The sequence below is a fragment of the Silvimonas sp. JCM 19000 genome (assembly GCF_054652575.1).
The window spans coordinates 56319-113523 of sequence record NZ_BAAIHC010000011.1; the positions used below are offsets into that span (position 1 = coordinate 56319).

Sequence of the window (57205 nt, forward strand, 5' to 3'; positions counted from 1 at the left end):
TTCTCGTACAAAGCCAGCGGCGCGCCTTGCTGTTCCACCTGGCCCGCGCGCAGCACCACCACATGGTCGGCCATGGTCATGGCTTCGATCTGGTCATGCGTCACGTAGACCGAGGTGGCATGCAGACGATGGTGCAATTTGCGGATCTCGGCGCGCATATGCACGCGCAATGCTGCGTCCAGGTTGGACAGCGGCTCATCAAACAAAAACACTTTGGGGTTGCGCACAATGGCGCGCCCCATGGCCACACGCTGGCGCTGGCCGCCGGATAGCTGGCGCGGCATGCGTTCCAGCAAATGGCCCAGGCCCAGGGTTTCGGCCACACCGGCAATGCTTTGCTTGATCGCCTCGGGCGCGCTGCGCTTTAGCCGCAATGAATACGACATGTTCTTTTCGATATTCATATGCGGATACAGCGCGTAGCTCTGGAACACCATGGCCACATCGCGTTTGCGCGGCGGCATGTCGTTAACGATTTGGCCATCAATGCGCAGCGTGCCGCCGGTGATTTTTTCCAGCCCGGCTATCGTGCGCAGCAAGGTGGACTTGCCGCAACCCGACGGCCCGATCAAGGCCACAAAGCGGCCTTCCGGCACCGAGATATTGATGTCCTTCAGCACCTGTACCGGCCCGTAGGCCTTGCTCAGGTTCTCGATCTGGATGCGATGCGTTGCCTGGTCCACAAACTTCTCCTCACCGATTTACTTGAGTGCGCCTGCGGTCAAACCGGCGACGATCTTGCGTTGTAACAACATGAAGGCAATCAGGATCGGCGTCACAAAGATGGCCGAGTAGGTCATGATCCCGATCCAGTCGGTTTTGGTGGCGCCGACAAAGGCCGATAAGCCGACCGTGGCGGTCTGGTACTGGTCGTCCAGAATCAGCGAGCGGGCGTATACGTATTCGCCGAACGACTGCAGAAACACCAGGATGGCCGACACCAGAATGCCATTCACCGCCAGCGGCAGAATCACGCCAAAAAACGCGCGCATGGGCGAGGCGCCATCCACCAGCGCGGCATCGCGTAATTCGCGCGGCACCTGCACAAAGCTGGCGCGGCACAGCACGATATAAAACGGCAGCGTTTTGGTGATCTGCGCAATCACCACGGCAAAGCGCGGCGTTTCTAGCAAACCCAAGCCTTTAAACGCGGTAAAGATCGGCGTCACCATCAGGCTGGACGGCAGCGCCTGCAGCACCAGCACGGCAAAGATGGCGGCGCTGGTCCAGCGGTTCTGCACTTGCGCCAGCGCATAGGCCGCGCCGGTGCCCACTAACAGGGTGACGCCGGTGGTGCCGCAGGCAATCAGCAGCGAATTCCACAAAAAGCGCGCCATATTGCGTTCTTCAAACACCTGGCGCAGATGCGATTCGGCCTGCTGTGGCCAGAACGTGGGCGGAAACTGGAACATCTCGGCCGCGCTTTTAAACACGGTGATATACATCCAGTACAAGGGAAACAGGTATATGGCGGTGACGATCAGCGCAATCACCATCAGTACATAGCGCTTCATGCTCACACCATCCGTTCATTGCGCGTACTGCGCACGTAGATCACCGCCACAATCAGCACCAGCACCATCATCAGCGTGGCCACGGCGGAGCCGGCCGACACTTCAAAGGTTTGCAGCGACAATTGCCACGACCAGTACTGCGCCACTTGCGACGAATTGGCTGGGCCGCCTTGCGTCAACGCCGCCAGCAAATCGAACTGCTGCATGGTCATGATGGCGCCCAGCGACACCACCGCGCCCAGCGTGGATTTCATCATCGGCAGCGTAATGCCCCAGAAGCGTTGCCAGGCGTTGGCGCCATCGAGTTCGGCGGCTTCATACAAATCAGCCGGGATGGCGGCCAGGCCCACCGACAGCAGCAACATATTAAAAGGCACGCCCAACCACACATTGGCGATGATCACCGCGTACAAGGACCACTGCGGATCGGACAGCCAGAAAATCTTGCTATGCAGAATGCCCATCTGCGTCAGCACATGGTTCAGCACGCCGTAATCGCCGGCAAACAGCAGTTTCCAGATCACGCCCACCACCAGCCCCGGCATGATCCAGCCCGCCAGAAACAGTCCACGCATAAAGGTGGCCAGCGGAAAGTCCTGCAAAAACAGCATCGCCAGCAAAAACCCGATCACCACCTGAAACAGCAGCGACAAGCCGACAAACTGCAGCGTGTTGCTTAGTACCTGGCCCGCTTCGGGGCGGCTGAACACATCGCGATAATTGGCCAGCCCGGCAAACGGCCGCAGCAGGGTGGCGGGCTCCATCAAGTCGACTTGCTGAAAGCTGAGCACGATGTTGTACAGCAGCGGCAGGCCGGCAAACAGCAGCAGATACAGCAGGGCAAAGCCCGCCAGCGTGATTTCAAATCCGTTTTCGCGCGGAAAACGGCTGAGCAGCTTGTTCATTGCGTCGTTCCAGAGGCAGAGGCGGGCGTCGGAAGGTGACGCCCGCGGCCAGGTTAATGCTTGGTGGCTTCGACGGTTTTATACGCCTGATCCATGGCTTTTTTAGGATCAGCCTGGTGCGTCAGCACCGATTGCACAGCGGTCGAAATGGCTTTGGACACTTTTGGCCATTGCGGATTGGGGCCGCGCGGGCGGGCATATTGCATTTGCTCGTTAAACGTCTTGTACGCCTGCGGCCATTTCGGATCTTTGGTTACCGTATCTTTGCTGGGCGGCAACATGCCGAACTCGTTCCAGTTACGGTTGCGCTGCGAATACATGTATTCGAGGAAGGCAAATGCCGCTTGCGGGTTTTTGGCGCTGCGCAGCACGGCATGGCTTTGTTCGCCCAAGGCCGAGGCGCGCGTGCCACCGGCTTTTTCTGGCGGCAGCAAAGCCACGCGCCATTTAAATTTGGCGCCTTTTTCCACCGCCATCAGTTCCCACGGGCCGTTGATATCCATGGCGGCGTTGCCGTTGATAAAAGTGGCGGCGGCTTCGGACTGTCGATGGCTCAGCGTATCGGGCGAGGCCAGCTTTTCATCCAGCAGCTTTTGCCAGAACGCGGCGGCGCGCGCGGCGCCCGGATCGTTCAGCTTGTCCCAATCTGCGCCGGTAGCCTGAATAAACGGCAGAAACTGGAACACGCCTTCTTCATCGCCCACGGCCGAGAACGCCAGGCCGTACACATTCTTCTGCGCATTGGTCAGCTTTTTGGCGTCGGCATACAGCTCGTCCCAGCTTTGCGGCGGCTTGTCGGGGTCGAGGCCAGCGGCTTTGAACATGTCTTCGTTGTAATACAGCGCCAGCGTGTTGGCGCCGCGCGGGATGGCGTAGACCTTGCCGTTCCAGCTGGCGTTTTTCAGCGGGCCCGGATAAATCTGTTTGACGTCGATGACTTTGGATTTGGCCAGATACGGGGTCAGGTCCAGCAGCGCGTTCTTGGCGGCAAACATCGCGGTGTTGGGATTATCGATCGGGATCACGTCCGGGCCATTGCCCGACATCACCGCGCGCATCGCTTCATCATTCAGCGAGGAGAACCCCACCTTGCGCACTTGCAACTGGATATCCGGGTGCAGCTTGGCGAACTCGCGCGCCATTTTTTCGGTGTAATTGTCCGGCTCGTCCACCGCCCAGACCGACAGCGTGGCGGCCAGGCTGCTGGCCGAAGCCAGCGCCAGGGTTAAAGTGGCGCAGATTGTCGAAATCCTGATGTTCATAAACCCTCTCCCTTACTGTGACGTCGCAGCGTGCTCGCAGATTAGCCGCTGGCGTATGGGCCACGCCCGGCGCTAATCCGCGCCCGGCTTCGTGTCTGAGTTACGGTGTTTTGTAGCCACTTCGGTTGCGTTACGGAAACGTTTCCGGTTTGGTGCGCAAATTCTTGTCGCCGCACTCAAAAGTGTCAAGCGTTCGCTGCAAAATCGAAATGCTGCGTGTGAGAAAGCTTAAAAGAATGGCTGCGGCAGAGCGGCAAAGCAGGGCTGGTGCTATCGGACATGCGCGCATTTCAGCGCGGCGTGCCCAGATCACTTTCGCGCTCGCGCAAGGTTAACGGCCACAAAGTCTGACGCGGCGTTTTGCCGTACAGCACGGCAAAGTCGGGAATCTGCATCAGCAAGGCCTTGGCCAGATGCTGGCCCAGCGCGTAGGCGTCGACGGTAAAACCGCTTAGCCGTGGCGATAGATATTCCGGCACATCGCTACTGAGCACGCCGCCCGAAATCGCCAGATCACGCCCCGGCACCCGCCCCAGCTCGTGCAATTTGCGATACGCGCCCACGGCCATGGCATCGCTCTGAAACATGATGGCGGTGGGCGGATTGGGCTGCGCCAGCAAGGCTTCGGTGATCAGATAACCGCCGCGCTCGCTCAACTCGTTGATCTGCACATCCTCTTCGCGCGGGACCAGGCCATGGCTTTGCATGGCGGCGCGCCAGGCGTTGGTATACACGTGCGCCTGCATCGCATCATTGCCCGGCACGCCGATGGCAATATGACGATGGCCTTGCGCCACCAGACGCGCCACGGCGGCCACGGCGGCGGCTTCAAAATCCAGATCCACCCAGGACTGGTCAGCGCACGATTCGCAGCGGCCCAAGGACACCAGCGGAAACCCGCGCGCGGCCACGTAATCCAGGCGTTCATCCTGGCGACGCGTACCCGCCAGAATCACGCCATCCACATGCCGCCGCTCCACAATGCGGCGCAAACGCGCAAATTCTTCTTCGTACGATTTGCTGCCGTACATGACCAGATCCATGCCATGCAAAGCCAGCACCGATTGCAGGCCATCGGCCAGCGTCATAAACACGCCCAGCGTGTAGTTTTCTTCTTCACGCCGCGCCGGCAGCATCAGGCCGATGACATCCAGCCGCCCTTTACGCAAGCTGGCGGCGGCCTTGTTGGGGGCATAGCCTTGCGCCAGCGCGGCCTCGCGCACGCGTTCCCGCGTTTTGGCGCTGACTTCGTCGCTGTCGCTGAGCGCGCGCGATACGGTGGAAACCGACAACTGCAAATCTTTGGCGAGCTTGCGTATGCCCATGGGTGGCTATTTGTATCTGGCAAAAAGATGACGCGAGCGTAGCGGGTTGCCCACAGCTGGACAAGCTACGACTCGCGTCTATGCGTTGCCGCCCACGCGGCCTGTGGCGTTTAGAAGCCTTCCAGCACGATTTTGCCGCGCGCCTTATGCGATTCCAGCAAGGCATGCGCCTTTTTCAGATTGGCCGCGTTGATGGTGCCAAAGTGCTCGGCCAGCGTAGTGCGCACGGTGCCGGCATCGACCAGCCGTGCCACCTGGTTCAGCAATTGATGCTGCTTGATCTGATCCGGCGTGTTGAACATCGAGCGCGTGTACATGAATTCCCAATGCAAAGACACGCTCTTGCGCTTGAGCTTGCGCCAGTCAAACAGCTGCGGGTCGTCAATCAAGGCCAGCTTGCCTTGCGGCGCGATGGCTTCGACGATCTGTTCAAAATGGTCGTCGGTATGGGTCAGGCTGGCGATGTAATCGACCTGCGGGATGCCGATGCGCTTGAGTTCGGCGGCCAGCGGCTGGGTATGGTCGATGACGTGATGCGCGCCGAGTTCTCCTACCCAGTCCCGGGTTTCGGCGCGCGAGGCAGTGCCGATGACAGTCAGGCCGGTCAGCTGCCGCGCCAGTTGGGTCATGATCGAACCCACGCCGCCCGCCGCACCGATAATCAGCAGCGTCTTGCCAGCAGGCTGGCTGGAATCAAGCACTTGCAGCCGATCAAACAGCAATTCCCACGCGGTGATGCTGGTCAGCGGCAGCGCAGCGGCTTGGGCGAAATCGAGCGATTTAGGCTTGTGACCGACGATGCGCTCGTCGACGATCTGTAATTCACTATTGCTGCCCGCGCGGGTGAGTGCACCCGCATAGAACACTGCATCGCCCGGCTTGAACAAGGTAACGGCAGAACCCACCGCCTTCACCACGCCCGCCGCATCCCAGCCGATCACTTTGGCCTGGCCCTCGTCCGGCGCGGCATTGGCGCGGATTTTGGTATCGACCGGGTTGACCGACACGGCTTTGACTTCCACCAACAGGTCATGCTCGCCCGGAGTAGGGTCGGGCAGGGTAATGTCTTGCAGCGATTCGGCCTGATCGACAGGCAGATTCTTGTAGTAGGCGACGGCTTTCATGGGTGGGATCTCCGCGTTGCTGGATGGACTTGATCGGTTTGCTACAGCTTAGGCCAGATCATCCGCCCAACCATTGCGCAGAAAAACCCGCTAAACGCGAAGGCACTTTCAAACAGCATTTGAAAATGGGGCTAAGGCAAGTTGGCGTGGTCGGACGGCTTCAGCTCATCAAAGAACAGCCATTTGATGGCCCGCATAGCCCAATAGACCACCGTGCCGTAGCCGATGAAAAAGCCCAGTAACAAGCAGGTATTCAGGGCTTCCGGCAGTTGACCGCGCTCTTCGACAATGACGCGAAGGCGCCACCAGAATACAGGCAGGCTGAAGAACGTGATCATCCACGTCAGCGAATACCAGTGCCGCAGAAAAAGTTTTCGCATCACGTGTGCCCCTGTTCTGCGCTGCCATTCGAGACCGACTTGGGTCCGACCAGTCGCATTATCTTTTCCACCCAAAAGAGAATTCCAGTGAAGCCGATGACAACAATGCATGCAGCCACGATAAAGGGGACTTGATCGTCCAGCAGCAAATTGCCGTAGCCAATGAGATGCAAATAGGGAAAGAAAAGAGCCCAAGTGAATGCTTGAGCCACCAGATTCCAATGTCGATCCACAAAACCGCGCATAGGTCACCTTTCTAGTCACTCTCGATTGGTTAGGGGCCAGCATCCGCGGGCCCCGGATTACTTCGGCATGTCTTTTACAAATGTCCGAATCAACGGCGCCGCCAACTATTGCTTGAGAAGCAATTCCCGCCTACCGCGCCCAGGGCGCCAGCCCAGAAAATGCCCGCAGGGGTCGCTTTTGGCAATGCGCCCAAAGCGGTCAAAACAGTAGCCTTTACGCATGCGTTGCTCGGCCCCGGTAGCGAATTCCCGATCGCAGCGAAATTGCCAATCCGGCCATTCGCCTGAGCTCCATAGCCGATCAAAACCTGCGACGGCTGATCGGGCCGAACCGAGGCCCCGCCCCCGTCCACATTCATCACTTCATCCAATGTCAATTCACGCATTTTCAAAACTCCCGAAGATGCAGCTGGGACGCGCTGCCCGTTAGCAAGTACAGGACTTTTGCATGACATAAACTCCGGTCCGATGGATTGCAAAAAAATAGCCTGGCCGCCTGCCGCCTGAATACCGTTTTTTTTACGCTACCTTTTGCGTTATTTTCTATTGCCGATTAATAATTGCGGCGAGCCGCAGCGGCAATAACTTCAATTTCAATAACCCAAAGATTCGTCGCATATTCGCAAATCAAGCCGACACAAGCGCGGCGTGCGCTGCCTGGGCTGAGGTATCATCCGCAGCTTCGCCCTTCCACCCTCAAGAACTCTTTGCGATGACTTTGCCTCTTCCGCCCGCGCCAGCCGGTTCCATCCGTTATGCCGAACTGGAAAGCCTGCGCGGCATCGCGGCTTTGCTGGTGGTGTTGTTTCATATTCCGGCATGGAACAGCACATTGCATGAGCTGGCCATCATCCGGAATGGCGCGCTGATGGTGCAGTTGTTTTTTGTGTTGTCCGGCTTTGTGATCTACACGGCGTATGGGCAAAAACTCCACGATTTGAATGCGGTATTGAAATTCCAGTTTTTGCGGCTGGGCCGGCTATATCCGGTGCATTTGTTTATGCTTGGCGCATTTACCCTGATGGAATTCGCCAAATATCCGCTTGCGCGGATGGGATATAACCTGGGCCAGCCTTTTGCCTTTAATACCTGGCCTGCATTTTTTAAACAATTGTTGTTATGGCAATGCATAGGGCCCAATAACGTTGGCTTTACCTTTAATGGTCCGGCCTGGTCGATCAGCGTCGAGTTTTATACCTATCTGATCTTTGCCGTGGTGGTGTGGCTGGCTCCGCGCGGCAAGCTGTGGCTGAGTGCCGGGCTGGCTGTCGGCGCCATGGCGGCGATGCTGGTGGGCGCACTGCACGATTACATCAATCTGGTCTGGTGTGTGGCTGGGTTCTTTTTGGGGTGTCTGGTCTCGGCGCTGGTGCAGGCGCGCCGGATCAGCTTGCCGTCCGCTGCACCGTGGCTGGCCTTTGCCGCTTTGCTGGCGTTTCTGCAGTTCAACCATCAAGTGCGCAACGATGTGGCGATCTTTCCGCTATCGGCCTTGCTCATCCTCGGCATCGTCTGCGGCCGCCCCGGCAGTTTTCAGCGCATCTTGCGCTGGCGGCCGCTGCAATGGCTCGGAGAACTGTCATATGCCATCTATATGATCCACGCCTTTGTGCTCGATTTTTTTATCCGCGGCTTGTTTTTCGGCCTGTATGACCGCGTGAGCGATACCGACAATCTGCCACATCTGAATATGGCCGAGGCATTGCTGGTCTACGCTGCATTTATCGGCGTGACTTTATTGGCGGCGCAAGGCTTGCATCGCTTTATTGAAAACCCGTGGCGTGAGCGCAGTCGGCGCTTTGCCAAGCGTGGGCCCTTGGGCCTGGTCTGGCTGGTGCTGCTGGCGTTGTTCTGCATCGTGCAGCTTCTGAACCGATAAGAAACACTTGTTGCACCCGGTTTGGAGGCCCTGCGCGCCGCGTAGTACATTGGCATACCGGGCGTAAGCTCCGTTTTTTCTGGCAGGGCATGGCATGGCGCGTCTATCCAGCGCATTGATTTATCTGTTTGGTGCCGATCGGGCGGCCTTGACGCTTACCGGGCAGCAACTGGCGGTGTTCGGCTTTGAAGTCCAGAGCTTTGACCGCATTGCCGAACTGCTGGCTGCCATGCACTCCGCAGCCCCGTTTGCCGTGCTTATCGATACCGCCGGGCCCGGCGTGACGCAAGGGCTGGAAACGCAGATTCCGCTGATCAAACGGCTGGCGCAAGGCCCCATCTTTATGGCGATTTCGGGCGAGCCGGTGTCGCGCCAGATTGCCTGGATGCGTCTGGGTATTACCGATTTCGTCAATCGCCCGCTCGATATTCAAAAGCTGGTGGCGCGGCTGGATCAGCAACTGGACCAGAGCGCGCCCGAGCCGTATCGCGTGCTGGTGGTGGATGATTCCGACGCCATGCTCAAATGGCTGGAACACACGCTGGGCCATGCCGGCATGCATGTGCACAAAACGCATGATCCGCTCGATGTGCTGTTGCTGATGGAACGGCACAAGCCCGAAATCGTCATCCTCGACGTGTATATGCCGGAATACGAGGGCGACGAGATGGCGCGCATCATCCGGCAGCAGCCGCGCTTTGATGGCGTGCCCATCGTGTTTTTGTCGACTGAGACCAATCGCCCGCGCCAGTTGATGGCGCGCTCGATGGGCGGTGATGATTTTCTGGTCAAGAATATGCCGCCAGAAGAACTGGTGGCCGTGGTCAGCATGACCTGCGAGCGCTATCGCCGCTTGCGCCAATGGATGACGCGCGACAGCCTGACGCTGTTGCTCAACCACACCACACTGATTGAATCGCTCGAAACCGCCGTGCCGCGCGCGGTGCGCGAGCAGGATGTGCTGTCCTTTGTGATGATCGACATCGATCATTTCAAGAACATCAACGACCAGTATGGTCACGTCGCGGGCGATCATGTCATTCAAAGCCTGGCGCGCTTGCTGCGGCTGGGCATGCCGCCGGGCGCGCTAGTTGGGCGTTATGGCGGTGAGGAATTCGCCATCGTGTTGCCTGGCGTTGCGCCCTTGCAGGCCGCCCATTTGATCGACGGCTTGCGCCAGCGCTTTGCCGCGTTCCCGCAAGGCGCGGAAAAAGTCGCTACCTTTTTTGCTAGCTTCAGCGCCGGGGTTGCGCCCTTGCATCCGGGCCAGAGCGCGCAGCAACTGGTGGAGGCCGCCGACCTGGCGCTGTATGACGCCAAGGCCCGCGGTCGCAATCAGGTGCTGCTGTACTCCGCCAGCGGCACGCCCTCCGGCGCGCCCGGCAAGTAGCGGGGTGGGCATCAGGGCGCAGGCGGATCAAACACCACCGCCAGCCCGCGCTTGACCGACGGATGCGCCATCCACAAACGCCAGAGCAAGCCGCTGCGGTAATTCTCGATCATCAACAGACTGATGCCCTTGATCAGGCCGCTGACCGCGCTGCTATACCACGGCTTGGGCAGCGACAGGTTATAGGCGTCGACCAGGCCGTAATTGCTCCACAGATAAGGGTGGTCCTCATAAAAGTGGCGTAACGCCGCCAGCGATTCGGTGGGGGTAAACGGCATGGAGCCGATCGCGCCAGACGGCGTGACCGTGCCATCCAGATCATGCTGGTCATTGCCGTTGTTGCGGCCCGACGGCGGCGCGCCAGCCACCACATAGCCATTCGGCGTGCCGACTGCGGTATTGCCCCAGTCGTTGGGCCCGAGCGAGGGGTACAGATCGCTGATATCCACGCAGAAATGCCGGTTGGCCAGGGTGGCGCGCACCGAGTTGGTCCACCAGTCCACGCCTTTGCGATCAGTCACCTGGCGGAAATCCAGCCAGGCGTGCGAGAACTGATAGCAGAACAGCACCCCGCCAAAGGTATGCACCACGTCGCCGCTGCCTTTATAGCTGCCCACCGGTCGATTCAAGGCGTAGAACATGGCGGCCGTATCGGCGGGCGCATGCGTGGTCGAGCCTGCGGCCAGCGGGTACATGCAGAACTGCTCGGCGTAATCACCCCAGCTGGAGGCATCGTCAAAGTTGGTATCCGGGCTCCATGACATATAAAACGCGTTGCGCGCCGGATTGATGTAGTTGTCCCATTCCACCCGGTCATAGATTTGCTGGGCGACGTCAAAGATCTCGCCGCCAAAGTATTGCGCGGCGGTCAGGATGCCGTTGAGCGCCAGCATGGTGTCGACGGTGGACACCTCGCTGGTGGAGACCAGCGTATCCATATTGATGAAGTGATAGAAAAAGCCGCCGTGATGCGGCACGTGGTCACGCACCGAATACAGCGTGGCCAGCACCCGGGCGCTGGCCACGTCCCGCGCCACCCAGCCGCGTTCCACCCCGATCACGATGGCGCTCAAGCCAAAGCCGATATCGGCAATGCTGGCGGTACGGCTGCCTTTGTCGCCGGCAAACAAACCGTAGCCGGGCGCTCCCGGCGTCAGATTGGCTTCGCGCCAGAAAAAATCAAAGGTGGCGTGCGCTTCGGCATCCAGCAGGGCGTCATCGCTCAGTTTGGGCAAAGGCGGTTGCGCGGTCTGGTACAGCCCCAGGCCATAAAAGCCCGGCCCGCTTGAATCGCGCAGGCCGGTGATATTGATGCGCAGCTTGTCGGTGCTCAAGCCGCGCCCGAAATTGATAGCCCGGGTGCTATCGGTGCCGCTATACACATCGCGCCAGCCATCGCCATCCGGTACCTGAATGCTGAAGGCGGTGATGCGCGGCCCGGATTTGTCGACGTACTCATCGATCCGCATCACATCCATCAATTGCGGTCGCCCCAGATCAAGCTCAAACCAGGCCGACTTCACGTTGTCGCTGGAGGCCCAGCGCGTATTGGCGGCGCCGTCCACGGCATGCGCAGTTTGATAATCGGCTTTGTTGTACCAGACGCTGCTGGCGCTGGTCTGTGCGCCCAAGGCCAGATTGGCCGGGCTGCGTAGCGGCAGCCAGCTGTCGTCGGCGTCGATCACGCTAAAGCTGTACAGGCTGGGCCCGCTTTCACTGGTGGCGCTGCTGATATCCAGCCGCACTTTGCTGCAATACACCGGCTCTGCCAGGTAGCCGATGTAATCCACCGGGGGCACGCTGCCGCGCAGCAATACCTGCCACGCGCCGTTAATCCAGCCAGAAATACTGAAGTCGGCGATATTGGGATTGTTCTGCACAAAGCCGATCTGGGTAACGCGTTCGTCCACGCCCAGGTCCACCTCCAGCCACAAGGGCATCACATTCGACATGGTGGCCCAGCGGGTTTTGCCGTCGCCATCGGTGGCCAGTTGCGGACCGTGGCCCGCGATATCGCTAAACCAGACATTGTTGGTGGTGGTGGTGCGGAACAAGGCTTTGTCCGGATATTGCGCCGGTTCTGGATAGCCCTCGGTGTGGAGCACCACCACCGCGCCCAAGGGGTCGGGCATTTGTGCTGGCACTTTGATCAGCACCAGGCCGGCGCTGATCTGCCATTCCAGCGGCTGCTCGGGCGCATTGAGTAACCAGGCGCCGATGATGGTTTGATGCGGTTTTTGCACGCGCACGATGGCGTCGTCAGGCCATTGCAACAGGCTGATATAAGTCTTGTCGGGCATGGCCGTGGTGCACCAGGCCTGCGGCTGCGCCGCCACCGACAAGGTGCCCGCGCGGGTGCCGTACACCGCATCGCCCCAGATGCCCAGCCAACGGCCCACTTCGCCCAGAGTATCCACGCAAGGCTGCGGAATCTGTCCGTCCGGTGTCGGCCCGGTGTTAAGCAGATAGTTGCCGCCCTTGCTGGCGCAATCCAGCAGATTGCTCAGCACGGTGACGCTGTTTTTCCAGTGCGTATCGGTAAAGCTGTAAGCCCACGAGTTATTCATGGTCATGCAGCTTTCCCAATGCGTGGATTGGGTGCCCGCCGGAATGCTTTGCTCCGGCGTGGTGTAATCGCCGTGGCCGTAACCGATGCGGTTATTCACGATGATATTGGGCGACAGATAGCGCAGAAAATCGCGGAGGGACTGCGAGTTGGTGTCATCCAGAAACCCGGCCCAGCCGCCGTCGAACCAGATCAGCGCTGGATCGAAGATCTCGATGACTTCTTTAAGATGCTCGCGCAATTGCGACATATAACGCTGCGCTTCGATCGAGGTGGCGCAGGCGGCCTGGGCGATCGGGTCTTCGCCGGCGGCGGCATAGGCGGCGTCGACGGCCACGGCATTGGGGTTGCTCCAGTCCAGCAGCGAGTAATAGGTGCAAAACACGATGCCGCGCTCGCGGCAGGCAATGGCCAGCGGTTCCAGCAAGCTCAGATGGCAATCCGAGGTATCGACCACGTCATACGGCGCAAAGTCGATCACATTGCTATCAAAGATGGCGTAGCCGTCGTGGTGTTTGGTGGTGATGGTCAGATAGCGCTGGCCGGCGCTGGCGATGACATCGGCCCAGGCATTGGCATCGTAATGCTGCGGATTGAAGGGTTTGCAAGCCAGATCGATATAGTCCGGCTTGCTGATCTGGTGGGTGTTCATATACCACTCGCCTTTGCCCAGCACCGAGTACGCGCCCCAATGCATCATGTGGCCAAAGCGGGCGCGATCAAACCATTGCATGCGACGCAGCATCTGGTCTTCCGGCTCGTGTTCCCAGCGCTGGGTGGGCACCAGCCAGTTGAGCGCGCCATCAAAGCCATCAGGAAACACCAGGTAGATATCGTGCATGCCACTCGCCACATCGTGGCGATGGCTGCTGATATTGGGCAGCAAGATTTGCGGCTCGGGCGTGCTCAGGCAACTGAGGGTCCATAACGCCGGGCTGGTTGGACTATCCAGACAGATCTGGATGCGGCGCCCGCCGCTTTGCCACGACGCCAGCAACAAAAACGCGGTGTATTCGCCCCCAGGCAGATTGCCGTGAAAACGCAGCCAGCCTTTTTTGTCGACATGCGTCACCGCCAGCCCGGGGTTGTGTCGGGCGCTGCCGTCGTAATGGGTGAGCGACACATTGTCGACACTGGCCGTGGTCACCGTACCGGAATGATCAAGGTACTGGTGGGCATAGATAATCTGGTTGGCGCTCATGCTGCGCTCCTGGTTTGATAGCAGAAGCTCACTATCGCCAGCGGGCGCGCCGGTCGAACCTTGTATATCGGTTGAATATGGTGTGTGCGGGTTGGCCCGGCCGGGCCGGCGCAGGCGCGCTGCGCCGATGCGCGCCGCCATCCAGCTACCGCAATCCCCTTACATGCACGGCACGCGGCAAGGCCATCGTCTACAGTGCGTAGCAGCACTCTGCACACTACGACTCTGCTGAAAAAACCATGACAAGCAAACATACGATCGCCGTCCTCGACGACGACGCAGAAGTACGGGCCTGGTTAAGCCATCTGTTGCAAGACGCGGGCTTTGCCCCACGCCCGGCGGCCGACAGCGCGCAATTACGCCAGATCATGGCCCAGCACCAGCCCGCCCTGATCATTCTTGATTTGCGCTTGCGCGGCGAAGATGGCCTGACCATTGCGCGTGAACTGCGCCAGCAATCCAGCGTGCCCATCATCATGATCAGCGGCCAGGGCGATGAGACCGATCGCGTGCTGGGGCTGGAACTGGCGGCCGATGATTTTCTGACCAAACCGTTCTCCAGCCGCGAATTGCTGGCGCGCGTGCGGGCGCTGCTGCGGCGCAGCACCGAGCTGTCGGCGCCCAGGGTCGCCAGCGACGGCCACGCGCCGCGCCTGCGCTTTGGCGACTGGATTCTTGATCTGGGCCAACGCATGCTGGCCAGCGTGGGCGGCGAAGAATGCTTGCTCACGCGCGGCGAGTACGCGCTGCTGGCGGCGATGGCGCAACAACCGCTGCGGGTGTGGTCGCGTGACCAGTTGCTGGAACACACGCGCGGCCTCGATATCGACGTTTACGATCGCACTATCGATGTCTTGATCCTGCGGCTGCGGCGCAAGATCGAGACCAATCCGCGCCAGCCCGCGCTGATCCGCACCGAGCGTGGGGCGGGTTATCTGTTTGCCTCGCCGGTGGTACGGCTGTAGCGCCATGCGCCGCCGGTTTTTGCGCCCGCTGCTCGGGCTGATTGGCGCCACCAGCATCCGCACCCGGCTGATCACGGCGTTCTTGCTGCTGTTTGGCATTACCCTGGCCGTGGCGCTGGTGGGCATTACCGGCATGCGCGCCAACCAACGGGCGCTGGATGAATACGAAGCCAACGTGGTGCCCGAAATCGCCCGCGTGCTCAAGCTGAGCGAGAAAGTCGCCCAGGTGGCCGCAGTGGCGCCGAGCATGGCCGGCATCGATTCGCCCGACTTGCTGCGCACCGATACCGAGGCGCTGCAGAACCTGTTGCGCGATATCCGCAATCTGCAAGTGAGCCTGCCGCAAAAGGCCGAAGAACGCCTGGCCGCCTATGCCGAACTCGATGGCATCGATCACGACCTGACCAGCTTGATGGTGCAAGCCGGCGAGCAACGCCAGCTGCAAGCCATGCTGACGCAGCAACGGGCCCGCGCTGATCTGGCCGGCGATGCAGTGTTACGCCGCCACGATGACATCGCGCGCAATGCGCCCACCCTGCTGCAACTGTGGATCAGCACCGTCGCCGCCATCCAGGCCAACGACGCCGCCAGCCTGGGCCGCGCCGCCGCCGACAGCGAAGCGCTGTGGCACAGCGCCAGCGCGCGCGGCGAAGATCTGCGCGAGCCAGCGCTGGCCACCACGCTGCACAGCCTGGCCACCGGCCCTGACAATGTATTTGCCACCCGCCACGCCTGGCTGGTGGGTGAATTGCGTTCGATGTACCTGGTGCAATTGATCCGCGCCCACGCCGATCAACTCGATGCGCGCTCGGCCGGTTATGTGGAAGAACTGCGCCAGGTGGCGGAAAAGCGCCATGCCCAGGTGCGCCGGGTGGTGGCGTCGAGCGTGTCGGGGTTGTTGTTGCTGGCGGTGGCCGGCGTGGTGTTGGCGCTGGTGGGGGTGGCCTATGTGGCGCGCGTGCTGAGCAAATTGCAGCGCATGACGCGCGTGCTGGCGCGGCTGGCGCATGGCGACACCGCCCAACCGATTCCGGCGGCCGAACACCACGATGAAGTGGGCGAGCTGGCGCGTGCCTTCGACATCTTCCGCACCAATCTGCTGGATAAACAAAAACTGCTGGCGGGGCTGGATAGCCAGCAGCGCTTGTTGGAGACGGTATTCCGTTCGATGAATGACGGTGTGTCCATCCACGATGGCGCGGGCCGCCTGGTTGGCTGGAACCCGATGTTCCAAGCCCAGCTGGGCTTGCCCGCTGGCCGCTTGCGGCGTGGCATGAGCCTGATTGAACTGCGCAAATGTCTGGCCGGACCGGCGCATTGGCGGCGGGTATCGCGCGCCACGGCTACCCGCACCGATGGCGGCCGCACTCGCATCGCCAGCGCCGCCGAACTGCATTTCAACGATCAACGCATCCTGGAATTTCATTGCCAGGGCATGCCCGACGGCGGCTGGGTGGCGGTATGCCGCGATCTGACCGAACGCCGCGCGCTGGAAGCCGACCACGCGCAATCGCAAAAGATGGATGTGCTGGGCCAGCTCACTGGCGGCGTGGCGCATGACTTCAATAATTTTCTGATCACTATTCTTGGCAATCTGGAGTTGCTGCAAACCCGGCTGGTAGACCAGCCGGAAGCCAACGCCATGGCCGAACTGGCGCAACGCGCCGCGCTGCGCGCTTCCACGCTCACGCGCCGTTTGCTGGCCTTTGCCCGCCGCCAACCGCTGCAGGCCGAACGCGTGTCTATCCAGGACATGCTGGCCGAAATGCTCGACCTGGTTGAATACGCGGTGGGACCCGAGATCAACGTCACATTGCCGCCGGAAGACGGCGATTTGCGGGTAGAAGTCGATCGCGGCCAGCTCGAAAACGCCGTGCTCAATCTGGCCCTGAACAGCGCTGCGGCAATGCCCAACGGCGGCACGCTGTCGTTTACCGTGGCGCGCATCCCGCATCCGGCGCGCTTGCCTGGCGTCGACAATGCGGTGGTGCTCTCCGTGCGCGACACCGGCAGCGGCATCCCGACCTATTTGCTAGACAAGGTGATGGAACCGTTCTTTACCACCCGCCCGGCCGGTGAAGGCAGCGGCTTGGGCCTGAGCAGCGTGTACGGCTTTGTCAAACAAAGCGGCGGCGATATGCAACTGCAAAGCACAGTCGGCGCGGGCACCAGCGTGGCGCTATGGCTGCCGCAAGCCGCCGACGCGGAAGAAGCCGAAGTGCCGGTCGCCGCGCCAGCGCCGGTGCGTATCAAACGCATGCTGGTGGTGGAAGACGATGCCGAAGTACGCGATACCACGCTGGCCATGCTCAGCACCTTTGGCGTCAGCGCGCACGGCGTGAGCAGCGCCAACGAAGCGCAACGCTGGCTGGCGGAACAGGGGCCGGTGGAACTGGTGCTGTCGGATATCTCGCTGGGCCGGGGCGGCAACGGCATCGCGCTGGCCGCCGCCATTGCGCAACGCTGGCCCGCCATCAAAGTGGCGCTGATGTCCGGACTGCCGCTGGAATCGCACCGCAAACATCCGGCGTGGCAAGAAGGGCAACCGTTTCTGGCCAAGCCGTTTATGGCGGGGGATCTGGGGGCGTTGTTGGGCGGAATGTCAGCGTGAGGGTGAACCGGTGCTGCGGGGGTGGCCGTCTGGTCGGGGGAATAGAAAAACTCGGACTTGGCCTATAAGGGCGGGTGGTGGCGGCCACGCATACTTCGCCACTTTGCGGCACCCCAGCCCAGGCTGTCGCTGACCACCCCCGCCGCCCTGTTGCCTGCGTCACCCGTGTGATCCGGCGGCGGCTTGAACCGAGCGCCCCGCCCATGAAAACCGCGTTATTGCAGAAGTTGTTCCGATCCTTGCTGTTGCTGAGTTGCTTGTGCCTGGGCAGCGGCTATGCCGCAGCCGCGCCTTGTGGCGGGAGCCTGCCCTACAACCTGGAATTCTATCAAGTGGAAGTGCCTGAATCGCTGAAGCCTGGCCAGGCCTTGCCCTATGCATCGCGCGACTATTCCATCAAGTTCGAGTGCGAACGTAACACCCCGGAGTATCAAACGGCCAAGTACAAGGACATTGTCGGCTGCTTTACCTCAAGCGGGACCAAAGAGGTTCAGCCCGGCATCTATTCCACCCGCACGCCCGGCATCGGCGTCCGCATTCGAAACAGTAGCGGCGCGCTGCTGACCGGTGCGGTAGGCAAAAACTGTATGACTAAGGTTGCCACGACCAACGGGCTAACAATCGCATTGGCCAAAGGCAACTGGGAGTTAGTGAGGCTGGACGGTGCATTGCCATTGCCAACCACCTTGACGCAGGCCGATCTGCAAATGACGTTCATGCTCGCCGATACCCGGAGTATTTATTACGGCACGGTCGCCGGTTCAAATTTTCTGTTTCCCCGAGCGGAAATCGTGAAGTACCACAACACCTGCAGCGTGAGTTTCCCTACGCAGGTCACAATGGCTGACGTCAAAGCCAGCGTGTTCGGCAATGTGGGCAGCATGGTGCTCGGGTCGGCGTTCAAGATCGGCACCAAATGCACGCAGAGTGCCAATGTGGGCCTGACGCTGGATGCGGCGCCGGCTTATCCGGTCATCAACAAAGACAGCGGCACCATTGCGATGATGACGGGCAATGGCGTGGTCGCCGGCGTGGCCTTGCGCATTACTGAACCCGACACCGGGCGCAGCATTCCGCTGGGCAAGCGCCTGGACCAGGGCTCGATCAGCGCGGGGCAAATGGCGGAATATCCGTTTTGGGCGTTCTATGTGCGCATGGGGGCGGTCACGGCGGGTTCGTTGAGTAGCGGCATGGTCTTTACGTTTGACTACAAGTGACGGGTTTGCGAAAGCGGCGCCAGCTCGCATCTCTGTCACAGCATGCTTGCGTGCCACTTTGGCTGGTGGGTCTTGACGGGGACGCCGTGTCCCACCCTATGCGGCACGGGCACCCACTGCCGGATTGCCAACTGCCGGGCTGACGATCTACTGCCTCATAGTTTGATGCTTTAGGAATGTTCTCATGTAGGCCTCGGCGCGAGGCTGGGAAACTCTGGCTCTTTCCGCGCCACGGTGTTACTCCCCGCGTGCCGCCTTGCTAGTCAGGCGGCAAGCGGGCAGTCCAGCCACGTGCTGCACCAACCATCGCCCAGTGAGAACCCCATGAAATTCCTGTCCCGTAGGCAACTGATCCGCAATTGGCTGCTGGGTCTGGTCTTTGGCTTCGGCCTGCATAGTGTGGCCTTTGCAGCCTGTTCCACCCCGGATTTGCCCAAGGCCTTGCCGATCAATGCCATGCAAGTGCCGTCCAATCTTAAAACCGGTGATGTCATTCCGGGTTCGGTGCAGCCGTTTACTATTGCCGGCACTTGTACCTCCGACAACAACAACCGAGACATTGTGGCCTGCGTGTATACGCCACTGACTGAGCCGCTGCCCGGCGTCTACGCCACCACCGTCAAGGGCATCGGCATGCGGGTACGGGATAGCAACGGCACGCCGTTAGTGAACGCAGTCGGCGCTCAGTGCCAGCAAAAGATAGGCAGGGTCACCAACGGCGCATTTAATTTCAGCGGCACCTGGGAGTTGGTCCGACTGGATGGCGTGGTGCCCGCGAATGCATCGTTGTCGAGCGCTGACGGCAAATGGGCATTTGGGGTGTATCAGGCGGCAACCACGCTGAACGACCCGTATAACCAGGGCAGCGATCGCTCGATTATTTATCCGGCTGGCTCGATTTCGCTGGTCAATCTGACTTGCAGCGCCACCTGGCCTTCCGCAGTGACTTTGCCCGACGCCAAATCCAGTGACATGCCCAGCGTAGGTTCGACCACCGGCGCTGCACCGTTCAGCATCGGCACCAAATGCAATCTGAATACGTCGGTGGGGATTACGCTGGATGCCGCACCCGGCTACAGCGTGCTTGATGCGCGCCAGGGCGTGATGTCGATTACCACGGGTAGCGGCAAGGCCAAGGGCATCGCCTTGCAGATCAGCGATGGCAGCAACGATACCGTCGTGCCCTTGGGGGAACGCATCGATAAGGGCACGCTCAATGCCAACAATCAGGTCGATTACAAATTCAAGGTCAGCTACCGCCGCACCGACACCATTGCCGGTGGCGCGGTGGAAGGCGCAATGATCTTTACCTTCGATTACCGCTAGACCCGACCCGCCCTCGGCGGGTTTTTTTGCGTGTTTCAATTGTTAACACAGTCCCTCCCCGACGAAATCCGCCATTAACAATCCACGCCTTCAATACGACTCACAGTGCGGGCCACACCCCCACATCCTTCCCCCATTGAGGAGTCGTCAAGATGCGCAAATCCACCACCACTACTTTGCTGGCGCTCGCCCTCGGCCTCGCTGGCATGAATGCTCAGGCCGCGCTGGTTCGTATTGCTTGCGGTGCGACCGGGCAAGAGCTTGAGTTGTGCAAGCAATCGGCAGAGGAATGGGCCAAAAAAACCGGCAATGAAGTGCAGGTGGTGTCCACGCCCAATGATTCGAATGAACGGCTGGCGCTGTACCAGCAGATTCTGGGCAGCGGTTCCGACAAGGTGGATGTGCTGCAGATCGATGTGGTCTGGAGCGGTTTGCTGGCCACGCATCTGATCGATCTGAAGCCGTATTCCAAAGGCGTGGAGAAAGATCATTTCCCCAGCATCATCGCCAACAACACCGTGGGTGGAAAGCTGGTAGGCATCCCGTGGTTTACCGATGCCGGCCTGTTGTACTACCGCAAGGATCTGCTGGAAAAGTACAACCTGAAGCCGCCGCAAACCTGGGATGACCTGGCCACCGACGCCAAAAAAGTGCAGGACGGTGAGCGCGCGGCAGGCAACGACAAGATGTGGGGTTTTGTCTTCCAGGGTCGCGCCTATGAAGGCCTGACCTGCGATGCGCTGGAATGGATTACCAGCTACAAGGGCGGGGCGATTGTCGAGCGTGACGGCAAGGTGTCGATCAACAATCCGGGCGCGATCAAGGCCATCGATACCATCGCCAAATGGATGGGCAATATCGTGCCGAAAGCCGCGTTGAATTACGGCGAAGAAGAAGCGCGCGGCGTATTCCAGTCCGGCAATGCGGTGTTCATGCGCAACTGGCCGTATGCCTGGGCCTTGGCGCAGAAGGATGAGAGCCCGGTGAAAGGCAAGGTCGGCATCATGGCCCTGCCCAAGGGCGGCGCGGACGGGCGCAATGCGGCCACGTTAGGCGGCTGGCAGCTGGCGGTGTCGAAGTACAGCAAAAACGCCAAGGCGGCGGCCGATCTGGCGATGTATCTCACCTCGCAGCCGGTGCAGAAAATGCGGGCGATTTCGGGCGCGTATAACCCGACCTTGCCGGCTTTGTACAAAGACCCGGATGTGCTGAAAGCCAATCCGTTTATGGGCGATTTGTACACCACGTTTACCAGCGCGGTGCCGCGTCCTTCCACCGTGACGGCCAGCAAGTACAACCAGGTCAGCAACCAGTTCTGGAACGCCACGCATGATGTGCTAAGCGGCAATGGCGATGCGGCGGCAGCGTACAAGCAGTTGGAGCAATCGCTGAAGCGTCTGGCCCCGTCCGGCACCTGGAAATAAACCATGAGTACCGCCAGAGAACCGGTTTCGGTGATCGGGCAGCAGCGGCGGCGCCAGGCCTGGTGGCTGGTGTTGCCCACGCTGCTGGTGCTGGCCGCCACGGCGGGCTGGCCGTTGGCGCGCACGATCTGGTTCAGCCTGACTGACGCGCAGCTGCAAGACCTGAGCGCGCGCCAGTTTGTCGGGCTGGCCAATTACATCGGCGAAGGCGGCATTCTGCGCGATGGCGAATGGTGGCATGCGGTGGGCAACACGCTGCTGTTTTCGGTCAGCACGGTGTTTCTGGAAACGCTGATCGGGCTGGGCGTGGCGCTGTTGCTCAACACACCCTCGCGCGTGCAAGGCTTGCTGCGCGCGGCGGTGCTGGTGCCGTGGGCGATCCCGACGGTGGTGTCGGCCAAGATGTGGTCGTGGATGCTGCATGACCAGTTCGGCATCATCAACGCCATTCTGGTGGGGCTGCATCTGGTTGATCGTGGCCTGGCGTTTACTGCCGATCCGCATCTGGCTTTTCCCACCATCATCATGGTCGACGTCTGGAAAACCACGCCATTTATGGCGCTGCTGATCCTGGCCGCCTTGCAGATGGTGCCCGGCGATTGCTACGAAGCCGCGCGCGTGGATGGCGTGCCGCGCTGGCGGGTGTTCCGCTACATCACGCTGCCTTTGATCATGCCGGGCATTCTGGTGGCGATGATTTTCCGCTCACTGGATGCCCTGCGGGTGTTCGACGTGATCTATGTGATGACCTCCAACAGCCACGTCACCAAGAGCATGTCGGTGTACGTGCGCGAGCAACTGATCGATTTCCAGCAGGTGGGTTATGGCTCGGCGGCGGCGACCTTGTTGTTTTTCATCATCGCGCTGTGCACCACGCTGTATATGGGCCTGACCCGGCCCCGACTTGATGCGGACCGCTGACATGCATGATCACGATACCGGTATCCCTAAAAATCCATGGTCAGTGTTTGGCTATTACGTGGCGGTGGTGGCGGTGCTGATCTTTGCGCTGTTCCCGTTTTTTTATGCGATCAGCTCGTCGCTAAAGAAAGGCCAGGCGCTGTTTACCACCTCCTTATGGCCAGCGCATCCGTCGCTGGATAACTACATCGCCGTGTTCAAAGAGCAGCCCTTCGGCGCCAATTTGCTTAATTCGGTGATTGTGGCGACGGCGGTGGTGGCGTTTTCGCTGGGGCTGTCCTTGCTATCGGCCTATGCGCTGGGGCGGGTCAGCTTTAGAGGTCGCGGCACGCTGATGCTGTGCATTCTTAGCGTGTCGATGTTTCCGCAAGTGGCGCTGTTGTCCGGGTTGTTTGAGCTGATCCGCTTTCTGGGCCTGTACGACCATCTCGGCGCACTGATGCTGTCCGATCTGATTTTTACGCTGCCGTTTACGGTGTGGGTGCTGGTGACGTTTATCCGCGATCTGCCCAAAGAGCTGGAAGAAGCGGCGGTGATGGATGGGGTGGGGTTGTTCACGCTGATCTTCAAAATCTTTATGCCGCTGCTGTGGCCGGCGATGGTGGCGACGTCGTTGCTGGCGTTTATCGCGGCGTGGAATGAGTTTTTGTTTGCGCTGACGTTTACCTTGTCCTCGGACGAACGCACGGTGCCGGTGGCGATTGCGCTGATCTCGGGCGCCAGCAGCTTTGAGCTGCCGTGGGGCAACTTGATGGCCGCATCGGTGATCGTGACCGTGCCGCTGATCTTGCTGGTGCTGGCGTTCCAACGCTACATCGTGTCCGGGCTGACCGCTGGCGCGGTCAAGGGCTAACGCCCACGCATAGGGTGGGACTCGGCGTCCCCGTCTGACCCACCACCCAAAGTCATCGAAAAAGCACACCGCCGCGAACCGGGATACGGCTTTGAATGGTGGGTCCAGACCCACCCTATCCGCGATGCTTTTTGCTGGCCGAGTTACTCATGCGGCATTGAATGGTGGGTCCAGTCCCACCCAACAGGAGCAGTAAATGGCGACATTGTGGTGGCAAGGCGCGTTGATTTATCAGATCTATCCGCGCAGTTATCAAGACAGCAACGGCGATGGCATCGGCGATCTGCCTGGCATTACGCAGCGGCTGCCGTACGTGGCCAGCCTGGGCGTGCAAGCCATCTGGATTTCGCCGTTCTTTACCAGCCCGATGCTCGATTTTGGTTACGACGTGGCCGATTACTGCGATGTCGACCCGATGTTTGGCACGCTGGCCGACTTCGAAGCGCTGACTGCCCGCGCGCATGAACTGGGCCTGAAGGTGATTATCGATCTGGTGCTCAGCCACACCAGCGAAATCCACCCATGGTTTATCGAAAGCCGCGCCAGCCGCGATAACGCGCGCGCCAACTGGTATGTGTGGGCCGAATGCAAACCCGACGGCACACCGCCCAATAACTGGCTATCGGTATTCGGCGGCCCGGCCTGGCAATGGGATACGCGGCGTGAGCAGTATTACCTGCACAATTTTCTGGTGGGCCAGCCCGATCTCAATTTCCGCGAGCCGCAAGTGCAGGACGAAATGCTGCGCGTAGCGCGCTTCTGGCTGGATCGCGGCGTGGACGGTTTCCGCCTTGATGCCGTCAATTTCTATACGCACGACGACCAGCTGCGCGACAACCCGCCAATGCCACCGGGCCGCTATGCCGTGTCGGTGCAACGCAATAATCCGTATTCGCGCCAACGCCATCTGTACGACAAAAGCCGCCCCGAGAACCTGGATTTTCTGCATCGATTGCGCGGCGTGATGGACCAGTATCCGGGTTCAGTCACCATCGGCGAGCTGGGCGATGATGACCAGTATCTGACCCTGGCGCAGTACACCAAGGGCCAGGATTATCTGCATATGGCCTATGTGTTTGCGCTGCTGACGGCCGATTGCAACGCGCAGCATGTACACGACGTGATTGCGGAATATCTGCGCGATGCGCCGCTGTCGCAGGTGTGCTGGTCGCTGAGCAACCATGACTTCAAGCGTGTGGTGACGCGCTGGGCAGCCCTTGGTGGCACGCCATTGCAGCGCGCGCATTTGCTGATTGGCTTGTTGCTGAGCCTGCCCGGCGCGGTGTGCGTGTATCAGGGTGAAGAGCTGGGCCTGCAAGAGGCCGACGTGCCGTTCGAACACATTCAGGATCCGTACGGCAAAGCGATGTGGCCCGAATTTAAAGGCCGCGACGGTTGCCGCACGCCAATGCCGTGGACCAACACCGCCGATGTCGGCTTTAGCAGCGCCACGCCGTGGCTGCCGGTGGGTGCAGGCCATGCCGCGCTGGCGGTCAGCGAGCAAGAAGCCGATGCCGAATCGGTGCTGGCGCATTTCCGCCGCTTTACCGCATGGCGTAACGCCAACCCGTCGTTGCAGATTGGCGATATCACGCTGTTGCCCACGCAAGGCGAAGTGGCTTTGTTCTTGCGCCGCAGCCCGCAGCAAACCTTGCTATGTGCGTTTAATTTATCGGCTCAAGTGGCGCGCGTGGCCTTGCCCAAAGCCGAAGGCCGGCAAAGCCTGGAAGGCCACGGCTTTACCGCGCGCGTGGATGGTTATGAGCTGGTCTTGCCGCCGTTGCAGGCGGGTTATGTGCATCTGCACGGTTATGGAGAAGAGGCATGAGTCAGGTTGAACTGGTCGGCATCAACAAACGCTTTGGCGAAACCACGGTGATCGCGGACGTCAATCTGACCATCGCGCCCGGCGAATTCTGTGTGTTTATCGGGCCGTCGGGCTGCGGCAAATCCACGCTGCTGCGCATTATTGCCGGGCTGGAAGCGCCGTCGTCGGGCGAGCTGCGCATCGATGGCGTGCGCGTTAACGAGATGGAACCGGCCAAACGCGATATCGCCATGGTGTTCCAGAGTTATGCGCTGTATCCGCATATGACGGTGTTCGAGAATATGGCGTTTGGCTTGCGCCATCTGCATTTGCCCAAAGGCGAGATCGACCAGCGCATCGAGGTGGCGGCGCAGGCGCTTAACCTGGCGACCATGCTGCAACGCAAGCCGATTGCGTTGTCGGGTGGGCAACGCCAGCGCGTGGCCATCGGTCGCGCCATCGTGCGCAAGCCCAAGGTGTTTTTGTTTGATGAGCCGCTGTCGAATCTGGATGCGGCCTTGCGCGTCAAGACGCGGGTGGAGATCGCCAAACTGCATCGCTCGCTCGATGGCGTCAGCATGGTTTATGTGACGCACGACCAGGTCGAAGCGATGACGCTGGCCGACAAGATCGTGCTGCTGCGGCCGCTAGCGGGCAACCCGGATTTGCCCAGCGTGGCGCAGGTGGGGCATCCGCTGGAGCTGTATCACCATCCGGCCAATCGTTTTGTGGCGGCGTTTATTGGTTCGCCGTCGATGAATTTTATTGAGGGCACCATCAGCGAAGTGACGGCGCACGATGTGACGGTGAATGTGGCGGGGCAGACGCTGGCGGCGGCGGTGGAAGGGCAGGGCTTGCAGGTGGGGGCCAAGGCTACGTTGGGTATCCGGCCCGAGCACGTGCTGGTGGGCAAGGCGGGGCTGACGGGCACGGTGGCGCACATGGAGCATCTGGGCGAGCACGCTTATGTGCATCTGGACACCGCGCTATCGCCGCAGCCGTTGATTGCCAAGACGCAACTGGATGCGTTGAAGCTGGGCGAACGCGTGCAGTTCTCGCTGCCCGCCACCGCGATGCATCTGTTCGACGCCAACGGCCAGGCCATGCGGCGACAACAGCAAGAACCACTCGCCGCATAATAGGGTGGGTCGAGACCCACCATTCAAAGCCGTATCCACGAGCAGCGATCTTGGCAGGCCACTTTGAAGGGTGGGTCTAGACCCACCCTATGCGATCTCAAGAATGATGGCCGGCGGGTTCGTTCAGCGGGCGCACCAGTTCGGCGTGGGGGCTGGGTTTGATCGATTCGCCGCGCACGGTGGCGACGGCAAAGGTCAGCTCGGCGCCCAGCAGCAGGATCAACCCGGCGTAATACACCCACACCAGCAGCACCATCAGACTACCGGCCGCGCCGTAGGCATTGCCCACCGAGCTATGGTCCAGGTACATGCCGATGGCCATCTTGCCCAGCGTAAACAGCACCGAGGTCAGCAACGCGCCGGCCAGCGTGTCGTGCCACGTGATGATGGCATCGGGCAAGACTTTGAAAATGGTGGCGAAGACGGCGGTAAACACCACCAGCGAAATCGCCGCTTCCAGCGTGTGCCACACCACCGGTTCATGCGGGACCAGGATGGCAATGGCGGCGCTGGCGGTAAAAGACACGATCAACAAAAACGCCAGCGACAACAGCAAACCAAACGCGTGCAGGCGTGAGCGCAACCATGTCATGACCGCACCATTGGGCTTGGGTTGCAGGCCCCAGATCTTGTTGATCGAGGTCTGTAATTCGGTGAACACCCCGGATGCCGAAATCAGTGTGATCACAATACTGACAATACCGGCGATATTGCCTATGCCCGGCGCCTTTTGCGCGTTGTCGATCACGGCCTTGACCGCATCCGACGCCTTGGGCCCGAGCAGATCATTCAATCCAGCGACCAGATCGCTTTGATAATCCAGATTGAGTGAGGCGCAAATCCAGATCATCAGCACCAGCAGCGGTGCGAATGACAAGGCCGAGTAATAAGCCAGCGCAGCCGCGCGGGTGGTCAATTCGTCATTGCTGACGCCAGAAACAACGCGTTTGATTACCGCGCCGATAAAACGAAAGGTCACTCGGGTACTCATGATGGCGCTCGTCCGTCTGGGGGGTACGCTGCCAGTATCCGTGAGCAGCGTCACACCCGCTGCAAGCCAGCTGCGACAGTGCTTGTAGGCAGTTTTCCTGTTGCTGCGTGGTGTATGGCCAGCGCCGTGCCAGACAGCGGCGGCAAGCCACCCGGCGTGGCGGCTGCTACAGGCGGAAGTGCGTCAACTGGCTATCCAGGCCGCGTGCCAACTGGCGCAAATCGCTGACCGCCTTGTTTGCTTCGATGGCGCCGCGGCCGTTTTCTTCCGACATATTGGCAATGCGCTCCACACTGCGTGCCACGTCGGTGGCGACGGTGGATTGTTCGGTCAGCGAGGCCGAAATATCCTGGATGACGCCGATCATGCGTTCCGATTCGCTGCGGATGCGCTGGATGGCCGCACCGGCCTCGGCGGCCACGCTGGCGCTTTGCTCGATCTCGCGCACCTCGTCTGCCATATGCCCGACCGCCTCGCGTGTTCCGGCCTCGATGCGTTGCGTCATCTCGCGGATTTCGCCGGTGGCGGCGGCGGTGCGTTCGGCCAGCTTGCGCACCTCATCGGCCACGACGGCAAAGCCACGCCCTTGCTCCCCGGCGCGGGCCGATTCAATGGCCGCATTCAGCGCCAACAGATTGGTCTGATCGGCAATCTCACGGATGGTGGCGACGATGCCGCTGATACGGCCGGCCTCATGCCCCAATTGTTCGACGCTCTTGGCCACCGTGCGCGAATTGCTGGCCATCGCGGTCACACCGCTGACGGTACGTTCGATAATCCCGGCTGACTCTTGTGAAACGCGGCCCGCCTCTTGCGATACGTCCAGCGCCTCGCGCGCGCTCACGGCAACGTGGTTGATGCTGACGGTCAGTTGTTCCACCGCCGCCGCCATCGAAGACGCCGACGCGCCTTGCTGCTGCACGCTGTTTTCCATGCCTTCCGAAATGCCACCAATCTTGTCGGCACTGACACGCACATCGCCGGATGCCTGTTTGACGGCTTGCAGCATGCTGCCCAGGGTGTGTTGCATGGTTGATAAAGCGCCCAGCAATTTGCCGATCTCATCCTTGCCATCGGCGCTGATGCGGCTGCTGAAATCCCCGGCCGCCGTGGCTTCGGCCACCCGTACCGCGCTCGCCAGCCGGGTTGAAATATGCCGCCCCAACCAGGTGGCGATTACCATGGCGACCACCACCGCGATCAGGCCCCCGGCAATCAGATTGATCAAGGCCCAGCGATTGGTGCGGTCCGAATCGGCCTGCCGCACCACCAGCAAATCGGCTTCTTCCTGGGCGATGCTGTTCAGGGTTTTGCGGATGTCCGCCATCATCTGGAAGGCATTGCCATTGGCCACCCGATCGACCACGTCGTTCATGGTCTTGGTGCCGGCAATCACGCCTTTACGGATCTCGATATTCGGACCAATGCCTTGCTCTTCGTAATTGCGGTATTGCGCTTCGAGCGTTTGCAGGCGCTGCTGCTGGCGCGCGTTGTCGGCCGTCAGATTGCGGATGCGTGCCAGCGAAGTGGCAAAGTTTTTGCGGCCCTCATAGGCGGAATCCAGAAAATTATCTTTGCCCGCCAGCATATAGCCGCGCACGCCGCTCTGAATGCCAAGCAGGGCGGAATACAATTTGTCGCTTTCGACGATGACCTGATAGCTGTGTTCGGTCCATTCCTGGCTTTGTTTGGCGGCCCGGTTGCTGTAGAGCGAAGAACTGATGACCAGCACCATGATGATGATGACGGCGGTAAAGCCGGCATACAGTTTCTGGCCGATGGACAGTTGGGCAAACATGAGGCTTTCCTTTGCGTGAGGACGTGGCCCGCGACGGGGCCTGATGTGACGGAGGCATGTTCCGGTTTAGCATCGGGCCGCTGCCGGGGCAGCGCGAGCTGATACCGCGCATCAGCCACTGACATGCAAATCGGACAAAGCCCGACGGCTGGACTTGCAAATAGAACGTTGCGCGCAACTGGATTGGCCGGGCCGGGTTGAGAGGCGCACACCTGATTGCCGCACGCAAAAGTGTGTCGGCCCCGCGCGACAGCGGTTTTGCAGGCGCAGGCTGCTGCGGTAACCTGACCGCCTGCTCATCCCCTCCAGGCCGCCCGGCGTCTCCGCCCGCGCCGCGCCTGGCACCAAGCCTCCGGAGTTTTGCATGCTCGCCCCATTGCGCCACTCGCTCACGCGGGTAGGCCCGCCTTTTCGCCATTTGCTCAGCAGCGACGCGCTGACCCAACTGGCGGTCATGATTGGCCAGCTGGCGCTGCCATGGTGGATTATCCACGCGGGCAGCACGGCCGATCTGGCGACCTATGGCGTGGTGCTGGCCATTGTGGCGTTGCTGGGCATGCCGCTGTTGTCGCCCTTGGGCGATCGTTTTGCCAAGCGCAATCTGATCTGCATTGCCATGGCCTGGTATGCCCTGCACGCCGCCGTGCTTGCACTGCTGGCGGCGCACGCTGACTACCATCGCAACTGGGTGCTGGCGCTGGCGGCATCGCAAGAGCTGGCTTTCTGTTTGTATATGCCGGCCACCACCGCCATTGCGGCGGAACTGGTCAGCTCGGCCAATCTGCCCACCGCGCTCAATCTGCAAAAAGGCGCGCAATCGATCGGGCGTCTGGCGGGCCCGGCCCTGGCGGGCGTAACGCTGGCGGCGTGGGGTACGGCGGTCACCTTGTGGATTCATGCGGCGTTGCTGGCCGCGGCGATGGGCTTGGCGCTCAAGATTCCGGCTGGCGCGCGCGCACACGATCATCTGCGCAATGGCTGGTGGGCCGAACTCAAGGCGGGCATGTTGCCCGCCTGGCGCGTGCCGGTGGAACGTGGCTGGCTGTTGATCAACACCTTGTCATGGCTGTTCATGTTTCCCGCTATCGGCATGCTGGTGCCGGTCAAGGTCAAGGCGCTGGGCTTGTCCAGCGTCTGGCTGGGCAGTTGTGAGGCGGCCGTATCGGTTGGCATGTTGCTGGGCACATTGGGCTTGAGCCAATGGATCGTGGATCGGGTGGGCCGCTTTTATGCGCGCGTGGGCGGCGGCGTGTCGATGGGGCTGACGTTGGCCTTGGTGGGGTTTACTGCGCATCCGTACGTAATGGCGCTGGCGTTCTTTCTGACCGGCCTCGGTTCCTCCGTCACCGCGCTGGTGGGGCTGACGCATCGCACGCTGGCGCGTCCGCCCGCCTTCAGAGGGCGGATGGCGGCGGCAGGGCTGACGGTGACGCAAGTCGCATCCACCATCGCGCCAGCGCTGGCAGGGGGCGCGTTGTTACATTGGAGCATTACGCCGGTGTACGTGATGTTTGGTTTGCTCACCGCGCTGACCAGCAGCTGGCTGGCTTGGGTGCCGGGGTTCCGCCGCATGATGGCGCTGGACCACGCTGAAGTAGATAACTGGTACGGCCGCAACTGGCCGCAAGCGTTTGCTGCCGCGCCTGCGGCAACGCCAGATGCTGGCAATTCCCCGCGCTGACGCCGTCAGAAAGCAATTTGCAACGCACGGATTTGATTCTGGATGACACGTATCAGTGTGGTGTACAGCTTGTAACGTGTAGCGAACACACGCTCACAACGAGATAGCGAACAGCATGACAGTATGCGTCTCACGGCAACACCCGCTTGCCCTGTACCTAACAATGCTACGAGGAACACTGTCATGAAATCTTTGATCGCTATCGCTACCGCCGTCGGTGTTCTGTTCGCAGCACCGGCCTTTGCTGCTGACGCATCTGCTGCTGCCAGCGCCCCGGTTGCTCATCACCACGTGAAGAAGCACCACGCCGCCAGCAAGACCACCGCCGCTTCTGACGCACAAAAAGCGCAAGCCAAGAAGCACAAGGCTTCGGCTGCATCGGCTGCACAAAAGGCTCAAGCCAAGAAGCACAAGGCTTCGGCTGCATCGGCTGCGCAAAAGGCTCAAGCCAAGAAGCACAAGGCTTCGGCTGCATCGGCTGCACAAAAGGCTCAAGCCAAGAAGCACAAGGCTTCGGCTGCATCGGCTGCACAAAAGGCGCAAGCCAAGAAGCACAAGGCTTCGGCTGCATCGGCTGCACAAAAGGCTCAAGCCAAGAAGCACAAGGCTTCGGCTGCGTCGGCTGCACAAAAGGCTCAAGCCAAGAAGCACAAGGCTTCGGCTGCATCGGCTGCACAAAAAGCCCAAGCCAAGCATCATCATCACCACGCTCACAAGCACGCTCATCACAAGGCCTAAGTCTTGCGCTGACGTGGTTGTTAAAAAGGCCTCCTGCTGGGAGGCCTTTTTTATTGCGCCGCGCTTGAGCCGCTCAAACGTCCCTATCGCGCTCAGGCCATTGGCATGCTGTAGCGATACCCGATTTGCCGATCTGTGCCTCGGCAATGCGCCCGGCGCTGTCTATGCTGGCAGGGCCGCTCTCGGCCACTTCCGGATCAGCTTGTATGAACCAGACGCAATGGACTCACCTCGATCAATGGTTTTCGCAACTCCTGGCGCCCGAAGACGACGCGCTACGCCTGGCGTTGGCGCAAAGCCAGGCCGCCGGCATGCCTGATATCAACGTCACCGCCAACCAGGGCAAGTTGCTGCACATCCTGGCGCGTATCAGCGGCGCGCGGCGGATTCTGGAAGTGGGCACGCTGGGCGGCTATAGCACCATCTGGCTGGCGCGCGCTTTGCCTGCCGATGGCCAACTGGTGTCGCTGGAACTGAACCCCGACTACGCCAGACTGGCGCGGCAACATCTGGCTGCGGCGGGCGTGGCCGATCGTGCCAGCGTACTGGAAGGCCCGGCCACGCAAACGCTGACCCAACTGATCAAAGACCAGACCGCGCCGTTCGATCTGATCTTTATCGACGCCAACAAGGACGACAATCCGGCATACCTGGCGCTGTCGCAGCAGTTATCGCGCGTGGGCACCGTCATCATTGGCGACAACGTGGTGCGCCAGGGCCGCGTGCTCGATGCCAGCAATGCCGATCCTGGGGTGGCCGGCATGCGCACCTTTCTGCAACAACTGGCCGCACCGGGTCTGACCAGCACCGCCATCCAGACCGTGGGCAGCAAAGGCTGGGACGGCTTCTCGATTTCGATTGTGGAAAAGGCCTGACATCGGTCGGAGCCGGGCGGTGGTGTGCGGGCGCCAGTGCGCTGCAAGCCGCGCGGCATAAGGCTTTGTAGCCCGTCGTTCGCGCGTTCCATCTATCGGGGATGGTTGGGTCTTGCCGCCCATGAATGGCATTGCCACTCTGGCGGCATCTGACGCGCGCACTGCGCGTTACCTGCCAATACCCCGATCGATAACGACCAGAACACGACGAGGCTCATCTTGAAAATCCATATCGCCCTGCTGTTGTGTGGCGTGCTGGGCAGCGCTTTTGCGGCTGATCCGGCACCTGCCCAGCCCCTTGTTTCCCCGCCTTCCAATGGTTTCTGGGTAGAAGGCAATGCGCACAAATGGACAGTGCCTGCGGCCACGCACTTTGCCAGCGTCGATGACATTGCCGCGCCGCCGCTGGCGCTGGAAGACATCGGCGAATATCAAACCTGGCTGGAGCGCCTGCCGCCGCGTGCGTTTGCGGTCAACGGCAAAAACGGCTTTGGCATCGGTTACGGCGCCAAGGCGATGAAAACCGCGCTGGATAATTGCGAAGCGACCGCGCACAGCAAATGCTGGCTGTACGCGGTGGATGATCAGGTGGTGTACGCCGCCAACGAGGCGCAACGCATCGGTCTGGGCCAGGCGGGATTGCCGGAATCGAAAATGACCGCAACGACGCTGGCGGCAGTGACGGCGCCCGCGCCCGCAGTGGCGCCGGTCAAAGTGGCTGCGCCCACCCACGCGGCGCCCGGCAAAGTGGTGGCCGACGGCCAGGGCGGCGGCGGCGCTTGAGCAGGCTGTCCACCACCAGACCAAGAGCCACCGCACGCGGTGGCTCTTTGCATGGCTGACGCCGGGCGCGGGTCACGACAACAAGCTGGCCCCCACATTGATCGACAGCCCGAGAATGCTCAGATTAAACAAGAAGGCCAGTAGCTCATGCGCAATCACCACCCGGCGTAAGCGCGTGCTGCATACCGCGATGTCGGCAGTCTGCGAGGCCACCGAGATGGTGATGGCAAAGTATAAAAAATCCCAATACTTCGGCTCGGCGATTTTGTCCGGAAAGGCCAGATGGCGCTGTGGCGCTTCGCCATCGCCGCCGTAATACATGTGCGCGTAATGATTGGTAAACGAGGTGGCGATCAATAACCACGATCCAGCCAGCGTGGCGCCGGTCAGCGCCAGGTGCAGCACGCGCGCCATGCCAGTCAGATCCTTGACGCCGGACAGCTCAAGCATGATGGCGATCAGGCTGGCGGCTGAACCCAGGCTCAGGATGCTGAGCACGGTGGCGGCGCTCTCATCCTGCAGTCTGGCCACGCGGCGGATGCGTTCGGCGTCGGCCTGCAACATATGAAACCACTGCACGGCCAGATACAGCCAACTGGTAACGTTCCAGCCGCAGAGCACGCTGGTGAGCGTGTCCTGATTGATTGCGAAATCGAGCAGGGCATAGGTGATTACGCCCGCCGCCACGGCCACCAGCAAACGCGGTCGCGCATGAAAATAATGATGCAGTCTGGCCATGGATACTCAGAGGTTAAATGCGTTGCGCCACGATAAACAGGCGCGGAAACGGCAGCAGCACGCTGCCATCGGCCAAGGCAGGATACGCCTGGGTGATGGCAGCCAGATAGCGGGCCAGGTAGACCGCTTGCTCATCCGGCGTTAACGGCGCCAGAAACGGGCGCAAGCCGGTGCTTTTAAACCAGTCGACGATCGCAGCGGGGCCGCCCGGCAATGCGTGGTAATAGGTGGTGCGCCAGATATCGACATTGCGGCAGTACGGGCGCAATAGCTCGTGATAAAAGCGCGCGTCGTGGCGCGGACGCTGTTGCGCCGCGGCGATGCGATCCGCCCACGGACCAGCGGCAGCGACCTCGCGCATCAACACATGCGCGGGCTCATCCAGATTGTCCGGGGTCTGGATCGCCAGCACACCGCCGGGCTGGAGTTGCTGCAGCAGCCGCGGATAAAGCGTGGCGTGGTCGGGCAACCATTGCAGCGAAGCGTTGGCGAGGATGACATCGACCGCTGCAGCGGCATGCCAGTCGGCGATATCGGCTAATTCGAAGTGCGCGTTGGGCAGGCGCTGGCGCGCGGCGCGCAGCATATCGTCCGAGCTATCAATGCCGACGATATGCGCGGCGGGAAAGCGCTCGGCCAGTACTTCGGTGGAATTAGCCGGGCCGCAGCCCAGATCAACAGCGCGGCGCACTTCGAGCGGCGGGATGGCCGCCACCAGATCGCGCACCGGGCGGGTACGTTCTGCTTCAAAGGCGCTGTATTGCCGGGCGGACCAGGTCATTGCATTCCTTGTGCGCTAACAGGTGGGTTCTGCATAGAACGGCTGCAGCAGCAGTATGGATGACGTGGGGCGTTGGTGCGGGTTGCTGTTGGTGCGCACAGGCAGCAAAGCAGGCAGGAAGAGAGTCGAACAGCAAAACAAAAAGCCCAACTCAATGAGCTGGGCTTTTTGTCTGGTATTGGTTGCGGGAACAGGACTCGAACCTGTGACCTTCGGGTTATGAGCCCGACGAGCTGCCAACTGCTCCATCCCGCGACAGAGAAAGGCGAGTATGTCAGAGATATTTCCCCTTGGCAAGCCTTTCGTGCATTTCTTTTATTGTGTGCTCAGTTTTTGGGCGCGGCCGTGCCTGCCAGGATCTCTTCCACGCGATGGCAACTGACCAGGCGCCCTTCAATCGGGCGCAGTTCGGGCACCACGGCACGGCAATGGTCGTTGGCGTACGGGCAGCGCGTATGAAAGGTGCAACCGCTGGGGGGATTGATCGGCGAGGGCAGTTCGCCTTGCAGACGGTTGCGGGTTTTGCGGTTTTCCTGGCGGATGGCCGGGGTAGCCTGCATCAGCGCGCGCGTGTACGGATGCAAGGGCTGCTCGAAGATCGCGGCGCGCGGGCCGTATTCAACGGCGGAGCCGAAGTACATCACCATCACATCATCGGCCACGTGTTCCACCACCGACAGGTTATGGCTGATAAACACATACGCCGTGCCGAACTCCTGCTGCAAATCCATAAACAGGTTGAGGATCTGCGCCTGGATCGATACATCGAGCGCCGAGGTCGGCTCATCCGCCACCAGGATTTCCGGGTTCAACATCATCGCGCGCGCCACCGCGATGCGTTGGCGCTGCCCGCCGGAGAACATGTGCGGATAGCGGTGATAATGCTCGGGCCGCAAGCCGACGCGGGTCATCATCTCGCGCACGCGTTGTTCGCGCTGTTGCGCGGTCAGGTCGGTATTGAGCAGCAGCGGTTCTTCCAGCTGGGTGCCGACCTTTTTGCGTGGATTAAGCGAGGCGTACGGGTTCTGGAACACCATCTGTACTTTGGGCCGCAGCTTTTTGCGTTCAGCCGCATTGGCCGTGGCGACTTCGGTGCCATCGATATTGAGCGAGCCGCCGCTGGGCGTTTCCACCATGGTCAGTTGGCGCGCCAGCGTGGATTTGCCACAGCCCGATTCGCCCACCACGGCCAGCGTGCGTTGCGGCGCCAGCTCAAAACTCACATTGTTGAGCGCCTTGACCGTGGCATGGCCGCGCAAAAAGCCGCGCGATACCGCGTAATGCTTGCTGAGTTCGCGCGCGATCAGGATCGGGCGCACCGTTTCAGCCGGGGATTGGGGAGTCAGCGTTTCAGACATGGGTAGGGCGTCCTGCATCGTCCAGCGCATAAAAGCAGCGCGCGACGGCCGCGCCAGCTGGATAAAGATCGGGATGTTCGGTGCGGCAGCGGTCTTGCACATAGGGGCAACGCGGCGACAGCAGGCAGCCGCTGGGGCGGTCGTACTGGCCTGGCACCACACCCGGCAGCGTATGCAGGCGCTCGGCGCCCTTGCTGTGTTCCGGGATGCTGGCCAGCAAAGCCTGGGTATACGGATGGCGCGGGCGATCAAAGATTTCAGTCACCGGGCTCTTTTCCACCACTTCGCCCGCGTACATCACCACCACGTGCTGGGCCACTTCGGCCACCACGGCCAGATCATGGGTGATCAGGATCAGGCCCATGCCCTGGCTTTTCTGCAGATTAAGCAGCAGCTCCATAATCTGTTGCTGCACGGTCACGTCGAGCGCCGTGGTCGGCTCATCGGCAATCAGCAGTTTGGGATTACAGGCGATGGCAATCGCAATCATCACGCGCTGGCTCATGCCGCCGGACAACTGGTGCGGATAAGCATTCAGCCGCGATTTGGGATCGGGGATTTCGACCAGTTCCAGCAGTTCCAGCGCGCGTTGTTTCAGCGCATCGCCGCGCAACGGTGTGTGCTGGCGCAGCGTTTCGATCAGCTGGAAACCCACGGTGTACGCCGGGTTAAGGCTGGTGAGCGCGTCCTGGAAAATCATCGAGATATCGCGCCCGACGATTTGCCGCTTTTGCGCGGGCTTCATGTTCAGCAGCGGTTTGCCGTCAAAGTTGAGCGCATCAGCGGTGACACGGCCGGGGGCGTCGATCAGGCCCATCAGCGCCAGCATGGTCACGCTTTTGCCCGAACCCGATTCGCCCACCACGCCAACGATATCGCCGGCATCCACCGACAAATCGACATTGGAGACGGCTCGGAACGGATGTGCGGCGCTGCCGAATTCAACCGACAGCTTGTTGATTTCGAGTAATGCCATTACGCCAGCCTTTTCAGTTTGGGGTCGAGCGCATCGCGCAGACCGTCGCCCATCAGGTTGAGCGCCAGTACGGTAATCAGAATATTCAGGCCTGGCATGGTAACAACCCACCACGCACGTTCAATGTAGTCGCGAGCCGCAGCCAGCATGGTGCCCCACTCGGGCAACGGCGCTTGTACACCCAAACCCAGAAAGCCCAACGCCGCCGTATCCAGAATTGCCGAAGAAAATCCGAGCGTCGCTTGCACGATCAACGGGGCCAGGCAGTTGGGCAGAATGGTGACAAACATCAGGCGTAACTTGCCTGCGCCCGAGAGTTGGGCCGCAATAACGTAATCCCGATGCATTTCAGTCATGGCCGCTGCGCGGGTCAACCGCACATACGAGGGCAAGCCCACAATGGCCAGGGCGAAGATGGTGTTCTGCATGCCCGCCCCGAGCACGGCGACGATTGCGATCGCCAAAAGCAGCGAAGGCAGCGCGAGCATGATGTCCATTAACCGCATGATGGTGGTGCCCAACCAACCCGGGTAAAAAGCGGCCAGCAAGCCCAGCACGATGCCGGGTATAAGTGAGACGACCACAGAAATCAGGCCGATCGACAGCGATAGCCGCGCGCCATCAATCAGCCGCGACAAGATGTCACGGCCCAGTTCGTCGGTCCCCAATATAAAACGCGCATGGCCGCCTTCCAGCCAGGAAGGCGGGGTCAACATAAAGTCGCGGAATTGTTCGATCGGTGAATGCGGTGCCACGAGCGGCGAAAAGATCGCGGCCAGCACCAGTATCAGCAGATAGATCAGCGCAAGCAGCGCGCCTTTATTGGCGCTATAGGCCTGCCAGAATTCGCGCAGCGGTGACGGATGTCCGTGGTCTGGTTCCACGGTTTTAATGACTTCGGCCATGCTTACCTCGCGTGGCGGATACGCGGATTGATCACCCCATACAGGATGTCGACCAGCAAGTTAACAAGAATGACCAGGGTGGCAACCAATAAAATGCCGCCTTGCACCACGGGGTAATCGCGCGCGCCAACCGCATTGATCAGCCACGAGCCAACACCAGGCCACGAGAAAATGCTCTCGGTGAGGACTGCACCGGCTAACAGAGTACCGACCTGAAGACCGATTACAGTGACCACGGGCATCAGCGCATTGCGCAGCGCGTGAACAAGAACGATGCGCGCCATCGAAAGGCCTTTGGCGCGTGCCGTGCGGATATAGTCTTCACGCAGCACCTCAAGCATGGCGGAGCGAGTCATCCGGGCGATGACGGCCATCGGAATCGTGCCAAGAACGATCGAGGGCAAAATCAGATGCATGACCACGGACTTGAAAGCATCAAAATCGTGGGCCATCAGCGTATCAACCAGCAACAGGCCAGTTACCGGCTGAATGTCGTACAACAGATCAATGCGACCAGAGACCGGGGTCCAGCCCAGCTTGACCGAGAAGAGCATGACCAACATCAAACCCCACCAGAATATGGGCATCGAGTAGCCAGCGAGCGCCACGGTCATCACCCCATGGTCAGCCACTTTGCCGCGCCGCATGGCGGCGATCATGCCGGCGGCCAGGCCGACGGGCACCGCAAACACCATGGCACAGAAAGACAGTTCAACCGTGGCGGGGAACAAGGTCAGAAATTCCTGCATCACCGGCACTTGCGAACGCACCGACAGGCCCAGATTGCCGTGCAGCGCGTTGATCAGGTAGTGCCAGTACTGCATGTATAACGGCTGATCCAGGCCGAGGTTGTGCATCGACAGCTTGTAGAACTCGGGGTCGATATGGCGCTCGCCCATCATGACCAGAATGGGGTCGCCCGGGATCATGTGGATCAGTGAAAACGACAGCAGCGTAATCCCTAAAAAGGTCGGGATGACCACGCCGATGCGTCGTAATAGAAAGCGGATCATGAGACGGATGGGCTCCGGAATAACAAACAACACATTGGCGGCAAGCGCGCGCCAGGTCGAACTGCAAGCGGCAAAAGCACTGCCGCCCACATAGACAAAGCCGGCCAGGCAACGCGTACCCGGCCGGCTTGATGTACTGCAACGGGCGGCTTACTTCAGGCTCACGCCGTAGAACGAGTTCAGACCAAACGGGCTGATCTTGAAGCCTTCCACTTCTTTGCGCATCGGTTGATACACCGTGGAGTGCGCCACCGGCGAGAACGGCAGTTGCTGCGCGAAGATGGTTTGCGCTTGCTCATACAGCTTGGCGCGGTCAGCTTGCACGGTCAGCGTGCGTGCCTTCACCACCAGATCGTCAAAACCCTTGTCGCACCACTTGGCGTAGTTGTTGCCTTCGACGGCAGCGCAGCTCAGCAGCGAACCCAGCCAGTTATCCGGATCGCCATTGTCGCCAGTCCAGCCGATCAGCATGGCGTCGTCTTCACCGGCACGCGCACGCTTGATGTACTCGCCCCATTCGTAGGTGACGATCTTGGCCTTCACGCCGATCTTGCTCCAGTCGTTCTGGATCATTTCGGCCATCAGCTTGGCGTTGGGGTTGTACGGCCGCGAAACCGGCATCGCCCACAGGGTAATTTCAAAACCATTGGCCAGGCCGGCTTTGGCCAGCAGTGCCTTGGCCTTGGCCACGTCGTAGCTGTTGGTCTTGAGCGACTTGTTGTACGACCACTGGGTAGGCGGCATCGGGTTGGTGGCCAGCTGGCCAGCGCCCTGGTAAACCGCGTCGATGATGGCCTTTTTGTTGACGGCCAGATCGAGCGCCTGACGCACTTCCACCTTGTCCAGCGGCTTGTGCGTGACGTTGTACGAGATATAACCCTCGTTAAAGCCGGCCTGGCTCGGTACCTTCAGCGCCGGGTTGGCGGCCATGGCTTTCAGATCGGCCGGGCGCGGCTGCGCCATGATCTGGCACTCGCCCTTTTGCAGTTTCTGATAACGCACCGACGGGTCGGTGGTGATCGCAAAAATCAGCTTGTCGATCTTCACTTCGCCTTTACGCCAGTAGTCCGGATTGGCGCTGTAGCGGATTACGCTGTCTTTCTGGTACGCGTTAAACACAAACGGGCCGGTGCCGATGGGTTGCGTGTTGATCTGGTCGGCCTTGTTGGCCTTCAGCAACTGGTCGGCATATTCGGCCGAAACGATGGAAGAGAACGACATCGCCAGGTTCTGCAGGAAGGCCGCGTCCACCGTCTTCAGTGTCATCTTGACGGTATACGGATCAACCTTTTCTACCTTGGTGATGTTGGTATCCATGCCCATATCCGACGCATACGGATAGGTGGCATTGGTGGCTTTGTTAAATGGCAGGTCTTTATTGGTAAAGCGCGAGAATGTGAACACCACGTCATCGGCGTTAAAGTCGCGGCCGGGCTTGAAGTACGGCGTGGTGTGGAACTTGACGCCTTTGCGCAGCGTAAAGGTGTAGGTCAGGCCGTCGCTGCTGACATCCCATTTTTCGGCCAGGCCAGCGCGGATTTGCGTGGAACCAGGAGCGAATTCAACCAGGCGGTTGTAGATGGTTTCGGCCGAAGCATCAAAGTCTGTGCCGGTGACGTAACGGGCTGCGTCAAAGCCGGACGGGCTGGCCTCGGAGCAGAAGATCAGCGTTTTGCCTGCGGCCATTGCGCCGCCTGCGGAGAAAGCCAGCGCCAGTGCCAGCGCCAAACCTGCCTTGCTCTTCATCCCTGTTCACTCCATGTCTGTGTGTCTGTAAATAGCGATCAACTGTTCCTTGTGGGAACGTGTGGGCGCAATTCTTGGTGCAGGTTCCAGCCAGCGTTATCGGGGAAAACCCGTATGCATGGCCAGAAACATGACGGCGTGATTAAAGCACGCGCCGTGCCAGACCACGCTTTTTTGTCCGGCCCGGTTTGATCAAGCGCAATGGTTGCAAAAGCAAGTACGCGTAACGCGTACGACTACATCGACAACAAAAAAGGCCAGGCGCTATGCCTGACCTTTCTTTTTGATGCGGTGCAAGTTGCTGTCCCGTTGTCATACGGTGGGTCACCACCCACCATCCAGCGCCACGAAGCAGATCGCATCTGGCGTTTTTTTTCCATGGCATTGAGGGGTGGGTCATGACCCACTCTATGGATCGGTCATCGGATCAGCGGTGGCGCGCATTACCCGCGTTTTGCATGCATATCGTTCTAGTGCACCAGTTCTTTATATGCAATCCACGTGGCGTGGCCCAGCAGCGGGAACAACACAATCAGCCCCAACAGGCCAGTCGCAAAGCCGATTGCAGTCAGCGCCACAATAATGGCGGCCCATACAATCATCGCCGGCAGGTTTTCCATCACCACCCGCAGGCTGGTCATCATGGCGGTGACCACATCCACTTCGCGATCGGCCAGCATTGGAATCGACACGGCAGTCAGCGCAAAAGTCAGGCAGGCCAGCACAAAGCCGCCAAAGATCCAGGCTGCGGTAAACATCCAGTATTCGCCCAGCAACGCCGTCCAGAAGAAATGCAGGTTAACGGCTTCGCCGCCATAAAACAGTGCAAACAGTATGCAGGACACGCGTTCCCAACCGATGGCCACCGACCCCAGCACCACGCCCATAAACGCAATCTGGCCCAGGTTCTTGAGCAAATCGTGCAGGGATTGGGCAAATGAAGTGGGTCGGCCTTCTTCGCGTTCGCTGGTTAATTCATAGATACCGGCCGCCCCCAAAGGCGCCAACAACATAAAGCCGGTAATGCTGGTGGAGGTCAGATAGGTGTAGTTAGAAGCCACCGCCAACACAAGCCAGCCCGCAATGGCGATCAAAAGCCCATAGCCCAGACTGGGTAGCGGATGCTGGCGGAAGTCTTGCCAGCCTAGTTTTAGCCATTCGAGCGGCCGGGATGCGCTTACCTTGTCGGTTTGGGGCAAAGTGAAGTGATCATCGAGACCGTGCATGTGCAAGTCCATGATTTATCTCCTTAAATGCGGGTACCACTTGCAGTGGCTGAGTTAAGGTTTATCCGCTGCGCCCAAAAACGAAACACGCATCAGATGAGCGGTGCAGCAAAACGGTGCATGCGTTCTCACTGATACAACACTTGCTTGCAATTGCGTCAGTGTTTGCTAGAAATTGAGTAGCCCGTATAGCCGGCACTACATAAAAAGCCGGTACCGATAAGCTGAACTGGAGACTTACCCGCTAGCGCATCACGTCCATTGCAGCCTGCCTGTGTAGCAAGAACAGACAGCATGGCGTGTGCGCGTTAACGGAATGAGCGGTCAGACCAGCCGGCCGGGTATAAAACAGCCACTGGAGGTTTCTGATGCAGCTCAGGCGACTCTGCGCCATGGCGGCGGCCTGTACGCCGTCGTTTGCCCTTGCTGAAAGCCCGTACACGTTCCAGACCCCGCAATCGCCTATCGCCAGCCATATCAATGACCTGCACACGTGGATCATGCTGATCATCGTGGTGGTGTTTGTGGTGGTGTTCGGGCTGATGTTCTATTCCATCTTTAAACATCGCCGCAGCGTGGGGCATCAGGCTCGCCATTTTCATGAAAACACCGCCGTCGAAGTGGCGTGGACCATCATCCCGGCGCTGATCCTGGCGGTGATGGCGTTTCCCGCCGCCAAGCTAGTGCTGGCGCAAAAAAACACCACCAACGCCGACATCACCATCAAGGCCACTGGCTACCAATGGCTGTGGGGCTACGACTATATGGATTACGGCTTTGGCTACAAAAGCCGGCTGGCCACCCCGCGCGCGCAGATCGAAAACTACAAGGACGGCGCACCGCCCAAAAATCCGCTGTATTTGCTGGAAGTGGACGAACCGCTGGTGGTGCCGGTGGGCAAGCGCGTGCGGATACTGACCACCGCCAATGACGTCATCCACAGCTGGTATGTGCCGGCGCTGGGCGTCAAACAAGATGCCATTCCCGGGTTTATTCGCGATACCTGGTTTACTGCCGAACACATCGGCACCTATCGCGGCCAGTGCACCGAATTGTGCGGGCGCGACCACGGCTATATGCCGATTGTGGTCAAGGTGGTCAGCGATGCCGACTTCAAAACCTGGGTGACCGCGCAGCAAGCCAAGGCCAAAGCCGCGCAGGACGACCCCAACAAGAAATGGACCAAAGACGAACTGCTGGCGCGCGGCAAGCAAGTGTTTGAAAGCAACTGCGCGGCTTGCCACAAAGTGGACGGCAAGGGCGGTGGGCCGTTCCCGGCGCTGGCAGGCAGCAAGATTGCCACCGGCCCCAAAGAAGGCCACATCCATATCGTGCTGACCGGCAAAAACGCGATGCCGTCGTGGGCCGGCTTGTCGGATGTCGAGGTGGCTTCGGTCATCACTTATGAACGCAACAGCTTTGGCAATCACACCGGCGACTTTGTGCTGCCGGCGGAAGTCAAAGCGGCTCGCAAGTAACCGGGGGATAGCGATATGACCACCACCACCGACGCACTGAACCCGGCGCACCCTATCGACCACGGCCATGGCGCGGACCATGGTCACGGCGGGCACGATGCACACGACCATCATCACGCCCCGGCCGGTTGGCGGCGCTGGGTGTACGCCACCAACCACAAAGATATCGGCACGATGTATCTGTGGTTTGCATTCAGCATGTTCTTGCTGGGCGGCACCTTTGCGCTGGGCATCCGCGCTGAATTGTTCAGCCCCGGCATGCAGTTCTGGCAGCCCGAATTCTTTAACCAGCTGACCACGCTGCACGGCGTGATCATGGTGTTCGGCGCCATCATGCCGGCGTTTACCGGGCTGATGAACTGGATGATCCCGCTCATGATCGGTGCGCCGGATATGGCGTTTGCGCGCATGAACAACTGGAGCTTCTGGCTGCTGCCGCCCGCCGCCATGCTACTGATCATCTCGCTGTTTGTGCCCGGTGGCGGCCCCGGCGCGGGCTGGACCTTCTACCCGCCCTTGTCTGTCCAGTTGGGCGCAGGCATGGATTTCGGCATTTTCGCGATCCACTTGATGGGCCTGTCGTCGATCATGGGCTCGATCAATATCGTCACCACCATCCTGAATATGCGCGCACCGGGCATGACGTTGCTCAAGATGCCGATGTTTGCCTGGACGTCGCTGGTGACTGCGTATTTGCTGATTGCCGTCGCCCCGGTGCTGGCTGGCGCGGTCACCATGCTGCTGACCGATCGCCACTTCGGCACGCACTTTTTTAATGCCGCAGGCGGGGGCGATCCGATTCTGTTCCAGCACGTGTTCTGGTTCTTCGGCCACCCCGAGGTCTACATCATGGCGCTGCCGGCGTTTGGCGTGGTTAGCCAGATCCTGCCCACCTTCAGCCGCAAGCCGCTGTTTGGTTATGTCTCGATGGTGTACGCGGTCTGCGCCATTGCCATCCTCAGCTTTATGGTGTGGGGCCATCACATGTTTGCGGTGGGCTTTCCGGCCACGGCGCAGCTGTTTTATATGTTTATGACCATGCTGATCGCCGTGCCCACGGGCGTGAAGGTGTTCAACTGGATTTCCACCATGTGGCAGGGCTCGATGACCTTCGAGACGCCCATGCTGTTTGCCATCGGCTTTTTGTGTCTGTTCACCATCGGCGGCATGTCAGGTCTGGTGTTGTCGCTGGCCCCGGTCGATATCCAGCTGCATGGCACCTATTACGTGGTGGCGCACTTCCATTACGTGCTGGTGGCGGGCGCGTTGTTCAGCCTGTTTGGCGCTACTTATTACTGGCTGCCCAAGTGGACCGGCAATATGTATAGCGAACGCATGGGCAAGCTGCATTTCTGGTGGTCGATGATCGCCTTCAATATCACTTTCTTTCCGATGCATTTTCTCGGCCTGGCGGGCATGCCACGGCGCATTCCCGATTACGCGCTGCAGTTCACCACCTTTAACGAAGTGGCCAGCGTGGGCGCGTTTTTGTTCGGCTTTGCGCAAATCCTGTTTCTGTACAACGTGATCCACACCATCCGCGGTGGCGTCGGCCCGTCGCCGCAACGGCCGTGGGATGGCGCCACCACGCTGGAATGGGACGTCGCCTGCCCCGCACCGCATCACACCTGGACCGAGCCGCCTTCGCTGGCGCTGGTGCGCGAGGGTCTGATTGCGCAGGGCCTGGAAGAATCCACCCATGTGGAGGAACTGCGGTGAGCAAGAATTTCCGCACCGCGCTGATCATGGCCAGCATCGCGCTGATGTTCTTTATCGGCATCGTGTTGCGGCATTGGCTGTTTGGTAACTAGCCATGACCAGCCTGGCGCTGCAACGACACCAAAGCAATCGCCGCACCGCGCGCCGCTTGCTGCTGGCGGTGCTGGCGATGTTGGGGTTCAGCTTTGCCATGGTGCCGTTCTACAACGTGTTCTGCCGCGTGATGGGCATCCAGCAAGACCGCACCGCCGTGGCCGATGCACCGGTGGCGGGGTGGCAGCAGCAGGTGTTGTTCGATAGCAATGTGGCGGCGGGTGTGCCGATGCAGATTCGCGCGCTGGACGCCCGGCGCGCAGGCCACGCTGGCGGCCTGATGAAAGCGCGTTTCGAGCTGCGCAACCTGGTGGACACGCCGTTGGGCGTGCGGGCAGTGCCGAGTTATGCGCCGTCGTCTGCGGTGCGCTATGTCGAAAAGGTGCAGTGCTTTTGTTTTGATGCCATCCACCTGGCGCCGCGCGAAGTGCGCGAGGTGACGGTGGTGCTGGTGCTCAAGTCCGATCTGCCGCCCACGCTGGGGCCCATCACCTTGTCGTACACGGTGTTTGGTCTGGATGGTGGCAAGCAGCAGACCACAGCGACCACGCAATCCATCGCGAAGGCCGCAACATGATTGCAGCATTCAAGGCCGTGTTGGCCGCGTTTTTTGGGGTGCGGGGGCGAAAGAGCGCGGAAGCGCAAAAAGTGAAGCCGGGTCAGATCATCTTCGCCGCATTCTTTTGCGCGTTGGTGCTGGCACTGGCTGTGGCAGGGCTGGTGCACGTGTTGGTGAGCAGCCAGGGCAGCCACTGATCAAACCGCGGGTTTGATCAGTGGTTGCCCCCGCCCTACGGATGTGGTGCTGAACAAAGAGGGAAGCAGCAATGAACGTAGAAAACGGAATTCATGACGCGCCGTACTTTGTACCGCAGCCGTCAAAGTGGCCGATCATGGGCTCGCTGGCGCTGTTCTTTATTACGGCGGGCACGGCGTTTGGCATCAACAATGTGTCGATTGGCTGGTACGCGCTGGGTTTGGGATTTTTAGTGCTGATCGGCATGCTGTTTGGCTGGTTTGGCGATGTAATCCGCGAATCCAACCATGGCGATTACGGCCCGCAGGTGGATTACTCGTTCCGCTGGGGCATGAGCTGGTTCATCTTTTCCGAGGTGATGTTCTTTAGTGCCTTTTTTGGCGCGCTGTTTTATACGCGTGTGGTGTCGGTGCCCGAACTCGGCTGGTTCTCCGATACCCACGATTATCTGTGGCCGATGTTCCACCAGGTCTGGCCCGCGCTGTCCGGCCCCAAGGTGGCGCCGTATACGCCGATGGAAGCCGTCGGCATCCCCGCCATCAACACCGGTTTGCTGCTGACCTCGGGCATTACCGTGACCATTGCGCACTGGGGCTTTGTTAAAAACAACCGTCGCCAGATGACCCTGGGCCTGGCCGCCACCGTGCTGCTGGGCGTGATCTTCTTGTGCCTGCAGGTCAAGGAATACCACCACGCGTACACCGAAATGCATTTGACGCTGGCCTCGGGCGCGTACGGCATGACCTTCTTTATGCTGACCGGCTTTCACGGCATGCACGTACTGGTGGGCGCGATCATGCTCAGCGTGATGCTGGCCCGTGTAATCAAAGGCGACTTCACCCCGGCGCATCACTTCGGCTTCGAAGCCGCGGCGTGGTACTGGCACTTTGTGGACGTGGTCTGGCTGGGGCTGTTTATTTTTGTGTATTGCTTATAGATCGCGCATAGGGTGGGTCACGACCCACCCACCAAAGCCGCCGATTCGAACGTGGCCGCTTTGATATGCCACTTTGGGTGGTGGGTCCAGACCCACCCTATGAGTTAACAGAATGCAAGCGCATAGGGTGGGTCATGACCCACCAGCCAAAGCCGTCGATTCGAACGTGATGGCTTTGATATGCCACTTTGGGTGGTGGGTCATGACCCACCCTATGAGGTTTTTATGCGTTGTCGGGTTGTGTTGGAAAGTGGATGGCGCGTACCGCGCCGAGGCTGCGCCTCGAAATGTGCGTTGCCCTACGGGTAACGCACCCTACGGACGTTCTTGCCAGGCGTGTCCGAAGAGAGGCGTAGGGTGCGTTACCCGAAGGGCAACGCACATTTTGGTTATGCCACACACACTGCAAAGGCACGCAAGGGCCGCGCACCGGGCCAATGCAAAGCAGTGGGTAGGAATCGCCCCGCACGGATATCAGCGGGGCGTAGACGCCGCCTTATGCGGCGTGCGGTTGTAATAGACCAAAGTACCAGGCCAGCAACAGCAAGATAAACAGACACACCGAGACCGCAATCCGGATGGTCAAAGAGCGCACCAGCGCCGGCGACCCGGAAGGACCGCGCACCAGTTGCAACAGCGCGCGGCCGAGGGCAAACAGAACCACCAGCAAGAGCAGGGCGATGACTATTTTCATGGCAAGTTCCTCCGATGCAAACCGTAGCACACGCCGCACCGACTTGCCGCGCGCCCGCCGTGCGCCGGGCCGCCGTGCGCTGGTGGGTATGGGGCTGCTGGTGCTGTTAACCGTCTGCCTGGGCGCATGGCAAGCCGCGCGGGCGCTGTACAAACAAAGCCTGGCCGACCAGTACGCCGCGCGCATCGCCGAGCCCGCTTTGCTGTGGGGCACCGGCACGCCGCCGCCGCTGTACCGCCGTCTGCAACTGGTGGGGCAGTGGCTGCCGCAATACACGCTGTATCTGGATCACCGCGATTTTGACGGCGCCAATGGCTATGAAGTGATCACCCCATTCCGGCTGGTGGATGGCAGCCTGGTGCTGGTCAACCGCGGCTGGAAAATGCAGGCCGCGCACGAACTCCCGCCCACTGCCGCGCCCATGGTCGAAGCCATGCCGTGGCCGCGTTTTTTTGAACTGGCGCAAACGCCGCCGCAAGGCCGCGTGTTCCAGAACATCACCGCCAGCCGCTTTGCCGACTGGTCGGGCCTGGCGCAACCGCAATGGTTTGCGCGCCAGCGCAGCGGCGGCGATTCGCTGATCCTGGACGCCACCGAACCCGATTTCAATCCGATGCGCCACGTGGGCTACATGCTGACGTGGTGGGGCATGAGCATCGCCGGCATCTTTTTATGGCGCAAATTCCGCCAGCAGCAAGAGCAGCAACTACGCCAGGAGGCGCGCAAATATGGTGCTTAATCGCGGCCAGAAAACGCTGTTAACGCTGTTTGGCATGACGCTGCTGCCCATCGTGGCGGCGCAGATTCTGTTCCACGCCTGGCGGCCCGACACCACCTATAGCTACGGCACGCTGCTGGCCCAACCGGCCGCCGTGCCCGCCACCGGCCATTGGCGTCTGGTGGCGGCCGATCCGCAAGGCTGTACCGCGCGCCAGCGCGATCTGATTTTCGCCACGCGGCAAATGCGGCTGGCGCAAGGGCAAGAAGCGCAACGTATCCAGCGCGCCTCCACCGCCAACTGCGCCAATCTGGATAGCGATGTGGCGCTGCTGCAATCGCACAATATGTTCCGCCAGGCCGGGCTGTATCTGATCGATCCGCAAGGCAATCTGGTGATGCATTACCAGCCCGAAAAAATCGCCGATAACGACGGCCGCAAAAAAGCCATGGCCGAAATTGGCCGCGTGCTTAAAACCAACGAAGGCTTGGGTTGAGATGCTGAGCGCCAGTCCCGCTGTCAGTCCGCGCGTGCGCCTGTTGTTGTGGGTGGCCGTGGTCTGGACCTTCTGTTTGCTGATGCTGGGCGCATGGGTGCGCCTGCACGACGCGGGCCTGGGCTGCCCGGACTGGCCCGGCTGCTACGGCCATCTGACGGTGCCCGAAGCGCCGCATGAAATCGCCAAAGCCAGCGCGCAATTTGGCGGCACGGTCGAGCCCGCCAAAGGCTGGAAAGAAATGATCCACCGCTATGCCGCAGGCGGCCTGGGCTTGCTGGTGCTGGCGCTCACGCTGGCGCTGCTGCGCAAACGCGCGCCCAGCTCGGCCCCGGTGTGGCTGGTGCTGGCCCCGCCCTTGGTGATCGTGCTGCAAGCCTTGCTGGGCATGTGGACGGTCACGCTCAAGCTGATGCCGGTGGTGGTCACCGCGCATCTGATGGGTGGCATGAGCATGCTGGCGCTACTGACTGCGCTGGCCGCGCGCAGCACGCTGGCGCCGATTGCCTTGCCGGCAGAGACCCGCGGCGTGGCCTGGCTGGCGCTGACGCTGGTGGCCATCCAGATTGTGCTGGGTGGCTGGGTGTCGACCAATTACGCCGGGCTGGCATGCGATGGCTTTCCGGCTTGTCGTGGCAGCTTTGCGCCCGCGCCCGGTTTGCTGGATGCGCTGCGGCCCGATCGTGCGCTGGGCCTGACCGCCGCCGGCAACCCGCTCACCATCGATCATCTGGCCGCCATCCATTGGCTGCATCGCTGCGGCGCGCTGCTGGTGACGCTGCTGGTGCTGGCGCTGGTGTTGCGGCTGTGGCGCGATGCGCGTCCGTTTGCGCTGGCCTTGCTGGCCGCGCTGGTGCTGCAAGTGGCGCTGGGCGTGGCCAATGTCGAGTTGTCTTTGCCGCTGCCGTTGGCGGTGGCACACAACGGCGGCGCAGCATTGTTGCTGCTGACGCTGATTACGTTACTGGCCCGGTTACGCCGGCCTAAGGAAATCCATGGCTACGCAAACGCTGGTCGCGCCTTCGCGCTTCGTTGAATTCTGGCAATTGGGCAAACCGCGCGTCGTCAGCCTGATCGTGTTCTGTGCCGCCGCCGGGGCGCTGCTAGCCACGCCGCAATGGGCGGTGGCGTCGCATGTGGCGATCTCGCTGGTGGGCATTGCGCTGGTGGCGATGGGGGCGGCGGCGGTCAATTGCCTGGTCGAACATAAACGCGATGCGGTCATGAGCCGCACCGCGCGCCGCGGCACCGCCAAAGGCACGGTGTTGCCGTGGGAAGCCGGTTTGTATGCGGCCGCGCTCACCGGCTCGGGCTTGTGGTTGCTAGCCACCTTTGCCAACCCGCTCACCATGTGGCTGACACTGGCCACTTTCTTTGGCTATGCCGTGGTCTACACACGCTGGCTGAAACCCGCCACGCCACAAAATATCGTGATTGGCGGTGCGGCCGGGGCGATGCCGCCGGTGCTGGGCTGGGCCGCCGTCACCGGCACCGTGCCGCCGGAAGCAGCCGTGCTGTTCTTGCTGATCTATACCTGGACGCCGCCGCACTTCTGGGCGCTGGCGCTGTATCGCCGCCTCGATTATCAAAAGGCCGGGCTGCCGATGCTGCCGGTCACCCACGGCCCGGCCTATACGCGCCAGATGATCCTGCTGTATGCGCTGGCGCTGTTTGCAGTCAGCCTGTTGCCGTTTGCCATCGGCATGAGCGGCTGGCTGTACCTTGCTATCGCCTGCTGGTTTAACGCCGGCTTCGTGCTGCGCAGCTGGCGCTTGTACCGCACGCACGACGAACAAGTCGCGCGCGGGCTGTTCTTTTATTCGATCAAATACCTGGCGTTTGTGTTTGGCGGTTTACTCGTAGATCGCCTCGCGCACGTCATAGGGTGGGTCTAGACCCACCTTTCAATGGCATTGACTCGAACGGTGAGGTTCCAAACTGCCGCGTCGGTTGGAGGGGGTTAAAGGCTCTCAGTCAAAGCGGCGTCTCGAAGCTGCTCAGCTCGAATTGGCGGCTTTGAGTGGTGGGTCTCGACCCACCCTATGCATCTTTACGAGTTAGCGATGACCTCAGCAGCGACCGGGGCTTCGGGGTGGGGGCGGCGGGCGTAGCGCTGGGCCAGCACGGCGCAGGTCATTAGCTGAATCTGGTGGAACAGCATCAGCGGCAGCACAATCGCGCCCACCGCGTGGCCGGCAAACAGCACGTTGGCAATCGGCACGCCACTGGCCAGGCTTTTCTTTGAGCCGCAGAACACAATCACAATCTCGTCTTCTTTATTAAAGCCCAGCACGCGGCTGCCATAGGTGGTCAGCAGCAGCACCACGGCCAGCAATATGGCGTTGACGATCAGCAACGCACCCAGCGCGGGCAGGGGCGTGTTGTGCCACAAGCCCTGGATCACCGCCTCGCTGAACGCCGTATACACCACCAGCAAAATCGAGCCCTGATCCACAAACTTGAGCATGCCCTTATTGCGATCCACCCAGCCGCCGATCCACTTGCGCGCGATCTGGCCGGCAATAAACGGCAGCAACAATTGCATGACGATATTCAGCACCGAATCCATTGAAAAGTTCATGCCGCCATGCGCGCCCAGCAGCAGGCCCGCCACCACCGGCGTAATAAAGATGCCAAACAGATTGGACGCCGACGCGCTGCAAATGGCCGCCGGCACATTGCCGCGCGCCATGGCGGTAAAGGCAATCGACGACTGCACGGTGGACGGCAGCGCACATAAAAACAGCACGCCCATATACAGCTCGGGCGTCACCATCGGCGACAGCAAGGGCTTCAGCAACAGCCCCAGCAGCGGAAACATCACAAAAGTGCTGAGCATAACCACCAGATGCAGCCGCCAGTGCGTGGCCCCGGCAATGACCGCTTCGCGCGATAGCTTGGCGCCATGCAGAAAAAACAGCAGGCCGACGGCAAAATTGGTGATGTAGCCAAACGCCACCGCGCCCTGGCCATGGCACGGAATCAGGCTGGCGATGATGACGGTGGCGATCAGGGCCAGCGTAAAGTTGTCGGGCAGAAAGCGGGGACGGGTCATGCGGGTGTTTCCGGTAAAGACGGCGCGAAGGCCTTATTAAAAGCGGGGGAGGGGCGTGCGCGCAATCTGTTTGGCATATCGCGCCCAGCGGCGGGGCAGGCCACGCGCCGTTTTTCCACCTGTTGCTTTGCAACGTTGCATCGTGCACAACGGTTTACCCCGCCACATTGGCGCTGCCACAGCTTGCCGCTATACTCGCCCGGCAGGAGATGGCATTCCTCCCAGAACCGCCGCGCCGCCCTCCGGTGCAGCTGATGATGCCTACGTAACCCGTCCGGGTGCGTAGGCTTGCGTCCGGATATTGTGATCACCCCGACCGGACTGCTTATCAATGAATCACCCCCTTATTCAAGAATTGCGTGGCCTGCTGACCTATCTGGCGCGCTGGTTGCCGGTCGCCCTTGTGGTTGGCGCGCTGGCGGGCACGGCCTCGGCGCTGTTTTTGTTTGCGCTGGATTGGGCCACCCACACGCGGCTGCAGCATCGTTGGCTGATTCTGTGCATGCCGCTGATGGGCTTTGCGGTTAGCTGGGTGTACGGCCGCGTCGGCCGCAACGTCGAGGCCGGCAACAATTTGCTGATCGAAGAAATCCACAGCCCGCAAAACCGCATCCCCCTCCGCATGGCCCCGCTGGTGTTGCTGGGCACGGTGGCGTCGCATCTGGTGGGCGCGTCGGTGGGGCGCGAGGGCACGGCGGTGCAGATGGGCGGATCGCTGGCCGATCAGATCAGCCGCGTGATTCCGTTTATGCCAGCGCAACGCCGCATCTTGCTGATGGCGGGGCTGAGCGCCGGGTTTGCCTCGGTATTTGGCGTGCCGCTGGCGGGCGCGATCTTTGGCCTGGAAGTGCTGGCGATCGGGCGCTTGCGTTATGACGCCTTGTTTCCGTGTCTGGTGGCTGCGATTGCCGGGGACCAGATCTGTTTGCTCTGGGGCGTGCATCACACGGTGTATCCGGTCAATGTGTTCCCCGCCCCGACTGCGTGGGGGCTTACCGCCACCCTGATCGCGGGCGCTTTGTTCGGCGCGGTGGGCATGCTGTTTGCGCGCAGTACCAACATGCTGGGCGCATGGCTGAAGGCCCGCATCAGCTATGCGCCGCTGCGCGCTTTGCTCGGTGGCGTGGTGCTTGCGGCGGTGGCGTGGGGCTGGCTGGGCGCGGATCGCTACCTGGGCCTGGGCGTGCCGGTGATCGTGCAGGCGTTTACCCAGCCGGTGCCGGGCTATGACTTTATCGCCAAGCTGGTGTTTACCGTCACCTCGCTGGCCAGCGGGTTTAAAGGCGGCGAGGTGACGCCGTTGTTTTATATCGGCGCGACGCTGGGCAACGCGTTGGCCCCGCTGCTGCATATGCCGATTGCGCTGATGGCGGCGATCGGGCTGGTGGCGGTGTTTGCTGGCGCGGCCAATGTGCCGATTGCGTCGGGCATCATGGCGATGGAGCTGTTTGGCGCGGAAATCGGCGTGTACGCGGCGGTGGCGTGCTCGGTGGCTTGGCTGTTTTCGGGGCACACGGGTATCTACAAGGCGCAGCGCACGGGGCATAAGTGGCTGGCGTGAACCGCCGATGACGCGCGCGTGTGCCCTCGCATAGGGTGGGTCTTGACCCACCATTCAAAGCAGCAGCGCCGTGCCGCCGTATTTGATATACGCGGCCGCTAAACACTTTTTAAATGCTGAAAAACAATCGGCATAGCTACCCGCGCTTCCATGTCCACGGCTTTGGAGGGTGGGTCTTGACCCACCCTATATAACCGTTCTTTCGCATATATCCTTTTTGGATATAAAACGCGCTCAAAAGTATTTGTGGAAATAACAACGGCATCATAAATTCCTGACTCGTCCAACGAAACGCCTCGTTAGAGTCAAAAGGAATTTAGATGCCTGTTGTCGTTACCCTGTCCGGCAGCCCCAGCGCCCGGTCCCGCTCGCAAGGTTTGCTCAACCGTGCTGCCCAGGTTCTGGCGCAACAGGGTATCGAAGTGCAGTCGTTTACGTTGGCCGATTTTCCGGCTGAGGCGCTGCTGCACGCGCGCTTTGAAGATCCGTCGATCAAGGCGTGGCAAGAGGCCGTGGCCCACGCCGATGGCCTGGTGGTCAGCACGCCGGTTTACAAAGCGGCCTATAGCGGCGCGCTCAAAGTGATTCTCGACGTGCTGCCCGAGCGCGCGCTGACGCACCACGTGGTGTTGCCGCTGGCCACCGGCGGCAGCCCGGCGCATATGTTGGCGGTGGATTATTCGCTGCAGCCAGTGCTGACCGCGCTCAAGGCGCGCCACGTGCTGGGTGGCATTTACGCCACCGACAAAGAACTGACCTGGCAAGACGACGGCAGCCTGCTGCTGGCCCCCGAAATTGACGATCGCCTGCATGTGGCGATCTCGCGCTTTCTCGCTCATATCCCCAATCCCGGCCACGTCCAGCTCGACCCCGATTTGCTGCATGCGCAGCTGCGGCTCGGGCGCGTCAGCCTGTAATCGCTCGACCCCATAAAAACCAGATCCGGAGACACGCACATGCTACGCAAATTGTTCACCGCACTCGCGCCACTGGCGCTGGGCCTCGCCTTTGCCGCCCCCACTGCCGCGCAAGCTGCCGACCAGGTGGTGCGCGTCGGCTATCAAAAATACGGCGCGTTTACGCTGCTGAAAGGCCGCGGCACGCTGGAGAAAAAACTGGAAGCGCAAGGCTGGAAAGTCAGCTGGACCGAATTCCCCGGCGGCCCGCAATTGCTGGAAGCGCTCAACGTGGGCGCGGTTGATTTCGGCCTGACCGGCGAAGCCCCGCCCGTGTTTGCTCAGGCCGCAGGCGCGCAACTGGTTTACATCGCCAACGAGCCGCCCGCCCCGCAAGGCGAGGCCATCCTGGTGGCCAAGGATTCGCCGATCAAATCGGTGAAGGACCTTAAAGGCAAAAAAGTGGCGCTGAACAAAGGCTCCAACGTGCATTACCTGCTGGTTAAAGCGCTGGAAGAAGCCGGTCTTAAATACAGCGATATCCAACCGGTGTACCTGCCGCCCGCCGATGCGCGCGCCGCGTTCTCCAAAGGCGCAGTCGATGCCTGGGTAATCTGGGACCCGTACCTGGCCGCCGCCGAAGCCCAATTGCCGGTGCGCACATTGCGTGACGGCAAAGGCCTGGTGGCTAACCATCAGTTCATCCTGGCCACGCGCAAATTCGCCACCGCCCAGCCCGCCGTGGTTAAAAACGTGCTGAGCGAACTGCAAAGCGCCGACCAGTGGGCCAATGCCAATCCGGCGGAAGCCGCCAAAACGCTGGCGTCGCAAATCGGCTTGCCGGTGGATGTGGTCGCGGCCACCTTGCCGCGCAACACGCTGGGCCTGACGCCGATTACCCCGCAAGTGGCCAACCAGCAACAGCAAATTGCCGACGTCTTTAAAGGCCTGGGTTTGATCCCGGTGCCGGTAAAGATCAGCGACGCGCTGCTGGCACAGTGAGCTGAACATCATGCGATCGATCCGCTCCGTTTTCACCCACCTTGGCCTGGCGCTCAGCCTGAGCGTCGCCAGTCTGGCCGCGCACGCTGATGAACTACGCATCGGCTTCCAGAAAAGCTCGTTCAATCTGATCGTGCTGAAAAGCCGTGGCACGCTGGAAACAAAGCTCGGCGCCGGCACCAGCGTGCGCTGGGTGGAGTTTCCCGCCGGGCCGCAGTTGCTGGAGGCGCTGAACGCCGGATCGGTCGACTTTGGCATGACCGGCGACACCCCGCCGATCTTTGCGCAATCCGCGGGCAGCCGCCTGGTTTACGTCGGCTTTGAGCCGCCCAAGCCGCAAGCGTCCGCCTTGCTGATCCCGAAGAATTCGGCCATCAAAACGCTGGCCGACCTGAAAGGCAAACGCGTGGCGATCCAGAAAGGCTCGTCGTCGCATGGCTTTTTGCTGCGTTTGCTGGATAAAGCGGGCCTGAAATGGGAAGACATCCAGCCGCAATATCTGGCCCCCGCCGATGCGCGTGCGGCGTTTGAGCGTGGTGCCGTCGACGCCTGGGCGATCTGGGACCCGTACTACGCCGCCGCCGAAAAATCCGGCAGCGCCAAAGTGTTGCTGACGGCGGAGGGCATCAGCCCCAATCAGACGTTTTATCTGGCCAACCGCGACTTTGCCAAAGCCAATGCGCCGCTGCTCAACACCGTGTTTGAAGAGCTGACGCGCAACAGCGATTACATCGAACAGCATCCCAAAGACACCGCGCATTTGTTGTCGGCTTATGTGGGGCTGGATCAGGCCACGTTTGAGCAAGTGCTGGCGCGTCGCCCCAGCTACCGCGTGAGCTGGCTGGATGACAAAACCGTCGTCGAACAGCAACGTCTGGCCGACCGGCTGACGCAAGCCGGGCTGATACCCAAAGCCGTGACCGTCGCCGACATCGTCGTGCGCCACTAAACACCGCAGGAGACCCCACCATGAGCCTTAATATTTTCTGGTTTCTGCCCACCCACGGCGATGGCCGTTATCTGGGCACCGGCAAGGGCGCACGCGCCGTCACGCATCATTACCTCAAGCAGATTGCCCAGGCCGCCGATGACCTCGGTTATTACGGCGTGCTGATCCCGACCGGGCGTTCGTGCGAAGACGCCTGGGTGATCGCCAGCTCGCTGGTGCCGCTGACCGAACGGCTGCGCTTTCTGGTGGCCATCCGCCCCGGCATCGTCTCGCCCACCGTGGGCGCCCGCATGGCCGGTACGCTGGACCGCATCTCCAACGGCCGCGCGCTGATCAATGTGGTCACCGGCGGTGATCCGGAAGAACAAGCCGGCGACGGCATCTGGCTGGATCACGACGAGCGCTACGAAGTCTCGGATGAATTTTTGCGCATCTGGCGCAGCGTGCTGGAAGGCGAAAACGTCGATTTCGACGGCAAGCATCTGCAAGTGAAGGGCGCGAAGACGATGTTTCCGCCGGTGCAGACGCCGTATCCGCCGCTGTATTTTGGCGGCTCGTCGCCGCGTGCGGTGGACCTGGCCGCCGAGCAAGTCGATGTTTATCTGACCTGGGGCGAACCGCCCGCCGCGGTGGCCGAGAAAATCGCCGCCGTGCGTGACAAGGCGCAAGCGCTGGGCCGCACCGTTAAATTCGGCATCCGCCTGCATGTGATTGTGCGCGAGACCAGTGAAGCCGCTTGGGCCGCCGCCGATGAGCTGATCAGCCACGTTACCGACGAAACCATCGCCAAAGCGCAAAAATCGCTGGGCCGCTATGACTCGGTGGGCCAGCAACGCATGGCCGCGCTGCATGGCTGGCGTCGCGACAAGCTGGAAGTCAGCCCCAATCTGTGGGCGGGCGTGGGCCTGGTACGCGGTGGCGCGGGCACGGCTTTGGTCGGCAACCCGGAAGAAGTGGCCGCGCGCATCAAGGAATACGCCGATCTGGGCATCGAAAGCTTTATCTTTAGCGGCTACCCGCACCTGGAAGAATGCTATCGCCTGGCCGAACTGGTGTTTCCGTTGCTGCCGCTGGCGCCGCAACAAAGCAATGGCCCGGTGCGCGTTAATCTGAGCGGGCCGTTTGGCGAGATGGTGGCCAACGATGTACCGCCCGCCGCCGTGGGCGCGAAGGCCGATGCGCCTGCG

The 57205-nt window shown here is 60.8% G+C and carries 51 protein-coding genes, 1 tRNA gene and 1 riboswitch (2 of these 53 only partly in view); of the genes, 30 read left to right on the plus strand and 22 right to left on the minus strand.

Annotation, left to right across the window (positions count from 1 at the left end):
• From ACYQ1A_RS11730 to ACYQ1A_RS11765, 8 genes are all read right to left on the minus strand, one after another.
• Positions 1 to 683: the 5' portion of an ABC transporter ATP-binding protein gene (locus tag ACYQ1A_RS11730; protein ID WP_499362196.1), read on the minus strand. Its footprint begins 400 nt before the window's first position; 683 of the gene's 1083 nt are visible here — the first part of the coding sequence; the start codon lies at positions 681 to 683; its stop codon lies off the left edge, out of view.
• Positions 684 to 701: 18 nt separating this feature from the next.
• The gene (locus ACYQ1A_RS11735; protein WP_499362198.1) at positions 702 to 1514 is read right to left on the minus strand and encodes a carbohydrate ABC transporter permease; all 813 of its coding nucleotides are present in this window, start codon (positions 1512 to 1514) and stop codon (positions 702 to 704) included.
• Between the two features lie 2 nt (positions 1515 to 1516).
• Positions 1517 to 2419, minus strand: a complete 903-nt coding sequence (locus tag ACYQ1A_RS11740) for a carbohydrate ABC transporter permease (RefSeq protein WP_053939124.1) — start codon at positions 2417 to 2419, stop codon at positions 1517 to 1519.
• 53 nt (positions 2420 to 2472) lie between these two features.
• Positions 2473 to 3681 (minus strand): ABC transporter substrate-binding protein, encoded by a 1209-nt coding sequence (locus ACYQ1A_RS11745; RefSeq protein WP_499362200.1) that lies wholly within the window; start codon positions 3679 to 3681, stop codon positions 2473 to 2475.
• 290 nt (positions 3682 to 3971) lie between these two features.
• Complete coding sequence (locus ACYQ1A_RS11750) at positions 3972 to 5006, minus strand: substrate-binding domain-containing protein (protein ID WP_499362203.1); 1035 nt, start codon at positions 5004 to 5006, stop codon at positions 3972 to 3974.
• Between the two features lie 110 nt (positions 5007 to 5116).
• Positions 5117 to 6130 (minus strand): zinc-binding alcohol dehydrogenase family protein, encoded by a 1014-nt coding sequence (locus ACYQ1A_RS11755; RefSeq protein ID WP_499362206.1) that lies wholly within the window; start codon positions 6128 to 6130, stop codon positions 5117 to 5119.
• A 131-nt stretch (positions 6131 to 6261) separates the two neighbouring features.
• Entirely contained in the window at positions 6262 to 6510 is a 249-nt protein-coding gene (locus ACYQ1A_RS11760) for a hypothetical protein (protein WP_499362208.1), read from the minus strand.
• The gene (locus ACYQ1A_RS11765) at positions 6510 to 6755 is read right to left on the minus strand and encodes a hypothetical protein (RefSeq protein ID WP_499362209.1); all 246 of its coding nucleotides are present in this window, start codon (positions 6753 to 6755) and stop codon (positions 6510 to 6512) included. Before ACYQ1A_RS11765 ends, ACYQ1A_RS11760 begins: the two co-directional genes overlap by 1 nt.
• A 712-nt stretch (positions 6756 to 7467) precedes the next feature.
• Here ACYQ1A_RS11765 and ACYQ1A_RS11770 point away from each other — a divergent pair.
• Both ACYQ1A_RS11770 and ACYQ1A_RS11775 read left to right on the plus strand, forming a co-directional pair.
• Positions 7468 to 8634: an acyltransferase family protein gene (locus ACYQ1A_RS11770; protein ID WP_499362211.1), complete on the plus strand. Its 1167-nt coding sequence runs from the start codon at positions 7468 to 7470 to the stop codon at positions 8632 to 8634.
• A 94-nt stretch (positions 8635 to 8728) separates the two neighbouring features.
• Complete coding sequence (locus ACYQ1A_RS11775; protein WP_499362213.1) at positions 8729 to 10024, plus strand: diguanylate cyclase; 1296 nt, start codon at positions 8729 to 8731, stop codon at positions 10022 to 10024.
• Between the two features lie 11 nt (positions 10025 to 10035).
• Here the strand turns inward: ACYQ1A_RS11775 and ACYQ1A_RS11780 are convergent, their stop codons facing one another.
• Complete coding sequence (locus ACYQ1A_RS11780) at positions 10036 to 13791, minus strand: alpha-L-fucosidase (RefSeq protein WP_499362215.1); 3756 nt, start codon at positions 13789 to 13791, stop codon at positions 10036 to 10038.
• 239 nt (positions 13792 to 14030) lie between these two features.
• Here ACYQ1A_RS11780 and ACYQ1A_RS11785 point away from each other — a divergent pair, with 239 nt between their 5' ends.
• The 9 genes from ACYQ1A_RS11785 to ACYQ1A_RS11825 all read left to right on the plus strand — a co-directional run bounded on the left by ACYQ1A_RS11785 (position 14031) and on the right by ACYQ1A_RS11825 (position 26054).
• Positions 14031 to 14756: a response regulator gene (locus ACYQ1A_RS11785; RefSeq protein WP_499362217.1), complete on the plus strand. Its 726-nt coding sequence runs from the start codon at positions 14031 to 14033 to the stop codon at positions 14754 to 14756.
• Positions 14757 to 14760: 4 nt separating this feature from the next.
• Positions 14761 to 17367 carry an ATP-binding protein gene (locus ACYQ1A_RS11790; protein ID WP_499362220.1) on the plus strand — a complete coding sequence of 869 codons (2607 nt, stop codon included), beginning with the start codon at positions 14761 to 14763 and terminating at the stop codon, positions 17365 to 17367.
• A gap of 332 nt (positions 17368 to 17699) precedes the next feature.
• Complete coding sequence (locus ACYQ1A_RS11795; protein WP_499362222.1) at positions 17700 to 18584, plus strand: fimbrial protein; 885 nt, start codon at positions 17700 to 17702, stop codon at positions 18582 to 18584.
• 324 nt (positions 18585 to 18908) lie between these two features.
• A complete protein-coding gene (locus ACYQ1A_RS11800) occupies positions 18909 to 19910 on the plus strand; it encodes a fimbrial protein (RefSeq protein ID WP_499362224.1) in 1002 nt (333 codons plus the stop codon).
• 152 nt (positions 19911 to 20062) lie between these two features.
• Entirely contained in the window at positions 20063 to 21334 is a 1272-nt protein-coding gene (locus ACYQ1A_RS11805; RefSeq protein ID WP_499362226.1) for an ABC transporter substrate-binding protein, read from the plus strand.
• Positions 21335 to 21337: 3 nt separating this feature from the next.
• Positions 21338 to 22255, plus strand: coding sequence for a carbohydrate ABC transporter permease (locus tag ACYQ1A_RS11810; RefSeq protein WP_499362227.1), 918 nt, complete (start codon positions 21338 to 21340; stop codon positions 22253 to 22255).
• Position 22256: 1 nt separating this feature from the next.
• Positions 22257 to 23108, plus strand: coding sequence for a carbohydrate ABC transporter permease (locus ACYQ1A_RS11815; RefSeq protein ID WP_053939790.1), 852 nt, complete (start codon positions 22257 to 22259; stop codon positions 23106 to 23108).
• Between the two features lie 196 nt (positions 23109 to 23304).
• On the plus strand, positions 23305 to 24936 hold the full coding sequence (locus ACYQ1A_RS11820; RefSeq protein WP_499362230.1) for an alpha-glucosidase family protein: 1632 nt from the start codon (positions 23305 to 23307) through the stop codon (positions 24934 to 24936).
• A complete protein-coding gene (locus tag ACYQ1A_RS11825; protein WP_499362232.1) occupies positions 24933 to 26054 on the plus strand; it encodes an ABC transporter ATP-binding protein in 1122 nt (373 codons plus the stop codon). The genes ACYQ1A_RS11820 and ACYQ1A_RS11825 overlap by 4 nt, the downstream gene beginning before the upstream one ends.
• A gap of 97 nt (positions 26055 to 26151) precedes the next feature.
• Here ACYQ1A_RS11825 and ACYQ1A_RS11830 read toward each other — a convergent pair whose 3' ends face one another.
• Both ACYQ1A_RS11830 and ACYQ1A_RS11835 read right to left on the minus strand, forming a co-directional pair.
• Complete coding sequence (locus tag ACYQ1A_RS11830; protein ID WP_499362234.1) at positions 26152 to 27045, minus strand: YihY/virulence factor BrkB family protein; 894 nt, start codon at positions 27043 to 27045, stop codon at positions 26152 to 26154.
• Positions 27046 to 27211: 166 nt separating this feature from the next.
• Complete coding sequence (locus ACYQ1A_RS11835; protein WP_499362236.1) at positions 27212 to 28843, minus strand: methyl-accepting chemotaxis protein; 1632 nt, start codon at positions 28841 to 28843, stop codon at positions 27212 to 27214.
• 364 nt (positions 28844 to 29207) lie between these two features.
• On the opposite strand from ACYQ1A_RS11835, the gene ACYQ1A_RS11840 reads away from it, so the two are divergent.
• The 4 genes from ACYQ1A_RS11840 to ACYQ1A_RS11855 all read left to right on the plus strand — a co-directional run bounded on the left by ACYQ1A_RS11840 (position 29208) and on the right by ACYQ1A_RS11855 (position 32920).
• Positions 29208 to 30524 (plus strand): MFS transporter, encoded by a 1317-nt coding sequence (locus ACYQ1A_RS11840; protein ID WP_499362238.1) that lies wholly within the window; start codon positions 29208 to 29210, stop codon positions 30522 to 30524.
• A 183-nt stretch (positions 30525 to 30707) separates the two neighbouring features.
• A complete protein-coding gene (locus ACYQ1A_RS11845; protein ID WP_499362240.1) occupies positions 30708 to 31262 on the plus strand; it encodes a hypothetical protein in 555 nt (184 codons plus the stop codon).
• A 206-nt stretch (positions 31263 to 31468) separates the two neighbouring features.
• Complete coding sequence (locus tag ACYQ1A_RS11850; protein ID WP_062225817.1) at positions 31469 to 32137, plus strand: O-methyltransferase; 669 nt, start codon at positions 31469 to 31471, stop codon at positions 32135 to 32137.
• Between the two features lie 219 nt (positions 32138 to 32356).
• Positions 32357 to 32920, plus strand: a complete 564-nt coding sequence (locus ACYQ1A_RS11855; RefSeq protein ID WP_499362242.1) for a hypothetical protein — start codon at positions 32357 to 32359, stop codon at positions 32918 to 32920.
• Between the two features lie 72 nt (positions 32921 to 32992).
• Here ACYQ1A_RS11855 and ACYQ1A_RS11860 read toward each other — a convergent pair whose 3' ends face one another.
• The 9 genes from ACYQ1A_RS11860 to ACYQ1A_RS11900 all read right to left on the minus strand — a co-directional run bounded on the left by ACYQ1A_RS11860 (position 32993) and on the right by ACYQ1A_RS11900 (position 41675).
• Entirely contained in the window at positions 32993 to 33658 is a 666-nt protein-coding gene (locus tag ACYQ1A_RS11860; protein WP_499362244.1) for a DUF1345 domain-containing protein, read from the minus strand.
• A 13-nt stretch (positions 33659 to 33671) separates the two neighbouring features.
• A complete protein-coding gene (gene tam, locus ACYQ1A_RS11865) occupies positions 33672 to 34439 on the minus strand; it encodes a trans-aconitate 2-methyltransferase (RefSeq protein WP_062223206.1) in 768 nt (255 codons plus the stop codon).
• A 179-nt stretch (positions 34440 to 34618) separates the two neighbouring features.
• Positions 34619 to 34694 (minus strand) — tRNA-Met (locus tag ACYQ1A_RS11870).
• A 71-nt stretch (positions 34695 to 34765) separates the two neighbouring features.
• Positions 34766 to 35797, minus strand: coding sequence for a peptide ABC transporter ATP-binding protein (locus tag ACYQ1A_RS11875; RefSeq protein WP_499362246.1), 1032 nt, complete (start codon positions 35795 to 35797; stop codon positions 34766 to 34768).
• The gene (locus tag ACYQ1A_RS11880; RefSeq protein WP_499362248.1) at positions 35790 to 36773 is read right to left on the minus strand and encodes an oligopeptide/dipeptide ABC transporter ATP-binding protein; all 984 of its coding nucleotides are present in this window, start codon (positions 36771 to 36773) and stop codon (positions 35790 to 35792) included. Before ACYQ1A_RS11880 ends, ACYQ1A_RS11875 begins: the two co-directional genes overlap by 8 nt.
• Positions 36773 to 37678, minus strand: coding sequence for an ABC transporter permease subunit (locus ACYQ1A_RS11885; RefSeq protein WP_499362250.1), 906 nt, complete (start codon positions 37676 to 37678; stop codon positions 36773 to 36775). The genes ACYQ1A_RS11880 and ACYQ1A_RS11885 overlap by 1 nt, the downstream gene beginning before the upstream one ends.
• A gap of 2 nt (positions 37679 to 37680) precedes the next feature.
• Positions 37681 to 38691 carry an ABC transporter permease subunit gene (locus ACYQ1A_RS11890; protein WP_499362252.1) on the minus strand — a complete coding sequence of 337 codons (1011 nt, stop codon included), beginning with the start codon at positions 38689 to 38691 and terminating at the stop codon, positions 37681 to 37683.
• A gap of 150 nt (positions 38692 to 38841) precedes the next feature.
• Positions 38842 to 40437 carry an ABC transporter substrate-binding protein gene (locus ACYQ1A_RS11895; protein ID WP_499362254.1) on the minus strand — a complete coding sequence of 532 codons (1596 nt, stop codon included), beginning with the start codon at positions 40435 to 40437 and terminating at the stop codon, positions 38842 to 38844.
• 470 nt (positions 40438 to 40907) lie between these two features.
• On the minus strand, positions 40908 to 41675 hold the full coding sequence (locus tag ACYQ1A_RS11900) for a DUF2189 domain-containing protein (protein WP_499362256.1): 768 nt from the start codon (positions 41673 to 41675) through the stop codon (positions 40908 to 40910).
• Positions 41676 to 42031: 356 nt separating this feature from the next.
• Between ACYQ1A_RS11900 and coxB the strand changes: the two genes are divergently transcribed.
• The 6 genes from coxB to ACYQ1A_RS11930 all read left to right on the plus strand — a co-directional run bounded on the left by coxB (position 42032) and on the right by ACYQ1A_RS11930 (position 46647).
• Entirely contained in the window at positions 42032 to 43141 is a 1110-nt protein-coding gene (gene coxB, locus ACYQ1A_RS11905) for a cytochrome c oxidase subunit II (protein WP_499362258.1), read from the plus strand.
• A 15-nt stretch (positions 43142 to 43156) separates the two neighbouring features.
• Positions 43157 to 44860 carry a cytochrome c oxidase subunit I gene (ctaD, locus tag ACYQ1A_RS11910; RefSeq protein ID WP_499362260.1) on the plus strand — a complete coding sequence of 568 codons (1704 nt, stop codon included), beginning with the start codon at positions 43157 to 43159 and terminating at the stop codon, positions 44858 to 44860.
• Entirely contained in the window at positions 44857 to 44952 is a 96-nt protein-coding gene (locus ACYQ1A_RS11915; RefSeq protein WP_236692088.1) for a cytochrome oxidase small assembly protein, read from the plus strand. Before ctaD ends, ACYQ1A_RS11915 begins: the two co-directional genes overlap by 4 nt.
• Before the next feature lie 2 nt (positions 44953 to 44954).
• Entirely contained in the window at positions 44955 to 45530 is a 576-nt protein-coding gene (locus ACYQ1A_RS11920; protein WP_499362263.1) for a cytochrome c oxidase assembly protein, read from the plus strand.
• The gene (locus ACYQ1A_RS11925; RefSeq protein ID WP_053939663.1) at positions 45527 to 45709 is read left to right on the plus strand and encodes a DUF2970 domain-containing protein; all 183 of its coding nucleotides are present in this window, start codon (positions 45527 to 45529) and stop codon (positions 45707 to 45709) included. Before ACYQ1A_RS11920 ends, ACYQ1A_RS11925 begins: the two co-directional genes overlap by 4 nt.
• Positions 45710 to 45780: 71 nt before the next feature.
• A complete protein-coding gene (locus tag ACYQ1A_RS11930) occupies positions 45781 to 46647 on the plus strand; it encodes a cytochrome c oxidase subunit 3 (RefSeq protein ID WP_499362265.1) in 867 nt (288 codons plus the stop codon).
• Between the two features lie 496 nt (positions 46648 to 47143).
• Here ACYQ1A_RS11930 and ACYQ1A_RS11935 read toward each other — a convergent pair whose 3' ends face one another.
• Positions 47144 to 47341 (minus strand): DUF2909 domain-containing protein, encoded by a 198-nt coding sequence (locus ACYQ1A_RS11935; RefSeq protein ID WP_053939665.1) that lies wholly within the window; start codon positions 47339 to 47341, stop codon positions 47144 to 47146.
• On the opposite strand from ACYQ1A_RS11935, the gene ACYQ1A_RS11940 reads away from it, so the two are divergent.
• From ACYQ1A_RS11940 to cyoE, 4 genes are read left to right on the plus strand one after another with little or no spacing between them, the layout of a single operon-like run.
• The gene (locus tag ACYQ1A_RS11940) at positions 47340 to 48080 is read left to right on the plus strand and encodes an SURF1 family protein (protein ID WP_499362267.1); all 741 of its coding nucleotides are present in this window, start codon (positions 47340 to 47342) and stop codon (positions 48078 to 48080) included. The two genes, ACYQ1A_RS11935 and ACYQ1A_RS11940, sit on opposite strands and share 2 nt — an antisense overlap.
• A complete protein-coding gene (locus tag ACYQ1A_RS11945; protein WP_499362269.1) occupies positions 48070 to 48555 on the plus strand; it encodes a redox-active disulfide-containing membrane protein in 486 nt (161 codons plus the stop codon). Before ACYQ1A_RS11940 ends, ACYQ1A_RS11945 begins: the two co-directional genes overlap by 11 nt.
• Before the next feature lies 1 nt (position 48556).
• The gene (locus ACYQ1A_RS11950) at positions 48557 to 49591 is read left to right on the plus strand and encodes a COX15/CtaA family protein (protein ID WP_499362271.1); all 1035 of its coding nucleotides are present in this window, start codon (positions 48557 to 48559) and stop codon (positions 49589 to 49591) included.
• Positions 49551 to 50450, plus strand: a complete 900-nt coding sequence (cyoE, locus tag ACYQ1A_RS11955) for a heme o synthase (protein WP_499362273.1) — start codon at positions 49551 to 49553, stop codon at positions 50448 to 50450. Before ACYQ1A_RS11950 ends, cyoE begins: the two co-directional genes overlap by 41 nt.
• A gap of 155 nt (positions 50451 to 50605) precedes the next feature.
• Here the strand turns inward: cyoE and ACYQ1A_RS11960 are convergent, their stop codons facing one another.
• Positions 50606 to 51610: a bile acid:sodium symporter family protein gene (locus tag ACYQ1A_RS11960; RefSeq protein ID WP_499362275.1), complete on the minus strand. Its 1005-nt coding sequence runs from the start codon at positions 51608 to 51610 to the stop codon at positions 50606 to 50608.
• A gap of 196 nt (positions 51611 to 51806) precedes the next feature.
• Positions 51807 to 51881, plus strand: a riboswitch (Fluoride riboswitch).
• Positions 51882 to 51941: 60 nt separating this feature from the next.
• On the opposite strand from ACYQ1A_RS11960, the gene ACYQ1A_RS11965 reads away from it, so the two are divergent.
• The 5 genes from ACYQ1A_RS11965 to ssuD form a co-directional block, all read left to right on the plus strand.
• Positions 51942 to 53171: a voltage-gated chloride channel family protein gene (locus ACYQ1A_RS11965; protein ID WP_499362278.1), complete on the plus strand. Its 1230-nt coding sequence runs from the start codon at positions 51942 to 51944 to the stop codon at positions 53169 to 53171.
• Positions 53172 to 53491: 320 nt separating this feature from the next.
• Positions 53492 to 54088, plus strand: a complete 597-nt coding sequence (gene ssuE, locus ACYQ1A_RS11970; RefSeq protein ID WP_499362280.1) for an NADPH-dependent FMN reductase — start codon at positions 53492 to 53494, stop codon at positions 54086 to 54088.
• A gap of 39 nt (positions 54089 to 54127) precedes the next feature.
• The gene (locus ACYQ1A_RS11975; protein WP_053939673.1) at positions 54128 to 55069 is read left to right on the plus strand and encodes a sulfonate ABC transporter substrate-binding protein; all 942 of its coding nucleotides are present in this window, start codon (positions 54128 to 54130) and stop codon (positions 55067 to 55069) included.
• Positions 55070 to 55079: 10 nt separating this feature from the next.
• Entirely contained in the window at positions 55080 to 56018 is a 939-nt protein-coding gene (locus ACYQ1A_RS11980; RefSeq protein WP_499362282.1) for a sulfonate ABC transporter substrate-binding protein, read from the plus strand.
• A gap of 20 nt (positions 56019 to 56038) precedes the next feature.
• Positions 56039 to 57205, plus strand: partial view of an FMNH2-dependent alkanesulfonate monooxygenase gene (gene ssuD / locus ACYQ1A_RS11985; RefSeq protein WP_499362284.1) — the 5' portion only. It continues 21 nt past the right edge of the window; the window shows 1167 of its 1188 coding nt (coding positions 1-1167); its start codon is at positions 56039 to 56041; its stop codon lies off the right edge, out of view.

Coding starts and splice junctions, on each gene's coding strand:
- ACYQ1A_RS11965 (WP_499362278.1), top strand. CDS start 51,942: ATGAATCACCCCCTTATTCAAGAATTGCGTGGCCTGCTGACCTATCTG.
- ACYQ1A_RS11745 (WP_499362200.1), bottom strand. CDS start 3,681: ATGAACATCAGGATTTCGACAATCTGCGCCACTTTAACCCTGGCGCTG.
- ACYQ1A_RS11975 (WP_053939673.1), top strand. CDS start 54,128: ATGCTACGCAAATTGTTCACCGCACTCGCGCCACTGGCGCTGGGCCTC.
- ACYQ1A_RS11940 (WP_499362267.1), top strand. CDS start 47,340: ATGGCAAGTTCCTCCGATGCAAACCGTAGCACACGCCGCACCGACTTG.
- ACYQ1A_RS11830 (WP_499362234.1), bottom strand. CDS start 27,045: ATGAGTACCCGAGTGACCTTTCGTTTTATCGGCGCGGTAATCAAACGC.
- ACYQ1A_RS11835 (WP_499362236.1), bottom strand. CDS start 28,843: ATGTTTGCCCAACTGTCCATCGGCCAGAAACTGTATGCCGGCTTTACC.
- ACYQ1A_RS11775 (WP_499362213.1), top strand. CDS start 8,729: ATGGCGCGTCTATCCAGCGCATTGATTTATCTGTTTGGTGCCGATCGG.
- ACYQ1A_RS11885 (WP_499362250.1), bottom strand. CDS start 37,678: ATGGCCGAAGTCATTAAAACCGTGGAACCAGACCACGGACATCCGTCA.
- ACYQ1A_RS11740 (WP_053939124.1), bottom strand. CDS start 2,419: ATGAACAAGCTGCTCAGCCGTTTTCCGCGCGAAAACGGATTTGAAATC.
- ACYQ1A_RS11820 (WP_499362230.1), top strand. CDS start 23,305: ATGGCGACATTGTGGTGGCAAGGCGCGTTGATTTATCAGATCTATCCG.
- ACYQ1A_RS11815 (WP_053939790.1), top strand. CDS start 22,257: ATGCATGATCACGATACCGGTATCCCTAAAAATCCATGGTCAGTGTTT.
- ACYQ1A_RS11840 (WP_499362238.1), top strand. CDS start 29,208: ATGCTCGCCCCATTGCGCCACTCGCTCACGCGGGTAGGCCCGCCTTTT.
- ACYQ1A_RS11950 (WP_499362271.1), top strand. CDS start 48,557: ATGCTGAGCGCCAGTCCCGCTGTCAGTCCGCGCGTGCGCCTGTTGTTG.
- ACYQ1A_RS11770 (WP_499362211.1), top strand. CDS start 7,468: ATGACTTTGCCTCTTCCGCCCGCGCCAGCCGGTTCCATCCGTTATGCC.
- ACYQ1A_RS11860 (WP_499362244.1), bottom strand. CDS start 33,658: ATGGCCAGACTGCATCATTATTTTCATGCGCGACCGCGTTTGCTGGTG.
- ACYQ1A_RS11750 (WP_499362203.1), bottom strand. CDS start 5,006: ATGGGCATACGCAAGCTCGCCAAAGATTTGCAGTTGTCGGTTTCCACC.
- ssuE (WP_499362280.1), top strand. CDS start 53,492: ATGCCTGTTGTCGTTACCCTGTCCGGCAGCCCCAGCGCCCGGTCCCGC.
- ACYQ1A_RS11755 (WP_499362206.1), bottom strand. CDS start 6,130: ATGAAAGCCGTCGCCTACTACAAGAATCTGCCTGTCGATCAGGCCGAA.
- ACYQ1A_RS11880 (WP_499362248.1), bottom strand. CDS start 36,773: ATGGCATTACTCGAAATCAACAAGCTGTCGGTTGAATTCGGCAGCGCC.
- ACYQ1A_RS11980 (WP_499362282.1), top strand. CDS start 55,080: ATGCGATCGATCCGCTCCGTTTTCACCCACCTTGGCCTGGCGCTCAGC.
- ACYQ1A_RS11785 (WP_499362217.1), top strand. CDS start 14,031: ATGACAAGCAAACATACGATCGCCGTCCTCGACGACGACGCAGAAGTA.
- ACYQ1A_RS11890 (WP_499362252.1), bottom strand. CDS start 38,691: ATGATCCGCTTTCTATTACGACGCATCGGCGTGGTCATCCCGACCTTT.
- tam (WP_062223206.1), bottom strand. CDS start 34,439: ATGACCTGGTCCGCCCGGCAATACAGCGCCTTTGAAGCAGAACGTACC.
- cyoE (WP_499362273.1), top strand. CDS start 49,551: ATGGCTACGCAAACGCTGGTCGCGCCTTCGCGCTTCGTTGAATTCTGG.
- ACYQ1A_RS11900 (WP_499362256.1), bottom strand. CDS start 41,675: ATGGACTTGCACATGCACGGTCTCGATGATCACTTCACTTTGCCCCAA.
- ACYQ1A_RS11875 (WP_499362246.1), bottom strand. CDS start 35,797: ATGTCTGAAACGCTGACTCCCCAATCCCCGGCTGAAACGGTGCGCCCG.
- ACYQ1A_RS11930 (WP_499362265.1), top strand. CDS start 45,781: ATGAACGTAGAAAACGGAATTCATGACGCGCCGTACTTTGTACCGCAG.
- ACYQ1A_RS11800 (WP_499362224.1), top strand. CDS start 18,909: ATGAAATTCCTGTCCCGTAGGCAACTGATCCGCAATTGGCTGCTGGGT.
- ACYQ1A_RS11790 (WP_499362220.1), top strand. CDS start 14,761: ATGCGCCGCCGGTTTTTGCGCCCGCTGCTCGGGCTGATTGGCGCCACC.
- ACYQ1A_RS11780 (WP_499362215.1), bottom strand. CDS start 13,791: ATGAGCGCCAACCAGATTATCTATGCCCACCAGTACCTTGATCATTCC.
- ACYQ1A_RS11895 (WP_499362254.1), bottom strand. CDS start 40,437: ATGAAGAGCAAGGCAGGTTTGGCGCTGGCACTGGCGCTGGCTTTCTCC.
- ACYQ1A_RS11760 (WP_499362208.1), bottom strand. CDS start 6,510: ATGCGAAAACTTTTTCTGCGGCACTGGTATTCGCTGACGTGGATGATC.
- ctaD (WP_499362260.1), top strand. CDS start 43,157: ATGACCACCACCACCGACGCACTGAACCCGGCGCACCCTATCGACCAC.
- ACYQ1A_RS11845 (WP_499362240.1), top strand. CDS start 30,708: ATGAAATCTTTGATCGCTATCGCTACCGCCGTCGGTGTTCTGTTCGCA.
- ACYQ1A_RS11735 (WP_499362198.1), bottom strand. CDS start 1,514: ATGAAGCGCTATGTACTGATGGTGATTGCGCTGATCGTCACCGCCATA.
- ACYQ1A_RS11935 (WP_053939665.1), bottom strand. CDS start 47,341: ATGAAAATAGTCATCGCCCTGCTCTTGCTGGTGGTTCTGTTTGCCCTC.
- ACYQ1A_RS11810 (WP_499362227.1), top strand. CDS start 21,338: ATGAGTACCGCCAGAGAACCGGTTTCGGTGATCGGGCAGCAGCGGCGG.
- ACYQ1A_RS11960 (WP_499362275.1), bottom strand. CDS start 51,610: ATGACCCGTCCCCGCTTTCTGCCCGACAACTTTACGCTGGCCCTGATC.
- ACYQ1A_RS11945 (WP_499362269.1), top strand. CDS start 48,070: ATGGTGCTTAATCGCGGCCAGAAAACGCTGTTAACGCTGTTTGGCATG.
- ACYQ1A_RS11850 (WP_062225817.1), top strand. CDS start 31,469: ATGAACCAGACGCAATGGACTCACCTCGATCAATGGTTTTCGCAACTC.
- ACYQ1A_RS11920 (WP_499362263.1), top strand. CDS start 44,955: ATGACCAGCCTGGCGCTGCAACGACACCAAAGCAATCGCCGCACCGCG.
- ACYQ1A_RS11825 (WP_499362232.1), top strand. CDS start 24,933: ATGAGTCAGGTTGAACTGGTCGGCATCAACAAACGCTTTGGCGAAACC.
- coxB (WP_499362258.1), top strand. CDS start 42,032: ATGCAGCTCAGGCGACTCTGCGCCATGGCGGCGGCCTGTACGCCGTCG.
- ACYQ1A_RS11925 (WP_053939663.1), top strand. CDS start 45,527: ATGATTGCAGCATTCAAGGCCGTGTTGGCCGCGTTTTTTGGGGTGCGG.
- ACYQ1A_RS11765 (WP_499362209.1), bottom strand. CDS start 6,755: ATGCGCGGTTTTGTGGATCGACATTGGAATCTGGTGGCTCAAGCATTC.
- ACYQ1A_RS11805 (WP_499362226.1), top strand. CDS start 20,063: ATGCGCAAATCCACCACCACTACTTTGCTGGCGCTCGCCCTCGGCCTC.